General features: G+C 60.9%; 52 protein-coding genes, 4 tRNA genes and 1 riboswitch (1 of these 57 running past the window's edge). Of the genes, 18 read left to right on the forward strand and 38 right to left on the reverse strand.

All coding sequences use genetic code 11. The features are described from left to right. Positions 1–122 precede the first annotated feature (122 nt). A complete protein-coding gene (locus PVZ80_RS29270; RefSeq protein ID WP_009050287.1) occupies positions 123–794 on the reverse strand; it encodes a DNA-3-methyladenine glycosylase I in 672 nt (223 codons plus the stop codon). Positions 795–870: 76 nt separating this feature from the next. Next, the gene (gene ttcA / locus PVZ80_RS29275) at positions 871–1,695 is read right to left on the reverse strand and encodes a tRNA 2-thiocytidine(32) synthetase TtcA (RefSeq protein WP_009050288.1); all 825 of its coding nucleotides are present in this window, start codon (positions 1,693–1,695) and stop codon (positions 871–873) included. Positions 1,696–1,974: 279 nt separating this feature from the next. Here ttcA and PVZ80_RS29280 point away from each other — a divergent pair, with 279 nt between their 5' ends. Then, entirely contained in the window at positions 1,975–2,577 is a 603-nt protein-coding gene (locus PVZ80_RS29280) for a Yip1 family protein (protein ID WP_009050289.1), read from the forward strand. A 144-nt stretch (positions 2,578–2,721) separates the two neighbouring features. After that, on the forward strand, positions 2,722–3,213 hold the full coding sequence (locus tag PVZ80_RS29285; protein WP_007931787.1) for a SprT family zinc-dependent metalloprotease: 492 nt from the start codon (positions 2,722–2,724) through the stop codon (positions 3,211–3,213). Between the two features lie 8 nt (positions 3,214–3,221). Here the strand turns inward: PVZ80_RS29285 and PVZ80_RS29290 are convergent, their stop codons facing one another. Both PVZ80_RS29290 and PVZ80_RS29295 read right to left on the reverse strand, forming a co-directional pair. Continuing rightward, positions 3,222–4,403, reverse strand: coding sequence for a CaiB/BaiF CoA transferase family protein (locus PVZ80_RS29290; protein WP_273864903.1), 1,182 nt, complete (start codon positions 4,401–4,403; stop codon positions 3,222–3,224). Positions 4,404–4,554: 151 nt separating this feature from the next. Beyond that, complete coding sequence (locus PVZ80_RS29295; RefSeq protein WP_009050291.1) at positions 4,555–5,889, reverse strand: dicarboxylate/amino acid:cation symporter; 1,335 nt, start codon at positions 5,887–5,889, stop codon at positions 4,555–4,557. A 346-nt stretch (positions 5,890–6,235) separates the two neighbouring features. On the opposite strand from PVZ80_RS29295, the gene PVZ80_RS29300 reads away from it, so the two are divergent. Beyond that, positions 6,236–7,234, forward strand: a complete 999-nt coding sequence (locus PVZ80_RS29300; RefSeq protein WP_009050292.1) for an AraC family transcriptional regulator — start codon at positions 6,236–6,238, stop codon at positions 7,232–7,234. A gap of 9 nt (positions 7,235–7,243) precedes the next feature. Here the strand turns inward: PVZ80_RS29300 and PVZ80_RS29305 are convergent, their stop codons facing one another. The 3 genes from PVZ80_RS29305 to PVZ80_RS29315 form a co-directional block, all read right to left on the reverse strand. Beyond that, complete coding sequence (locus PVZ80_RS29305) at positions 7,244–8,590, reverse strand: ATP-binding protein (protein WP_016702515.1); 1,347 nt, start codon at positions 8,588–8,590, stop codon at positions 7,244–7,246. Continuing rightward, a complete protein-coding gene (locus tag PVZ80_RS29310; RefSeq protein WP_007931776.1) occupies positions 8,587–9,264 on the reverse strand; it encodes a response regulator in 678 nt (225 codons plus the stop codon). The genes PVZ80_RS29305 and PVZ80_RS29310 overlap by 4 nt, the downstream gene beginning before the upstream one ends. A 118-nt stretch (positions 9,265–9,382) precedes the next feature. Then, entirely contained in the window at positions 9,383–9,985 is a 603-nt protein-coding gene (locus PVZ80_RS29315) for a hypothetical protein (protein ID WP_007931772.1), read from the reverse strand. 144 nt (positions 9,986–10,129) lie between these two features. Between PVZ80_RS29315 and PVZ80_RS29320 the strand changes: the two genes are divergently transcribed. Then, positions 10,130–10,921 carry a dienelactone hydrolase family protein gene (locus PVZ80_RS29320; protein WP_016702516.1) on the forward strand — a complete coding sequence of 264 codons (792 nt, stop codon included), beginning with the start codon at positions 10,130–10,132 and terminating at the stop codon, positions 10,919–10,921. 104 nt (positions 10,922–11,025) lie between these two features. Further along, positions 11,026–11,751, forward strand: coding sequence for a 4'-phosphopantetheinyl transferase family protein (locus tag PVZ80_RS29325; RefSeq protein WP_016702517.1), 726 nt, complete (start codon positions 11,026–11,028; stop codon positions 11,749–11,751). A gap of 27 nt (positions 11,752–11,778) precedes the next feature. Here the strand turns inward: PVZ80_RS29325 and PVZ80_RS29330 are convergent, their stop codons facing one another. From PVZ80_RS29330 to PVZ80_RS29340, 3 genes are all read right to left on the reverse strand, one after another. Beyond that, on the reverse strand, positions 11,779–13,389 hold the full coding sequence (locus PVZ80_RS29330) for an ATP-binding protein (protein WP_009050296.1): 1,611 nt from the start codon (positions 13,387–13,389) through the stop codon (positions 11,779–11,781). Then, entirely contained in the window at positions 13,386–14,111 is a 726-nt protein-coding gene (locus PVZ80_RS29335) for a winged helix-turn-helix domain-containing protein (protein WP_016702519.1), read from the reverse strand. Before PVZ80_RS29335 ends, PVZ80_RS29330 begins: the two co-directional genes overlap by 4 nt. 364 nt (positions 14,112–14,475) lie before the next feature. Continuing rightward, on the reverse strand, positions 14,476–14,643 hold the full coding sequence (locus tag PVZ80_RS29340; RefSeq protein ID WP_155290718.1) for a hypothetical protein: 168 nt from the start codon (positions 14,641–14,643) through the stop codon (positions 14,476–14,478). A gap of 199 nt (positions 14,644–14,842) precedes the next feature. Here PVZ80_RS29340 and PVZ80_RS29345 point away from each other — a divergent pair, with 199 nt between their 5' ends. Then, positions 14,843–17,734, forward strand: a complete 2,892-nt coding sequence (locus PVZ80_RS29345; RefSeq protein ID WP_273828609.1) for a ribonucleoside-diphosphate reductase subunit alpha — start codon at positions 14,843–14,845, stop codon at positions 17,732–17,734. A 375-nt stretch (positions 17,735–18,109) separates the two neighbouring features. Here PVZ80_RS29345 and flgE read toward each other — a convergent pair whose 3' ends face one another. From flgE to PVZ80_RS29375, 6 genes are all read right to left on the reverse strand, one after another. Continuing rightward, the gene (flgE, locus tag PVZ80_RS29350) at positions 18,110–19,435 is read right to left on the reverse strand and encodes a flagellar hook protein FlgE (protein ID WP_009050299.1); all 1,326 of its coding nucleotides are present in this window, start codon (positions 19,433–19,435) and stop codon (positions 18,110–18,112) included. Positions 19,436–19,465: 30 nt separating this feature from the next. Beyond that, positions 19,466–20,194, reverse strand: a complete 729-nt coding sequence (gene flgD, locus PVZ80_RS29355) for a flagellar hook assembly protein FlgD (RefSeq protein WP_009050300.1) — start codon at positions 20,192–20,194, stop codon at positions 19,466–19,468. Positions 20,195–20,209: 15 nt separating this feature from the next. Then, the gene (flgC, locus tag PVZ80_RS29360) at positions 20,210–20,653 is read right to left on the reverse strand and encodes a flagellar basal body rod protein FlgC (protein WP_009050301.1); all 444 of its coding nucleotides are present in this window, start codon (positions 20,651–20,653) and stop codon (positions 20,210–20,212) included. Between the two features lie 3 nt (positions 20,654–20,656). Then, entirely contained in the window at positions 20,657–21,064 is a 408-nt protein-coding gene (gene flgB, locus PVZ80_RS29365; protein ID WP_009050302.1) for a flagellar basal body rod protein FlgB, read from the reverse strand. Between the two features lie 242 nt (positions 21,065–21,306). Next, complete coding sequence (cheR, locus tag PVZ80_RS29370; RefSeq protein WP_009050303.1) at positions 21,307–22,134, reverse strand: protein-glutamate O-methyltransferase CheR; 828 nt, start codon at positions 22,132–22,134, stop codon at positions 21,307–21,309. Between the two features lie 44 nt (positions 22,135–22,178). Continuing rightward, positions 22,179–23,111 carry a chemotaxis protein CheV gene (locus PVZ80_RS29375; protein ID WP_007921626.1) on the reverse strand — a complete coding sequence of 311 codons (933 nt, stop codon included), beginning with the start codon at positions 23,109–23,111 and terminating at the stop codon, positions 22,179–22,181. Between the two features lie 75 nt (positions 23,112–23,186). On the opposite strand from PVZ80_RS29375, the gene flgA reads away from it, so the two are divergent. The 4 genes from flgA to PVZ80_RS29395 all read left to right on the forward strand — a co-directional run bounded on the left by flgA (position 23,187) and on the right by PVZ80_RS29395 (position 25,779). After that, positions 23,187–23,948: a flagellar basal body P-ring formation chaperone FlgA gene (gene flgA, locus PVZ80_RS29380; protein WP_028683154.1), complete on the forward strand. Its 762-nt coding sequence runs from the start codon at positions 23,187–23,189 to the stop codon at positions 23,946–23,948. A gap of 150 nt (positions 23,949–24,098) precedes the next feature. Continuing rightward, complete coding sequence (gene flgM, locus PVZ80_RS29385; protein WP_009045139.1) at positions 24,099–24,419, forward strand: flagellar biosynthesis anti-sigma factor FlgM; 321 nt, start codon at positions 24,099–24,101, stop codon at positions 24,417–24,419. A 50-nt stretch (positions 24,420–24,469) separates the two neighbouring features. Continuing rightward, complete coding sequence (locus PVZ80_RS29390) at positions 24,470–24,937, forward strand: flagella synthesis protein FlgN (RefSeq protein WP_009050305.1); 468 nt, start codon at positions 24,470–24,472, stop codon at positions 24,935–24,937. A 95-nt stretch (positions 24,938–25,032) separates the two neighbouring features. After that, positions 25,033–25,779, forward strand: a complete 747-nt coding sequence (locus PVZ80_RS29395) for a flagellar brake protein (RefSeq protein WP_009050306.1) — start codon at positions 25,033–25,035, stop codon at positions 25,777–25,779. A gap of 60 nt (positions 25,780–25,839) precedes the next feature. Here PVZ80_RS29395 and PVZ80_RS29400 read toward each other — a convergent pair whose 3' ends face one another. The 4 genes from PVZ80_RS29400 to PVZ80_RS29415 form a co-directional block, all read right to left on the reverse strand. Next, positions 25,840–27,219, reverse strand: a complete 1,380-nt coding sequence (locus PVZ80_RS29400; protein WP_009050307.1) for an MFS transporter — start codon at positions 27,217–27,219, stop codon at positions 25,840–25,842. 70 nt (positions 27,220–27,289) lie between these two features. Then, positions 27,290–28,531: a glutamine synthetase family protein gene (locus PVZ80_RS29405; protein WP_177477867.1), complete on the reverse strand. Its 1,242-nt coding sequence runs from the start codon at positions 28,529–28,531 to the stop codon at positions 27,290–27,292. A 267-nt stretch (positions 28,532–28,798) separates the two neighbouring features. Then, on the reverse strand, positions 28,799–29,491 hold the full coding sequence (locus PVZ80_RS29410; protein ID WP_009050309.1) for a sensor histidine kinase: 693 nt from the start codon (positions 29,489–29,491) through the stop codon (positions 28,799–28,801). Further along, positions 29,488–31,092 carry a tetratricopeptide repeat-containing response regulator gene (locus PVZ80_RS29415; RefSeq protein ID WP_273864904.1) on the reverse strand — a complete coding sequence of 535 codons (1,605 nt, stop codon included), beginning with the start codon at positions 31,090–31,092 and terminating at the stop codon, positions 29,488–29,490. Before PVZ80_RS29415 ends, PVZ80_RS29410 begins: the two co-directional genes overlap by 4 nt. Positions 31,093–31,480: 388 nt before the next feature. Here PVZ80_RS29415 and PVZ80_RS29420 point away from each other — a divergent pair, with 388 nt between their 5' ends. The 4 genes from PVZ80_RS29420 to PVZ80_RS29435 all read left to right on the forward strand — a co-directional run bounded on the left by PVZ80_RS29420 (position 31,481) and on the right by PVZ80_RS29435 (position 35,572). Then, positions 31,481–32,413 carry a phytanoyl-CoA dioxygenase family protein gene (locus PVZ80_RS29420; protein ID WP_038634310.1) on the forward strand — a complete coding sequence of 311 codons (933 nt, stop codon included), beginning with the start codon at positions 31,481–31,483 and terminating at the stop codon, positions 32,411–32,413. Positions 32,414–32,490: 77 nt separating this feature from the next. Next, the gene (locus tag PVZ80_RS29425) at positions 32,491–34,059 is read left to right on the forward strand and encodes a glycosyltransferase family 61 protein (protein WP_273864905.1); all 1,569 of its coding nucleotides are present in this window, start codon (positions 32,491–32,493) and stop codon (positions 34,057–34,059) included. Further along, positions 34,056–34,454, forward strand: coding sequence for a sugar 3,4-ketoisomerase (locus PVZ80_RS29430; protein WP_009045148.1), 399 nt, complete (start codon positions 34,056–34,058; stop codon positions 34,452–34,454). Before PVZ80_RS29425 ends, PVZ80_RS29430 begins: the two co-directional genes overlap by 4 nt. Then, positions 34,451–35,572: a DegT/DnrJ/EryC1/StrS family aminotransferase gene (locus PVZ80_RS29435; protein WP_273864906.1), complete on the forward strand. Its 1,122-nt coding sequence runs from the start codon at positions 34,451–34,453 to the stop codon at positions 35,570–35,572. The genes PVZ80_RS29430 and PVZ80_RS29435 overlap by 4 nt, the downstream gene beginning before the upstream one ends. A gap of 19 nt (positions 35,573–35,591) precedes the next feature. Here PVZ80_RS29435 and PVZ80_RS29440 read toward each other — a convergent pair whose 3' ends face one another. Together PVZ80_RS29440 and PVZ80_RS29445 are read right to left on the reverse strand one after the other, a co-directional pair. Beyond that, on the reverse strand, positions 35,592–36,770 hold the full coding sequence (locus tag PVZ80_RS29440; protein ID WP_273864907.1) for an ankyrin repeat domain-containing protein: 1,179 nt from the start codon (positions 36,768–36,770) through the stop codon (positions 35,592–35,594). 97 nt (positions 36,771–36,867) lie between these two features. Continuing rightward, positions 36,868–36,944 (reverse strand) — tRNA-Arg (locus PVZ80_RS29445). Positions 36,945–37,241: 297 nt separating this feature from the next. On the opposite strand from PVZ80_RS29445, the gene PVZ80_RS29450 reads away from it, so the two are divergent. Then, complete coding sequence (locus PVZ80_RS29450; protein ID WP_028683178.1) at positions 37,242–37,484, forward strand: hypothetical protein; 243 nt, start codon at positions 37,242–37,244, stop codon at positions 37,482–37,484. A gap of 25 nt (positions 37,485–37,509) precedes the next feature. Next, positions 37,510–37,689 (forward strand): PA3371 family protein, encoded by a 180-nt coding sequence (locus PVZ80_RS29455; RefSeq protein WP_016702529.1) that lies wholly within the window; start codon positions 37,510–37,512, stop codon positions 37,687–37,689. Here the strand turns inward: PVZ80_RS29455 and phnN are convergent. Then, a complete protein-coding gene (gene phnN / locus PVZ80_RS29460) occupies positions 37,664–38,248 on the reverse strand; it encodes a phosphonate metabolism protein/1,5-bisphosphokinase (PRPP-forming) PhnN (RefSeq protein ID WP_009050317.1) in 585 nt (194 codons plus the stop codon). The two genes, PVZ80_RS29455 and phnN, sit on opposite strands and share 26 nt — an antisense overlap. Before the next feature lie 382 nt (positions 38,249–38,630). On the opposite strand from phnN, the gene PVZ80_RS29465 reads away from it, so the two are divergent. Then, positions 38,631–38,957: an Arc family DNA-binding protein gene (locus PVZ80_RS29465; RefSeq protein WP_003178899.1), complete on the forward strand. Its 327-nt coding sequence runs from the start codon at positions 38,631–38,633 to the stop codon at positions 38,955–38,957. Between the two features lie 144 nt (positions 38,958–39,101). On the opposite strand, the gene mgtE is transcribed toward PVZ80_RS29465, so the two are convergent. From mgtE to ltaE, 8 genes are all read right to left on the reverse strand, one after another. After that, the gene (gene mgtE, locus PVZ80_RS29470) at positions 39,102–40,544 is read right to left on the reverse strand and encodes a magnesium transporter (protein WP_007921578.1); all 1,443 of its coding nucleotides are present in this window, start codon (positions 40,542–40,544) and stop codon (positions 39,102–39,104) included. Positions 40,545–41,019: 475 nt separating this feature from the next. After that, positions 41,020–41,096, reverse strand: a tRNA-Arg gene (locus PVZ80_RS29475). A 72-nt stretch (positions 41,097–41,168) separates the two neighbouring features. Then, positions 41,169–41,245: transfer RNA gene (locus tag PVZ80_RS29480), tRNA-Arg, on the reverse strand. Positions 41,246–41,352: 107 nt separating this feature from the next. Continuing rightward, positions 41,353–41,443 (reverse strand) — tRNA-Ser (locus PVZ80_RS29485). 62 nt (positions 41,444–41,505) lie between these two features. Then, positions 41,506–41,694: a carbon storage regulator CsrA gene (gene csrA / locus PVZ80_RS29490; protein WP_002554426.1), complete on the reverse strand. Its 189-nt coding sequence runs from the start codon at positions 41,692–41,694 to the stop codon at positions 41,506–41,508. A gap of 185 nt (positions 41,695–41,879) precedes the next feature. Continuing rightward, positions 41,880–43,121, reverse strand: a complete 1,242-nt coding sequence (locus PVZ80_RS29495) for an aspartate kinase (protein WP_007921569.1) — start codon at positions 43,119–43,121, stop codon at positions 41,880–41,882. Positions 43,122–43,217: 96 nt separating this feature from the next. Then, positions 43,218–45,842 carry an alanine--tRNA ligase gene (gene alaS, locus PVZ80_RS29500; protein ID WP_016702530.1) on the reverse strand — a complete coding sequence of 875 codons (2,625 nt, stop codon included), beginning with the start codon at positions 45,840–45,842 and terminating at the stop codon, positions 43,218–43,220. A gap of 146 nt (positions 45,843–45,988) precedes the next feature. Then, entirely contained in the window at positions 45,989–46,993 is a 1,005-nt protein-coding gene (gene ltaE, locus PVZ80_RS29505) for a low-specificity L-threonine aldolase (protein ID WP_009050320.1), read from the reverse strand. A gap of 210 nt (positions 46,994–47,203) precedes the next feature. Next, a riboswitch (FMN riboswitch) is annotated at positions 47,204–47,375 on the forward strand. Between the two features lie 122 nt (positions 47,376–47,497). Between ltaE and PVZ80_RS29510 the strand changes: the two genes are divergently transcribed. Further along, complete coding sequence (locus tag PVZ80_RS29510) at positions 47,498–48,004, forward strand: 6,7-dimethyl-8-ribityllumazine synthase (protein WP_007921563.1); 507 nt, start codon at positions 47,498–47,500, stop codon at positions 48,002–48,004. Positions 48,005–48,183: 179 nt separating this feature from the next. On the opposite strand, the gene astE is transcribed toward PVZ80_RS29510, so the two are convergent. The 7 genes from astE to PVZ80_RS29545 form a co-directional block, all read right to left on the reverse strand. After that, positions 48,184–49,194 carry a succinylglutamate desuccinylase gene (astE, locus tag PVZ80_RS29515; protein ID WP_016702532.1) on the reverse strand — a complete coding sequence of 337 codons (1,011 nt, stop codon included), beginning with the start codon at positions 49,192–49,194 and terminating at the stop codon, positions 48,184–48,186. 13 nt (positions 49,195–49,207) lie between these two features. Further along, a complete protein-coding gene (locus PVZ80_RS29520; RefSeq protein ID WP_007921560.1) occupies positions 49,208–49,495 on the reverse strand; it encodes a hypothetical protein in 288 nt (95 codons plus the stop codon). Positions 49,496–49,558: 63 nt separating this feature from the next. Continuing rightward, on the reverse strand, positions 49,559–50,905 hold the full coding sequence (astB, locus tag PVZ80_RS29525; RefSeq protein ID WP_038576712.1) for an N-succinylarginine dihydrolase: 1,347 nt from the start codon (positions 50,903–50,905) through the stop codon (positions 49,559–49,561). 203 nt (positions 50,906–51,108) lie between these two features. Continuing rightward, complete coding sequence (gene astD, locus PVZ80_RS29530; RefSeq protein ID WP_273864910.1) at positions 51,109–52,578, reverse strand: succinylglutamate-semialdehyde dehydrogenase; 1,470 nt, start codon at positions 52,576–52,578, stop codon at positions 51,109–51,111. Continuing rightward, entirely contained in the window at positions 52,575–53,600 is a 1,026-nt protein-coding gene (gene astA / locus PVZ80_RS29535; protein ID WP_007921553.1) for an arginine N-succinyltransferase, read from the reverse strand. The genes astD and astA overlap by 4 nt, the downstream gene beginning before the upstream one ends. Positions 53,601–53,654: 54 nt before the next feature. Continuing rightward, on the reverse strand, positions 53,655–54,674 hold the full coding sequence (gene aruF, locus PVZ80_RS29540; protein WP_007921551.1) for an arginine/ornithine succinyltransferase subunit alpha: 1,020 nt from the start codon (positions 54,672–54,674) through the stop codon (positions 53,655–53,657). Between the two features lie 133 nt (positions 54,675–54,807). Further along, positions 54,808–55,999: the 3' portion of an aspartate aminotransferase family protein gene (locus PVZ80_RS29545; RefSeq protein WP_273864908.1), read on the reverse strand. 29 nt of this gene lie beyond the right edge of the window; only the last 1,192 of its 1,221 coding nucleotides appear in the window; its start codon lies off the right edge, out of view — the gene reads right to left on this strand; its stop codon occupies positions 54,808–54,810.

Consider the following 55,999-nt stretch of genomic DNA (forward strand, 5'->3'; position numbering starts at 1 on the left):
GGAGTGGCACCGGGATCGGCATTCTGATGCCGGGTCTGCCGGGAGCGGCCGATGCGGACACCTACAGAAGCATGCGGTTTTCTGTAGGAGCGAGGCTTGCCCGCGATGAGATCAACCCCGAATCAGTGGTTGACCGTATAGGCCAACATCATCGAGATCTGGCACAGCGGCCGGCCACTTTCGGCGTGCCACTGGTTGAAGGCGCCCTGCACAGTGGCCAGGTCCTTGAGGCTGCTGGGTACCTTGTCGATGATCTGCTGCGCATTCAGCGCCGCCACCACGTCATAGGTCGGCACGAAGGTGTCCTTGCCGACCATCCGCAGAAAGCGCGGGGCCGACAGGCCGCCCAACTGGTGACCGTGCTTGGCCAGATACTTCCACAGGCCGACGATGTCGGTCACCGGCCAGTCGGCGATCAAGGCGCCAAAGCTGCCCTTCTCCTTTTCCACGTCGAGCACCATCTGCGCGTTGCGCGGCACGCTCTTGAGCTTGCCCAGGTGGCGAATGATTCGCGTGTCCTGCATCAGCCGCTCGAGGTGCTCGGCGCCCATCAGCACCACTTTCTCCGGGTCGAAACCAAAGAACACTTCTTCGAAAGCCGGCCACTTGGCGTCCACCAGGCTGTGCTTCAAGCCGGCGCGAAACACCCGCAGGGCCAGGGTCGAGAGATAACGGTCATCGCTGATCTTGCGCAATTGCGCCGGGGTTTTCGGCACCGGCAGATGGGCTTCCAGCTCGGCCGCCGAACCGAAACGGTTCAGACAGTATTCGTGCAGCCACTTGTAATCGCGCATGCCCTCTCCTAATGACGATAAAGAAACGGCGCTCAGAGGAGCGCCGTGATTCCACGATACAGAGCCGCGAAACGACTCAGAGGTTCACCACATTGACGAAACGCGAGGCCGCGGTTTCATCGATCTTCAGGCTGGTGAAGTCGAACAGGTTACGGTCCGCCAGCTGCGACGGCACCACGTTCTGCAGGCCGCGGAAAATGCTTTCGGTACGGCCCGGGGTCTTGCGTTCCCATTCCTGGAGCATTTCCTTGACCACCTGGCGCTGCAGGTTTTCCTGGGAGCCGCAGAGGTTGCACGGGATGATCGGGAACTGCTTGAGGTCGGAATAGGCCTGGATGTCCTTCTCGCTGCAATAGGCCAGCGGGCGGATTACCACGTTGCGCCCGTCGTCGGCCCGCAGCTTGGGCGGCATGGCCTTGAGCGAGCCGTTGTAGAACATGTTGAGGAAGAAGGTCTCGACGATGTCGTCGCGATGGTGACCCAGGGCCATCTTGGTCGCGCCGATCTCATCGGCGAAGGTGTACAGGGTGCCGCGACGCAGGCGCGAGCACAGCGAGCAGGTGGTCTTGCCTTCCGGGATCAGTTCCTTGACCACCGAGTAGGTGTCCTTCTCGACGATGTGGTACTCCACACCCAGTGTCTCGAGGTAGGCCGGCAGTACGTGCTCGGGGAACCCGGGCTGCTTCTGGTCCATGTTCACGGCGACGATCTCGAACTTGATCGGTGCAACCTTCTGCAGGTGCATCAGCACGTCGAGCATGGTGTAGCTGTCCTTGCCGCCGGACAGGCAGACCATGACCTTGTCGCCGTCTTCGATCATGTTGAAGTCGGCGACCGCTTCCCCGGCCTGGCGGCGCAAGCGTTTCTGCAGTTTGTTCTGGTTGACCGTAAGAGTGCCCATGGCGCTTGAAATCCGCGGTGTGTGACGAAAAGCCGGTCATTTTACGCAAAAACCGCGCGCGGGCGAAGCGCCGGGCGCCAGTCGACCGATCAAATCACCGAATGCGATTACCAGCTGCGTCGACAGCGCGATTTGCTCTAACGCCTGCGCCTTTTGCAAGGCAGTCCTTTCTATACTGCGACATAAGGTCGCACACATATTCAGACCTTTACTTACTTGGCCACTGGCCCGTAGGCGCTCCGTTGGGGGGCGATGGCAATAACAAAGGAGTGACTGACTATGATTCATCATGTCGTGGGACTCTTCACCCACCCCGATCAGGAATGGCGAGAAATACGTGGCGACGAAGAGGAAAGCATCAGCCACATGTACCTCACCCACACGCTGATTCTCGCGGCGATTCCAGCGATTTCGGCCTTTATCGGCACCACCCAGGTCGGTTGGGTCATTGGTAATCGAGCGCCGGTCATGCTGACCATGGAAAGCGCGCTGTGGATGACCATCATGTCGTACCTGGCGATGCTCGGCGGGGTCGCGGTCATGGGCGCCTTCGTCCACTGGATGGCCCGCACCTACGACGCCAGCCCGAGCCTTGCACGCTGCATCGCATTTGCCACCTACACAGCGACGCCGCTGTTCATCGGCGGCCTGGCGGCGCTGTATCCGCACATGTGGCTCGGCATGATCGTCGGCACGGCCGCCATCAGTTACACCGTTTACCTGCTGTATGTCGGGTTGCCGACCTTCATGAACATTCCATCGGACGAAGGTTTCCTGTTCTCAAGCTCCGTACTGGCCGTTGGGCTGGTGGTGCTGGTCGCGATCATGGCGTTCACCGTGATCGTCTGGGGTCTTGGCGTCGGCCCCGTTTACACCAACTGACGCTGCTCAAAAAACAAACACAATCTGCCAACACAGGCCGCCGCAAGGCGGCCTTCTAATCTGCGCAACGACCATTCGGCGCCTGGACGATTCGGAATGCATCAGCTTTGCGGCATACTCACCCGCTCTGGAGAGCCGTTAAGCATGCCCGAGCAACTCAATACCCGCGTCGAAGACTGTTTCCAACTCGCTGAATCCTTTTTCAAACGACCTTTCAAACGCCCGGTGGTCAGCCTCAAGTTGCGTGGCCAGAAAGCCGGTGTCGCCCACCTGCACGAGAACCTGCTGCGCTTCAACCCGCAGCTGTACCGGGAAAACACCGAAGACTTCCTCAAGCAGACCGTGGCCCATGAAGTCGCGCACCTGATCGCCCACCAACTGTTCGGCGAGCGCATCCAGCCCCACGGCGAAGAATGGCAACTGATCATGCGCGGGGTGTACGAACTGCCGCCCAATCGCTGCCACACCTACGAGATCCAGCGTCGCAGCGTGACGCGCTACATCTATCGCTGCCCCTGCGACAACGATTTCCCGTTTTCCGCCCAGCGCCACCGCCTGGTCGCCCAGGGCCGGCGTTATCTGTGCCGGCGTTGCCGGCACACCCTGGTGTTCAGCGGCGAGATGCGGGTGGAGTGAACCCGGCCCTACAGGATGACCCGGCCCTGGCGTAGCTCAGCGATGCGCTGCGTGCTGTAACCCAGCTCGGTCAGCACCTGGTCGCTATGCGCCCCCAGCACCGCCCCGATATGCCGCGGCTCCGGCAGCCCCTGGGAAAACTTCAACGGACAGGCCATCTGCGCCTGGTGGCTGCCATCGCCACGCGGCACCTGGCTGACCAGCTGTCGCGCCTGCAACTGCGGATGCGCCACCGCCTCCGCCAGGCCCAGCACCGGTTCGACGCAGGCATCGACCCCGGCAAACAATTCGCAGAGCTCGGCAAAATCGTGTTTCTCGAACTCGACCTGCAAGGCCTGCTTGAGCGCCTGCTGTTGCTCCTGCTGCGGTGACAGCCCCTGGGCCGCCAGTTCCGGACGCCCCAGGGCCTTGCACAGCGCCTGCATGAACGGCGGTTCCAGGCTGCCCACCGACAGCCAGCGACCATCCCGACTGCGGTAATAGTCATAGAAGCTGCCGCCATTGAGCACCTGCTGCTCCGCCGCGGGCTCGATCCCGCACGCCAGGTAGCCGGCCCCGGCCATGGCATTCAGGCTGAACACACAATCGGTCATGCTCACGTCCAGGTGCTGCCCCAGGCCGCTGTGCTGGCGGGCAATCACTGCCGCCAGCAGGCCGATGACCCCATGCAGCGAACCTCCGGCGATGTCCGCCGCCTGGATGCCCAGGGGCAGCGGTCCACTGTCCTTGCGCCCGGTGTAGCTGGCCAGGCCCGCCAGGGCCAGGTAATTGATGTCGTGGCCGGCGCGCTCCCGATACGGGCCGGTCTGGCCGTAACCGGTGATCGAGATATAGATCAGCTTCGGGTTGATCGCCTTCAACGCCTCGTAGCCCAGCCCCAGGCGCTCCATCACCCCGGGGCGGAACTGCTCCAGCACGATGTCGTACTCCAGCACCAGTTGGCGGATCACCTCCAGCGCCTCGGGCTGCTTGAGGTCCAGCGCCAGGCTGCGTTTATTGCGATTGAGGTAGGCATGGCTGGCGGAAACGCCCTGATCGTGGGGCGGCAGCACCCGCAGCAGGTCCATGCGGGTCGGCGATTCGATGCGCAGCACCTCGGCGCCCATGTCCGCCAGTAGCAAGGAGGCGAACGGCCCCGGCAGCAGCGTGGAGAAATCCAGTACCTTGAGTGACGCCAGTGGCCCTTGCATGAACACTCTCCCTTGCCGATTGATTGCCCACAGAGTAGGCAGCGCCTCAAGGCCCGGCAATCACCGCAAGCGCCACCCGGGCTGACCGTTGCGCTCAAACGCCGGGCATGAAAAAACCCGCCGGAGCGGGTTTTTCATCAACGCGGTGAAGTTACTTCACGGTCGTCGGGGTTGGGCCTTCGGCAACGCCCAGGTCGTCTTCTTCGCGGGTGTCGCTGATAGCACGGCCACCGGAAGCCAGCTCGGCCTGCAGCTGATCTTCGTCCAGCTCCTTGACCCACTTGGCGACCACTACGGTGGCTACCGCGTTACCCACCAGGTTGGTCAGCGCACGGGCTTCGGACATGAAGCGGTCGATACCCAGGATCAGCGCCAGGCCGGCCACCGGCAGGTGACCCACGGCCGACAGGGTTGCCGCCAGCACGATGAAGCCGCTACCGGTCACGCCCGCAGCACCTTTGGAGGACAGCAGCAGCACCAGCAGCAGGGTGATCTGGTGAGTGATGTCCATGTGGGTGTCGGTCGCCTGGGCGATGAACACGGCCGCCATGGTCAGGTAGATCGAGGTACCGTCGAGGTTGAAGGAGTAACCGGTCGGGATCACCAGACCCACTACCGATTTCTTCGCGCCCAGGCGTTCCATCTTGATCAACATGCGTGGCAGGGCCGATTCCGACGAGGAAGTACCCAGTACGATCAGCAGCTCTTCACGGATGTAGCGGATCAGCTTCAGCACGCTGAAACCGTGGGCGCGGCAGATGGCGCCCAGCACCACCAGCACGAACAGCACGCAGGTGATGTAGAAGCAGATCATCAGCTGGCCCAGCTGCACCAGCGAACCCACGCCGTAGGCGCCGATGGTGAAGGCCATGGCACCCAGCGCACCGATCGGCGCGAGCTTCATGATCATGTTGATGATGTTGAACATCACGTGGGCGAAGCGATCGATGAAGTCCAGCACCGGCTTGCCGTAGGCACCCAGGCGGTGCAGGGCGAAACCGAAGATCACCGAGAACATCAGCACTTGCAGGATATCGCCGTTGGCGAAGGCGCCGACGATGGTGTTCGGAATGACGTTGAGGATGAAGCCGACGATGCTCTGGTCCTTGCCGGCGGTGACGTAGGCCGCCACTTTCGAGGCATCCAGGGTCGACACATCGATGTGCATGCCGTTGCCCGGCTGCACGACGTTGACCACGACCAGGCCGATCAGCAGGGCGATGGTCGAGACGATTTCGAAGTACAGCAGCGCGTAGCCACCGGTCTTGCCCACCGATTTCATGTTCTGCATGCCGGCGATACCACTGACGACGGTACAGAAGATGATGGGCGCGATGACCATCTTGATCAGTTTGATGAACCCGTCACCCAGGGGCTTGAGGGCCACACCGGTCTGCGGGTAGAAGTGACCGAGCAGGATGCCGATGGCGATGGCAACGATCACCTGGAAATACAGGGATTTGTACAGTGGCTGACGAGTCGTCATTGCAAAGTTCCTCAAGAGCACCGTTGCACACCATCCATCGATGCACACGACGCCTAAAGTGCGAACCCTCCTGCACTGGAGGGATTTGTTGTGTAGAGCTGCGGGGAACACCTTTCGCTGCTCCCTTCTCCTCGCTCGCTATCGCAAAGCCCGTGCCAGCTTGCCCAAAAAACCTGAAGGCCTTTGGACATCAGGGTTTGCTCTCGCCCTTCGCGCTCCTCGCCCCACACGAAGTGGCGGATTTCCGCCCATCATCCGGCCCTCGTCCTACAATTTGGCGGATATCCGCCTTGTCCGGTCGCTGGCGGCTGTTAACATCCGCCACTTAATGGACGGATCAACCTTCATGCGCGAACGCACCATCGCCAGTCATTTCGCCCGCGCCGCCCTGGGCGGGGCCCGCCGACGGGGCTACGACTATTCGGAGTTGCTGCAGACCCTGGGCATCAGCCTCGAATTGCTGAACGAACCCAAGGCCCGTATCGCCCCCGAGCAGTTCGCCAGCCTGCTGCAACAGCTCTGGCAAGTCCTCGATGACGAGTACCTGGGGTTCGGCGACGGCCCGAGCAAGCGCGGCACCTTCGCCATGATGTGCCACGCCCTGATCCACTGCAGCAACCTGGAGAAGGCCCTGCAGCGCGGCCTGCTGTTTTATAGCCTGTTCCCCCAGGCGCCGCGGCTGAGCCTGACGCGCGAAGGGGAAATGACCCGCCTGAGCCTGGACGACGCTGGGCTGTGGGACCCGGACCACTTTCTCAGCGAGAGCCTGCTGGTGATCTGGCATCGCCTCGGCAGTTGGCTGATCGGCCAGCGCATCCGCCTCGAACAGGCCTGTTTCAGCTACCCGAAACCCGAGCATGGCAACGAGTACGACCTGCTGTTCCCCTGCCCCCTGGTGTTTTCCCGCGACTGCAGCAGCCTGCTGTTCCACAGCCGCTACCTGAGCATGCCGCTGCTGCAGGACGAACGAACCCTCAAGCACTTTCTCGAGCGCTCCCCCGCCGACCTGCTGGCCCGCCCGGATGACGGCGACAGCCTGAGCAGCCAGCTGCGCCGCCTGCTCAGCCGCGACAGCAACCATTGGCCGGACCTGGAAAGCATCGCCCAGCACCTGCACATCAGCCCGCAGACTCTGCGCCGGCATTTGCGCGAAGAAGGCACGAGCTTTCAGGAATTGAAGGATCAGTTGCGGCGCGATATCGCCATCTACCATCTGCGTCGGGCCGACCTGTCATTGCAACAGATCGCCGAGCAGACCGGCTTTTCCGAGCCCTCGGCCTTTCACCGCGCGTTCAAGAAGTGGACCGGGCTGACGCCGGGCGCCTACCGCGCCCAGGAAACCTGAGCGCGCCGCTCAGATCGCCGGGAAGTGAATGCGGAACGCCGCCCCGCCCAGGGCGGAATCGCCAAGGGTCAACTGCGCGCCGTAGCTGTCGATGATGTCCTTGACCACCGCCAGGCCGATCCCCTGCCCCGGATGCTGGCGATCCAGCCGTTCACCACGCTGGAGAATCCGCGCCCGCTGGTCCGGCGGCACACCGGGCCCGTCGTCCTCGACACACAACTGCGCGCCGTGGAGGTCTTGGCGGACACTGATGCGCACTTCGCTCAGGCACAGGCGGTAGGCGTTCTCCAGCAGGTTGCCCAGCAGCTCGAGCAAGGCCCCATGCTCGATCGGCACATAGCAACGCTCCGGCAGATCAAACGATACCCGCACCTGTTTGTCGCGATAGACCTTGTCCAGGGTGTCGCACAGGCTTTTCAGCACCGGACGCAGACGCACCTGATGACGCACCAGGCCGCTCTTGCGCAGGCTGGCCCGCTGCAACTGGTAGCTGATCTGCTGGCTCATGCGTTCGATCTGGGTCTGCAGCACCCAGGCCTGTTCGCGATCCTGGGGGCGCAGGGCCATGTCCTCGCTGACCCCTTGCAACACCGTCAGCGGGGTTTTCAGGCTGTGGGCCAGGTCGTCCAGGGAATCGCGATAACGGCTGCGTTGCTCGCGCTCGCTGTGCAACAGGCGGTTCAACGAACCGGTCAGGCGCAACAGCTCGCGCGGGTGTTCTTCACTGAGGCTTTCCCGGGTGCCGCTTTCGATTTCGTCCAGTTCCTGGCTCAGCCGGCGCAAGGCCTGCAGGCCCCAGGTCAGGCCAAGCCAGAGCAGCGCCAGGAGCACCAGCAACGCGGCGCCGAAACCGAGGTAGAGGTTTTCCCGCACCCCTTCCAGGGTCAGCTGGTACTCACGCACCGGCTGCAAGGCGACGATGCTGAACGCCGCGCTTTTACCACCGAGCAGCTTGACCTCGACGTCGTAGACGAAAAACTCCTGGCCGTTGACTTCGCGGATGCGCGCGAACTCATTGCCGCGGCCGTCATAACGCGGCTTGTAGTTGATGTTCTCTTCCTGGGTCGCCTTGGAACGCCAGACCAGCCGCCCCTCCCGGTCATAGATGTAGCCCAGGAGGCGGCTGTCGGTCAGGTTGAAGCGCTCGTCCGGCAGTTGCGCCGGCATTTGCAGGTGATTGTTCTCGACCCGGGCCGCCGAGATCAGCGTGGTCACGTCGGAGGCCAGGCGCTGCTCGATGGAGTCCTGCAGCGCCAGACTGAACGCACCTTGCATGGCCGGCAACAACGCCAGCATGAACAGCACCGCCAGCGTCGTGGCCGCCAGCATCAGGCGCAGGCGTAACGATCGAATCATCGGCAGCGCTCGTTGAACAGATAACCCAGGCCACGCACGGTATCGATGGGCTTGAAGCCCGAAGGGCCTTCCAGCTTGCGCCGCAGGCGGCCGACCAGCACCTCGATCACGTTCGGATCGCGCTCGTCATCGTCCGGGTACAGCTGCTCCATCAAGCGGTCCTTGGCCACCACCTGCTGATGGTGGCGCATGAGGTACTCGAGAATCCGGTATTCGTAGGCGGTCAGCGCCAGCGGCTGTTCGTCGAGCGAGGCCTGCTTGCGATTCAGGTCGAGCAGCAGCGGGCCGGCGATGATGGTCGACTGGGTGAACCCGCTGGAGCGGCGCAGCAGGGCATTCAGGCGCGCGTCCAGCTCCTCGAACTGGAAGGGCTTGACCACATAGTCGTCGGCACCGGCGGCCAGCCCTTCGACCTTGTCCTGCCAGTTGCCGCGAGCCGTCAGGATCAGGATCGGAAATGCCTTGCCCCGCGAGCGCAGCTGGCGGATCAGGTCCAGCCCTCCCATGCCCGGCAGGCCCAGGTCGATCACCGCCAGATCATGGTTGAACTGCTCGGTCTGATACAGCGCCTCCTCGGCATTGGCCACGGACTCGACCACATGGCCGCTGTCCGTGAGGCGGGTTTGCAAGTGATGGCGCAGCAGCGCCTCATCTTCAACGACGAGCAGTTTCATGCAGCTCTCCCAGGCAAAATTCGACATCTCCAAGGGCGCTCAGGCGCCCTGATCGTATATATGGCAACGCCGGATCCTGCCTTGGCAGATCCGGCGCGGTCAGAACCAGGACGGTATTTTAGAAAGCGTAGTTGGCCGACAGGTACGTCTGGGCGCTGCTGGTCAGGCTCAGCGAACCCTGCTTGCTGCCACTGCGCTCGCTCATCTCGGTGCTGGCATTGCTGCGCAGGTAACGGTAACCCAGTTCGACCGAAGTGTTCTGTGAAACCTGCTGCAGGACACCGGCCTGCACGCCGACGGCGTAACCGATATCGCTGTCGCGGCTGAAGCCTGGGGAATCCTGGGTCAGCTTGGTCAGGCCCGCGGTGCCGCCGCCGAACAGCTTGGTGCTGCTGGTCACTGGCAGGAACACATCGTAGCTGCCGAGCAGGTTTTCCTGGCGCAGTTTAATGCCATTGTGGGAACCGGAGACATTGTCGTAGGTGGCGTAGTAGCGGTGCTGGTCATTCTGCTGACCCAGGCGCACGCCCCAGGTGTTGTCCTTGCCGATCACACCGTCGGCGTTCGGGTTGTTCAGGTTGCTGTTGAGCAGGCTGGACTTCTTCACCTTGTCGCTGGTCTGGCCGTAGGTAAGGCTGGCGAAGTTGCTGTCGGCGGCCTGGACGACAGCGCTGGCGCCGAGAACAGTGAAGGCCAGGATCATCTTCTTGAAAGTAGTCATGGGGGTATTTCCTCATTCGCTATGTGTTTTTGGGTACGGGGCCAGACTACCGACCCCGCCCTGAACTCCCCCTGAACACACTCTGAACCTCGGCTGAATCAAATCGACTAGGCTGTCTGGCAGTCTTTTAAAGGAGAACGGACTATGCGCGCGCTTTTTGCTTGCTTGTTGTTGACCTTCTGCGCAATGAGCCAGGCGGCCATCAAGACCCAGGAAATCCCCTACCAGAGCCCCGACGGTACCCGGCTCATCGGCTACTACGCCTATGACGACGCGCTGAAAGGGCCACGCCCAGGGGTAGTGGTGGTGCATGAATGGTGGGGCCTGAACGACTACGCCAAACGCCGGGCCCGGGACCTTGCAGCCCTGGGCTACAGCGCCCTGTCCATCGATATGTACGGCGACGGCAAGCACACCGAGCACCCGAAAGACGCCATGGCCTTCATGCAGGCCGCCTCCAAAGACAGTGCCGCCGCCAGCGCACGCTTCAAGGCCGGGCTCGACCTGCTGAAGAAACAGCCGCAGACCGACCCGGACAAGCTGGCCGCGATCGGCTACTGCTTCGGCGGCAAGGTGGTGCTGGACGCGGCGCGCCAGGGCCTACCCCTGCTCGGGGTGGTGAGCTTCCATGGCGCCCTGGTCACCAACACCCCAGCCACCCCCGGCAGCGTCAAGGCGAAGATTCTCGTTGAACACGGCGCCCTCGACAGCATGGTCACCGCCGATAACGTCAGCGCCTTCAAGGCAGAAATGGACAAGGCCGGCGCCGACTACCAGTTCGTCAACCTCGAGGGCGCCAAGCACAGTTTCAGCAATCCGGATGCCGACCGCATGAGCCACGGCGAACATGGCGGGCTGGACATCGGCTACAACCAGGCCGCCGATGAACGCTCGTGGGCGGACATGCAGGCGCTCTTCAAGAAACTGTTCAACTGATCCCGCACCGACCGCCCCGGGGGCCTCAACTCCCGGGACAGCGGCCTCAAGGCCGACGGTTGCCAGGCTACCCTCCGGCCTTACAACCCGGCAAAATGCCTGGCATGAATCGCATCCCTACCCTCCCCGCCTGCTGCACCCCACTCGACGACCAGTGGCCGCTGCCCGATGCCCTGCCGGACACCGTCCTGCTCGGCACCCATTTCGATGCCTCGCGCCTGGCCAGCGACGACTTCCAGCTCAGCGCCATCGAGCCGCCCGCGAGCATTCAACGTTCGGTGGCGAAACGGCAGGCCGAGTTTCTCGCCGGTCGCTTCTGCGCCCGCGCCGCCCTGCAACGCCTGGACGGCCTGGACTGCATTCCTCCGATCGGCGAGGACCGGGCGCCGGTCTGGCCGGCGCACATCAGTGGCTCGATCACCCACAGCACCGGGCGTGCCGCGGCGATCGTCGCGCGCAAGGAGCATTGGCGCGGGCTGGGCATGGACCTGGAGAACCTGCTCAACATTGAACGGGCGGAACGCCTGGCGGGGGAAATCCTTATCCCGGCCGAAATGCAGCGCATGGCGGCCGCCCCGCGCGAGCAACTGGCGCTCTGGGTCACCCTGACCTTTTCGGTGAAGGAAAGCCTGTTCAAGGCGCTGTACCCGATCGTCCAGCAACGCTTCTATTTCGAACACGCCGAAGTGCTGGAGTGGACAGCCAGCGGCCAGATCCGTCTGCGCCTGCTGACCGACCTGTCCAGCGAATGGCGCAGTGGCAGTGAACTGGACGCGCAATTCGCCCTGCAGGACGGGCAACTGCTGAGCCTGGTCAGCATCCGGGCTTGATGCCCGGACGAACCTGAGCGCAGGCCCTCAACCTTTATCCTGGTGCCGTGGCCAGCTCAGGCTGAAGCAGGCGCCGCCGAGGGTCTTGCTCCTGCTGATCAACGCGCGGCCGTCATGCCAGTGAATGATCCGCCGCACGATCGACAAGCCCAGGCCGTGACCGCCCGAAGCGCGGGTGCGGCTGTCATCCAGGCGCAGGAACGGGGTGAATATCCGCTCCCAGGCGCTTTCCGGAACCCCCGGGCCATCGTCCTCGACGTCGACCCGACAGCGCATCTGCCCCACCTGGTAACTGACCAGCACCTGCGACTCGGCGTGACGCATGGCGTTGCTCACCAGGTTCTGCAACGCCCGATGCAGGTAGCGCGGCTCGGCCTCGACCCAGGCGCCATCGCAATCCGCCGCGGACAGGCATGAGCCGCGCTGCACCTTGACCTGCGCACGCAACGGCGCCAGCTCGCTGATCACCTGGTTGATCAGGGCATCCAGGTCGATACGCTGGAAGTTCAGCGCCGGCGAACCCTGCTCCAGCCGCGCATAGGTGAGCATTTCGTCCACCAGCCGGTCGAGGTCCTGGATATCGTTGTCCATGCCCTCCATGTATTTGTCCCGGGCCTGGGGCGTCGTCGCCGAGCCGATCATTTCCAGGCCGAAGCGCAGGCGCGCCACCGGCGTGCGCAACTCGTGGGAGACCGCGCGCACCAGCTCGCGCTGGATCGCCAGCAAGCGCTGCAAGTGCTCGGCCATGCCGTTGAAGGCCGCCGCCAGCCGCCCCACCGAGTCGGCGCCACCGGCCGGCACCCGGGCCTCCAGGCTGCCCTTGGCAATGCGCGTGGCCGCCGATTCCAGGCCACGCAAACGTCGCTCCAGCTGGCGCACCAATAAATAGACGATCAGGCCGATCAGGCTCAGGCCCAGCACCGCGATCAACACCAGCCACTGCGGTGGGTAGGGATTCATCTGGTACAGCGGGCCGATTTCCAGGACCCAGGGCGTGCCTACCATGCCCGCGAACACGCGGATCGAATCGCCGCCCTTGCCCAGGGCCATCACCGTATCGCCCTCGGCAACCCGGCGACGCTGGTCCTCGTCCATGTCCGCGTCGTCCTGGGTGACCAGGTGCATGTCGAAGCCAAAGCCCTTGTCCTTTTTCAACGCCGCCAGGCGCTCTGGCTGCTCGGCCACTGGAAAGCGCACCAATTCGTCGGCCAGCAGATAGATAGTCGCCCGCGCCAGCTGTTCGCTGATCTGCTGCACCTCACCGGTCAGCAGCAGTTGTTCCCGCTCGCTGACCAGGCGATAGACCCGCGCCGCGTAAGGCCCGGTCTGCTCCACCAGGGCCTGGCCGCGCAGCACGCGGTTGCGCTGCCCGAGGTCGAGGCCGGTCTGGGTGAAGGTTTGCAGGGTCAGCGGAATGCCCAACAAGCGCTCCCATACCGCCAGGGCGCGGCGGCGCTCGATTTCGCTCATCGGTTGCAGGTTGTCGGCCATCAGCGAAAACGTGCCGTGGGCCAGGCGCTCGCGGTATTGCTCGCTGCGCACCTGATTGAGCAGGTGCAGCGCCAGCACGCCCAACAGCGCCACCAGAATCAGCGCGGCGCACATGCCGCCGTAGATGCGCAGAAATATGGAGTTCACGACGACAGATCGGCAGCGGCTTCGGGGACGAACAGATAACCCTTGCTGCGGATGGTCTTGATCAGCCGCGGGTGTTCCGGGTCGTCGCCGATTTTCGGGCGGATCCGGGAGATGCGCACATCGATGGAACGGTCCTGGCCGTCATAACCGATGCCGCGCAGGGCGGTGAAGATTTCCTCGCGGGACAGAATGCGCCCGGCATTGGCCACCAGCAGCCAGAGCAGATCGAACTCGGCGCTGGTCAGCTCGATACCGGCATCGTGCAACCAGGCTTCGCGCAAGGCGCTGTCCACCACCAGCGGGCCGAATTGCAGGCGCCGGGATTTCTCCGGCGCGGCGCCGTCCACGGGTTCGCTGCGCCGCAACAGGGCCTGGATCCTGGCCAGCAATAGACGCGGACGGACCGGCTTGCACACGTAATCGTCGGCGCCGGTGTCCAGCCCCAGCACCTGGTCCATGTCGTCGGTGCGCGCGGTCAGCATCAGGATCGGTCCGTCGTAACGATCGCGGACCTTGCGGCAAATGCTCAGGCCATCCTCGCCGGGCAGCATCAGGTCGAGGATCACCAGGTCGGGTTGTTCGGCAATGATCCGCGCCGCGGCCAGGGCGCCATTGCCCTCGATGGCGACGCGCAGTCCGTTGCTCTGCAGGTATTCACAGGTCAACTCGGCCAGTCGCTGATCGTCCTCGACGATCAATATCTGCCACGCTTCTTGCTCCACGGTGACCTCTGCTTGCCAGGTACGGGCTCCGGAAGAATCCGCCCGTCTTTTTGTAATGTGAAATGGATAAAACGATGCATCGAAGGCCCGATTGTAGCAACGGCAAAGGCCGTGAACACAAGGCGCTGAATGCGCTCGGTAAAGGCGTTTTTTTGTGATAGGGTTCGCGCCCGCAAAAATCCGCCCCGGGCAGTTTTGCAGGGTAAAAAACAGTGACAAACGGTAGGATCCAGCCCTGCTGCGGCCTGCGTGAGGTTTACTCGCTTCATACACAATTTACGCACAACCTTATCCACAGGCCGTACGTTGCAATCACCCCCAGAAACGCATTATCTTGTAGCTCGGCCGCGAAAAAACCCTATATCTAGGGTTTCAGGCCAAAAACCAAACACAAATCAGACAAGAAACTCAAGCGCTTTTCTTGCACTTCTTTGGTTGAACCAATCGGATTTTCAGAAGCCAAACCGCGCGTGCGGATGGCTGCGGTTTTCCAGCCCACGGCGAGGAAAACGGTACGGGTGTTGCAGTACATGACTGTCACCCACCAGGAATACGGTCACGAGCCCCAGGCTCGCGACCTATGACTTCGGCATGGAAGCGGCGCCAACAGCCCCCCTTCCTGAACTGTCCCGAAGTTGTTATGCCCGGCGTGCGCCGGTTGTAGTGCTTCAGGACGGAACGGTGGGCACCCAAAGGGTGCCCAAACAAACATAGAGAACGTGGAGACACCCATGCAAACCGACACAACTCGCGAGAACCCGCAGGCCAAAGCGCCGCAGGCTGCCGATTCCAACCTGGATCTGTCTGCCACCGCGCCTGGCCAACTGCGAGTGATCAAGCGTAACGGCACTGTCGTTCCTTACACCGATGACAAAATCACCGTCGCCATCACCAAAGCGTTTCTCGCAGTTGAAGGCGGCACCGCTGCCGCTTCGTCGCGAATCCACGACACCGTCGCTCGCCTGACCGAGCAGGTCACCGCCACCTTCAAGCGTCGCATGCCTTCGGGCGGCACCATCCACATCGAAGAGATCCAGGACCAGGTCGAACTGGCCCTGATGCGTGCCGGCGAGCAGAAAGTTGCCCGCGACTACGTGATCTACCGTGACTCGCGCGCCAAGGAGCGCGCCACCCGCACGCCAAGCGAAGAGCCGGTGCAGGCTCACCCGTCGATCCGCATCACCCGCACCGACGGCAGCTTCGCGCCTCTGGACATGGGCCGCCTGAACACCATCGTCACCGAAGCCTGCGAAGGCCTGGAAGAAGTTGACGGCGACCTGATCCAGCGCGAAACCCTGAAGAACCTTTACGACGGCGTAGCGCTCAAGGACGTCAACACCGCCCTGGTGATGACCGCGCGCACCCTGGTAGAGCGCGAGCCGAACTACTCGTTCGTGACCGCCCGCCTGCTGATGGACACCCTGCGCGCCGAAGGCCTGAGCTTCCTGGAAGTGGCCGAGAGCGCCACTCACCACGAGATGGCCGACCTGTACGCCAAGGCACTGCCGGCCTACGTCGCCAAAGGTATCGAGTTCGAACTGCTGAACCCTGTGCTGGCCGACTTCGACCTGGAAAAACTCGGCAAGGCGATCAACCACGAGCGCGACCAGCAGTTCACCTACCTGGGCCTGCAGACCCTGTACGACCGCTACTTCATCCACAAGGACGGCGTGCGTTTCGAACTGCCGCAGATCTTCTTCATGCGCGTGGCCATGGGCCTGGCGATCGAAGAGAAGCAGAGAGAAGACCGTGCCATCGAGTTCTACAACCTGCTGTCGTCCTTCGACTACATGGCTTCGACTCCGACCCTGTTCAACGCCGGTACCCTGCGTCCACAGCTGTCGAGCTGCTACCTGACCACCGTGCCGGACGACCTGTCGGGCATCTACGGCGCCATCCACGACAACGCCATGCTGTCGAAATTCGCCGGCGGCCTGGGCAACGACTGGACTCCGGTGCGTGCGCTGGGCTCCTACATCAAGGGCACCAACGGTAAATCCCAGGGCGTCGTGCCGTTCCTGAAAGTGGTCAACGACACCGCCGTAGCCGTGAATCAGGGTGGCAAGCGCAAAGGCGCTGTGTGTGCCTACCTGGAAACCTGGCACATGGACATCGAAGAGTTCATCGAGCTGCGCAAGAACACTGGTGACGATCGTCGTCGTACCCACGACATGAACACCGCCAACTGGATCCCTGACCTGTTCATGAAGCGCGTCTTCGATGACGGCAAGTGGACCCTGTTCTCGCCATCGGAAGTACCGGACCTGCACGACCTGACCGGCAAGGCCTTCGAAGAGCGCTACGAGTACTACGAAGCCCTGTGCGAATACGGCAAGATCAAGCTGTTCAAGACCATCCAGGCCAAAGACCTGTGGCGCAAGATGCTGTCCATGCTGTTCGAAACCGGCCACCCTTGGCTGACCTTCAAGGACCCGTGCAACCTGCGCAGCCCGCAGCAGCACGTGGGCGTGGTCCACAGCTCGAACCTGTGCACCGAGATCACCTTGAACACCAACAAGGACGAGATCGCCGTTTGCAACCTGGGCTCGATCAACCTGCCGAACCACATCGTCGACGGCAAGCTGGACACCGCCAAGCTGCAACGCACCGTGAACACCGCCGTGCGCATGCTCGATAACGTGATCGACATCAACTACTACTCGGTACCGCAGGCAAAGAACTCCAACTTCAAGCACCGTCCGGTCGGACTGGGCATCATGGGCTTCCAGGACGCGCTGTACCTGCAGCACATCCCTTACGGTTCCGATGCTGCCGTCGACTTCGCCGACAAGTCCATGGAAGCGGTGAGCTTCTACGCGATCCAGGCTTCCTGCGACCTGGCCGACGAGCGTGGCGCCTACGAGACGTTCCAGGGTTCGCTGTGGTCCAAAGGCATCCTGCCGCTGGATTCGCAACAGATCCTGATCGAAGCCCGTGGCCAGAAGTACATCGATGTCGACCTGAACGAAACCCTGGACTGGGCACCAGTGCGCGCCCGTGTACAGAAAGGCATTCGTAACTCCAACATCATGGCCATCGCTCCGACCGCGACCATCGCCAACATCACCGGCGTGTCGCAGTCGATCGAACCGACCTACCAGAACCTGTATGTGAAATCGAACCTGTCGGGCGAATTCACCGTGATCAACCCGTACCTGGTTCGCGACCTCAAGGCTCGCGGCCTGTGGGACTCGGTCATGATCAACGACCTGAAGTACTACGACGGTTCCGTGCAGCAGATCGAGCGCATCCCGCAAGAACTCAAGGAGCTCTACGCGACTGCCTTCGAAGTGGAAACCAAGTGGATCGTCGACGCCGCCAGCCGTCGCCAGAAGTGGATCGACCAGGCTCAGTCGCTAAACCTCTACATCGCCGGCGCTTCGGGCAAAAAGCTCGACGTGACCTACCGCATGGCCTGGTACCGTGGCCTGAAAACCACTTACTACCTCCGTGCCCTGGCCGCGACCAGCACCGAGAAGTCGACCATCAACACCGGCAAGCTGAACGCTGTTTCCAGCGGCGGCAACCACGGTGACGACTCGGTCCTGGCCGCTCCAGCCGGTCCTGCTCCAGTGCCGAAGGCTTGCGCCATCGACGAGCCGGATTGCGAAGCTTGCCAATAAGCTGAGCCGATAGGCGCCTCCCCGGCGCTTATCCGAACCCCCGACAGGCCCTGCCTGCCGGGGGTTTTCTTTTGCCCGGGAAAGCCACAGCACCACCGAATCCAAAGGACGGCACTTCGAGGACCAAGCCCTCCCACAACCTGTTGCAGACGACTTGCCAGAAGCCCCCAACGTCAGCTTCGCGGGAATGAACCAGCCGAATACAGCCCTGTGAGCCAGGCAGCCGTGGCAGGACCGATCCACCTCCTCTGCCATATCCCTCATCGCGAGCAAGCTTCGCTCCTACGGAAGCCGGTCGTGGTCGATGAAGCTTGCGGGCACAAAAAAGCCCCTGCGGTGAGGGGCTTTTTTTCAAGCGCTGTCAGCCAGCCATTATCAGGTCATCTGAATAATGGTCTGCATGATGGTGCTCTGGGTGGAGATGGTCTTGGCGTTCGCCTGGTAGTTGCTCTGGGCCTTGATCAGGTCCACCAGCTCGTTGGTCAGGTTGACGTTCGACTCTTCCAGGGAGTTGGACACGATCGAACCCAGGGTGCCGGTCTGAGGAGCATCGTAGCCCGGTACGCCCGAAGCGTAGGTTTCTCTCCAACTGGTGCCGCCTACCGGCTGCAGGCCTTGTTCGTTGGTGAAGCTGGCCAGGGAGATCTGGCCGATGGCCTTGTTCTGGCTGTTGCTGAAGTTGGCGAACAGGGTACCGGTGCCGTCGATGGTCAGGTTAGTGATCTGGCCAGTGGCGTAGCCGTCCTGCACCGGCAGCGAACGCGCGGTATCGGCGTTGAACTGAGTGGTGCTGGTCATGGAGATGGTCACGCCACCGGGATTGGCGCTGGCACCGTTGGCCTTCCACGTACCGTTGGTCACAGTGCCAGGCACCCAGCCCGCCAGGGTCAGGTTGTTGCCCGGATTAGGCGTAGTGGCAGGCGGCGTGATGACCGAAACCAGTTTGCCGGCGGAGTCGAAATTCATGGTCGATGCGACTGGAGCGGTAGCACCGGTGGTGGTCGGAGCGGAACCATCGAGGTTACGACCATCGACCAGGGTATAGGTCTTCCAGGTGTTGGCACCAGTTTTCACCATGTACTGGTCCAGCTTGTGCTCGTTGCCCTGGCTGTCATAGATCGGTGTGCTGAACTGCTTGGTGTAGGTTTCCACCTTGGTCGGATCAAAGGCAAAACCTGTCACGCTCTGGTCGATGACCGGCGCGGTGGAGTTCAGGTTGATGGTCGAGGACACCGAGCTGGTGGCCTTCGGCGACAGGTTCGAGGTGTCGATGCGCAGGTCGGTCAGCACGCCGTTGACGATCTTGCCATTGGCATCGACCGCATAACCTTGCAGGCGGGCAGTGCCATCGGTGTTGGTGATGTAGCCGTCCTTGTCGGTCTTGAAGGTACCGGCGCGGGTATAGGTCAGCGAGCCGTTGTCGCTCAGCACAAAGAAACCCGAACCCTGGATACCCATGTCCAGTACGTTGCCGGTGTTGTTCACGTCACCCTGGCCGAACTGCTGGGAAACGTTGGCCAGACGCACGCCATTACCGATGGTCTTGCTGCCGGTGCCCAGCTTGGTGGCCGAGTAGACGTCGGCGAATTCGGCACGCGACGATTTGAAGCCGGCGGTCGCCACGTTGGCGATGTTGTTGCCGGTCACGTCCAGTTGCTTGTTGGCAGCGTAGAGACCGCTAAGGCCGATATTAAAAGACATATTCCACTCCTTGTGCCGCGTTAGTCGGCTCTAGATACCAATGGTTTGAACTTTGGAGAGCGCCACGGGGCTGCTCAGTCCTGCGAGGTTCAACATCAGCTCACCGCCGGTCTGGCTGATGGTGACGCTGTTGACCGTCGCTGGCAGGTAGGTGACCAGGTCGGTCGCCTTGCCATCGATCGTTGTGCTGGCCTTGAAGGTGTAATTGCCCGGATCGGCCTTGGTGCCGTCGGTCTTGGTGCCGTCCCAGACGAAGCTGGTGCTGCCGGCCTTCTGACTGCCCAGGTCGAGGGTCTTGACCTCCTTGCCATCCTTGTCAGTGATGGTCACCTTCAGACCGCTGACGCTGGCCGGAACCGTCACCGAACCGGTCATGCTCTTGGTGGTGTCGACCTGGGTGGTACCGGCCTGGACGATCACCGAACGCCCCACCAGGGACGAAGCCTGCAGGGCCTGGGACGACTTGTAGCTGCCAGTGATGGAGTTCACCGAGGTATTGAGGGTGGTGATCCCTTCCAGGGTGGAGAACTGCGCCAACTGGGCAACGAACTCGCTGTTGTCCTGCGGGTCCAGCGGGTTCTGGTTTTTCAGCTGGGTCACCAGCAGCTTCAGGAACGCGTCCTTGCCCAGCTCGTTTTTACCCTTGACGCTGTTGGTGGCCGCCGCCAGGCCATCATTGCTGGTGGTCGGGGTCTTCTTCGAGGAGTTCGCCAGGATCTCCTTGAGCGTCAGGCCACTGGTGCTATCGGAAACACTCATCTGAGTCGCCTCTTATCACTGACCGAGGGTCAGGACCTTCTGCATCATGGTTTTGGCGGTGTTCATCATTTCCGCGTTGGTCTGGAACGAGCGGCTGGCGGAAATCATGTCGGCCATTTCTTCCACCACGTTGACGTTGGGGTAGTAGACATACCCCTTGGCGTCGGCGGCCGGATGGTTAGGCTCGTAACGCGCCTCGAGGTTGCTCTGGTCCTCGACCACACCCAGCACCTGGACGCCCTGACCAGCCGCGTCCTGGTTCTGGAACAGCGACTGGCTGCCGCCGCTTTGCGCGCCCTGGAACATGGTGGCGAACACCGGGTGGCGCGCACGGTAGGTCTGGTCGATGCTCGAGGAGACCGTCTCGGCGTTGGCGATGTTACTGGCGACGGTGTTCAAGCGAGTGGTCTGGGCACTCATGCCACTACCGGCAATATTGAAAACACTGGCGAGGGACATGGATTACTCTCCGCGCAGGGCTGACACCAGCCCTTTGAATTTGCTGTTGAGCAGCGTGAAGCTGGCCTGGAAGTTCACCGAGTTCTCGGCGTAGTTCGACTGTTCCAGTTGGGCATCCACGGTGTTCTGGTCGATCGATGGTTGCATCGGCGTGCGATACAGCAGCGACTCGTCGCCGCTGCTCAGGCCTTCAGCTTCGATGTGCCGGCTGTTGGTCATGTTCAGGGCAAAGGTGCCGCTCTTGGCTTTCTCATTCTGCTCGGCGAGCACGGCGGAGAAGTCCAGATCCCGAGCCTTGTAGTTCGGGGTGTCGGCGTTGGCGATGTTGTTGGCCAGCACCTCGGCACGCTTGGCGCGAAAGCCAAGAGCCTGTTCATGAATGCCGAGCGCTTTATCGAAGCTGATGCTCATGTCGGGAAACCTTCGACCAGATTTTTCGTAAGCTGGACATAGCAAGCTGCGTGCCAAGTGCTCGAACCCCTTAAATCAAGGCTTTGCGGGCAGCGGCAAAGCGGCAATGCCAGAAAAGCGGCAAGGCATTTCCGCGAAACGTCAGCAAAGCGGCAATGCAACGGTTGCCGCCCTGCGCCACAGAAGGAATCGCAGGCACAAAAAAAGAGGCCCGAAGGCCTCTCTTTTCAACAGCGACATTCCTACTTCGCCTGGTAAATGATCCCAGGGCTGCACTGGACCATCTGATAGTGGTCGGGCAATCCATTGAGCGCTTCGGACGCCCCGAGAAACAGGTAACCACCCGGTTTCAGGGTGCTGTGAATGCGCATCAGGATGTCCTTCTTCACCTCGGCGGAGAAGTAGATCAGCACATTGCGGCAGAACACTACGTCGAATTTGCCCAGGCTGGCATAGCTGTCCAGCAGGTTGAACGAGCGGAACTCGACCCGGCTCTTGATCGGCGCCTTGACCACCCAGCGCCCCGGCCCCTTGGGGTCGAAATAGCGCTGCAGGCGGTCGGCCGACAAACCGCGACCGATCGCCAGGCTGTCGTACTCGCCGGTCTTGCAGTTGTTCAACATGGTCCCGGACAGGTCAGTGGCAACGATCTGCACCCCCATCTTCAGTTGCCCCATGTTGGCCTTCTCGAACTCGTCGATCGACATGGACAACGAATAGGGCTCCTGGCCCGAGGAACAGGCCGCTGACCAGATGCGCAAGCGCTGGTTGGGACTGGCCTTGATCGCCTCCGGCAGGACCTTGTTCTTCAACACCTCGAATGGATAGGTATCGCGAAACCACAGGGTCTCGTTGGTGGTCATGGCGTCGACCACCATCTCTCGCAAACCGCTGCGCGGCTGGCTCTGGATACGCTGAACCAGCTCCCCGAGGGATTTGATGCCTTGCTGTTCCATCAGCTTGTTGAGACGGCTCGACACCAGATATTGCTTGTTCTCGCCCAGCAAGATCCCACAGGCTTTTTCCAGGAACACCCGGAACTGTTCGAAATCCAAATTACCCGTAGACAATGATGCCGCCTCTTAAATCGTATGACCGCCGGGGATGGATATCCCTAGCTGTTATCTGCTGCTTTGATCCGGTCGACAACCCGGGATGCCAGGTCATCAGGACGAAACTTGGCAAGGAAGTCATCGGCACCGACCTTCTTCACCATCGCCTGATTGAATACACCTGACAACGAAGTATGCAGGATGATGTGCAGCTTTTGCATGCGTGGATCGTTGCGTATTTCGGCCGTGAGGGTGTAGCCGTCCATCTCCGGCATCTCGATGTCGGAGATCATCATCAGAAACTCTTCTTCAGGTTTCTTGCCCTCGTCGACCAGCTTGCGCAGGTAATCCAGCGCCTGTCGGCCGTCGTTCAGGGCCACCACTTCGACCCCCACGGTCTGCAGGCAACGCGTGACCTGCTTGCGCGCCACCGACGAGTCATCGACCGTCAGCACCCGCAGCGAAACCGCCTTGTGCTGAGTCTCGACATCCACCACGCCCACCGAAATGGTCTCGGGTGTCGGCGCGACCTCGGCCAGCACCTTCTCGACGTCGATGATTTCCACCAACTGATTGTCGACCCGCGTCACCGCCGTCAGGTAGTGATCGCGCCCCGTCCCCTTGGGTGGCGGATGGATCTCTTCCCAGTTCATGTTGACGATGCGCTCGACCGACCGCACCAGAAACCCCTGGGTCTTGGTGTTGTACTCAGTGATGATGACAAAGGGGTTGCTCAGATCCTGCAACCCGCCTGAACCGGTGGCCATTGCCAGGTCCAGGATCGGAATGGTCGCCCCTCGAATATTCGCGACACCGCACACCACAGGACTGGATTTGGGCATCAACGTCAGTTTGGGGCATTGCAGTACCTCCCGAACCTTGAACACGTTGATCCCATAGAGTTGCTGCCCATCGAGACGGAACAACAGCAGCTCAAGGCGATTCTGCCCTACCAGTTGCGTGCGCTGGTTCACCGAATCCATTACACCAGCCATGCCCAGCCCCCCCCAAAGCTTAAGTTCCGACGCGCGCTCATCGCTAAACGGCACGGCGCTTGCTTTTTAACTGTTATGAACGCCAAAACGACATTTTCCCGACGCCTGACATCAAACTACCGCAGATTGCTGTACGGGCTGTCGGCTTTGTTTTTTGTAAACCCTGGCCATCCTGCCGTTGCTGACTCGGTAACCCTGCCTGATCTACTTATCGGCGTCACTCAGGGGTTTCTTGAATTCACCGTAGAAGACTATTTAGCCACCAGTCAAACCCCGGGGCGCTACGAGATCCAGGTCAATCAGCTCGACCCGCGGCTGCGCATGCCGCACTGCGACAAGGAATTGACAGCGACCCTGGAAAGCCCGGCGCAACCGCTGGGACGCGTAACCGTTCGTGTGCGTTGCGACGGCGCCTCGCCCTGGACCGTATTCGTGCCCGCCCAGGTCAAGCTGTTCCGCGAAGTGGTGACCACCACCCGGCCACTCAAGCGCGCCGGCATCATCAGCCCCGAAGACGTGATGCTGCGCGAGCGCGATATCGGCCAGATCAACCAGGGTTATCTGACCTCGGTGGACCAGGCCATCGGGCAGAAGCTTGTCCGACCAATGGTCGCCGACCAGCTCGTCACCCTGGTTCACCTGGAACAGGCGGAAGTGGTGCGCAAGGGCGATCAGGTGGTGATCTCCGCCCGCAGCGGCACGCTGAACGTGAAAATGCCGGGTGAAGCCTTGTCCAATGGCGGCATGAGCGAGCAGATACGGGTCAAGAACCTCAATTCACAACGGGTCATCAAAGCGCGGATCACCGCGCCGGGACAGGTGGAAGTCGCGATGTAGACGACTGGCGCTGCGCACTCTTGCCCCCTAAACTGTGGCCCATGCAGGGCAATAGCGGCGCGTGCGGGCTTATCGATATTTGAAGCCTAAAGTTTTCCGGGGTATTGCCGAAAACAAGTCAAGCGTCCAAATACCCAGAGGTTTTTTACCATGGTCATCGATTTCAGCCGTTTAAACAGCTCTCCTTCACTCACCGGTAGCACGCGCACCAGCGCCAGCAAGGAAACCGGCGACGCCGACAAATCCGCGCCGCTGAACGCTCCGGCCGAACAGGCCAGCACCAGCGGGGAGTCGGTACACCTCAGCAATGAGGCTCAACAGTTGCAGAAGATCACTGACAAGCTGCGCGACCAGCCTGCCGTCGACAACGCCCGCGTGGCCGAGTTGAAGCAAGCGATTGCCGATGGCAGCTATAAAGTCGACAGCAACCGTGTAGCCAGCAAACTGCTCAATTTCGAAGCCCAGCGCTAGCCAATAAGGCCTGCGCCAGTTTTTTGGACGCTTAAAACCCAAGGCCATACATGCACGACACTAATTTGCTGCAACTGATCACTGACGACTTTGCTCCAGCTCAACAATTGCTGGAATTGCTGCGCACCGAATCCCTCGCCCTGCACGGTCGCGACATGCCGCTGCTGGAAGAGATTCTTGCGCAGAAGCAAGCCCTGATCATTTTGCTCGAGCAGCATGGCCGCAAACGCAGCGAAATCCTTGCCAGCCTGAATCTTCCCGCCAGCCGTGCCGGCCTGGAACAACTGGCCAGCCATTCTTCGGTTGGCGAGCAGTTGTTGACCCAGAGCGATGTGCTGACCCAGATGCTTGCCGATTGCCAGGCGGCGAACGAACTCAACGGTCGCTCGATCCAGGTTCAACAGGCCACCACCGCCAATCAATTGAAGATCCTCACCGGTGGCGAGCCTCCAGCCCTCTATGATGCCCGCGGCTCAACCGCCAAGCTGGCCAAGCCTCGCCCGCTTAGCCAGGCCTGACCCCAGAGATGAGCGCGCCCTATCAAGTCGTGGAGCATGCTGGCAAAATGCCGGCTCTTGCGTGTAGTCGTATTTTGTCTGGAGATTGATGAACCGTGTTCAATGCCGTAAACGCAGAAGATGCGCCGCAGCCACCCAAGGTGCTCACCACCCCCTTGGAAATCAACTCCACGCTGCGCTTGCTGCAAGACAGCCATGACCCGCTGATCATCACTTTCCACGAACGCAGCCAGCGCTTTCAAAGCTATCTGGTCGAGGTCGATCGTGACAGCAACATGATGGCCCTGGACGAAATGATCCCCCGCGATGGCGAACGCTTCATGCTCGCCGGCGAACCCTTTCGCGTCGAAGGCTTTCACGAAGGCGTGCGCATCGCCTGGGAAAGCAACGGCATCCCGACCATCGACGAATCCAATGGCGGACGCTGCTACCGCGGCACCCTGCCGGACGAGGTGGTCTATCACCAGCGCCGCAATGCCTTTCGCGCAGCCCTGAAGCTGGCGCAACTGGTCAACATCGAGCTGGGTGGCGAAAAACTCAAGGCGCCGATCGCCGGCAAACTGCTGGATATCTCCGCCACCGGCTGCAAGCTGCGCTTCGACGGTGACATCTCCAGCCGCCTGCAACTGGGCCAGGTCTACGAGCGTTTTATCGCCGCCCTGCCCTTCGGCAGCATGACCGCGCCGGTGGAACTGCGTTATCTGCACTACGAAGAGAAGATCGACACGACTTTCGCCGGCGTGCGCTTCCACAACATGAGCGGCCTAGTTCAACGCCAGGTCGAGCGCTTTGTCTATCAGTTGCAACGCGAAGCCCGGCGCTTCGACAAAGACGACCTCTGAGTTTCGCAGGTCGATAAAAAAACGGGCAGCCCCTTGCGGTGACTGCCCGTTTTTTTGTTTCTAGGGCCTGGCCCCACTGAACTGGTCCGGCCCCGGCTCTTCCGGTTTCACCACTGGATCCTCAACCTCATCCATGGCTTCTTCGCTCGCGACCGGGGGCTCGGCTTCCGGCGTGCTGCTCTGCTGCATCTGATCCTGCACCACCTGCTCGTCGACCCGCGGATCGAGCGCGGCCACCAATGGCGAACTGGACATGCTGTCCGGCATCGCCACGTGATGCAGCGGCGCATCATCGACCTGATGCAGGTTGGTCACGGCTTTCGGCCGGATGCGCCAGACCAGTACCAGGGCAAAAAAACTGAAGAACGCATAAAGCATCTGACTGCCGAACAACTTCATCAGCACCCCTGCCACCAATGGCCCGACACTGGCCCCGACGCCATAGGTCACCAGCAACATCGCGGTCAACGAGACCCGCCGATCGCCTTCGACATGGTCGTTGGAAAACGCCACCGCCAACGGGTACAGGCAGAACTGCACCAGCGAACAGAGGAACCCCAGGGCGAACAGCACCTCCAGCGGCACCTGGGGCAGGATCGCCAACGGCAAAGCCACGACCGCCAGGAAGCAGGCAAAGCAGCGAATCAGCAGGGCCCGGTCATAACGGTCGGACAGCCACCCCAGCGGCCACTGCACCACCAGCCCGGCAAAAATGCAGCTGCCCATGAACAGGCCGACCTGCTCGGTACTCAAGCCCTGCTGGGAGGCATACAACGGCGCCAGACCATAGAACGAACCGACAATAAGCCCCGACCCGAGCACCGTGCTCAGCGACTGCGGAACGCGCTTGATAAAGAAGCGCGGTTCCATGGGCGCCGGATGCAAAGGCGCCGGGTGAATGCGTCGGGTCATGGCCACCGGCACCAGGCACAGGGCAAAACACAGGGCCACCAGCATCAGCAATTCAAGCCCGAGGGCCGGGTGCATGACCAGAATCAACTGCCCCAAAACCAACCCCAGATACGAGGCGATCATGTAGCCGCTGAACACCAGCCCGCGTTGCTTGGCGTCGGCCTGCTCGTTGAGCCAGCTTTCGATGACCATGTACTGGCACATCATGCCCAGGCCGACGATCATCCGCAGCACCAGCCAGGCCGGCAACCAGTCCACCAGGCCGTGCCCCAGCACCGCCGCGCCGACGATCCCGGCACAGGTGGCGTAGGCCCGGATATGGCCGACCCGGGCAATCAGGCGGTGGCCGATTTTGCCACCCAGCACCAGGCCGAAGTAGTTGGCCGCCATCAAGGCCCCCACCCATAACCCGTCGACATGATCGGCGGCCAGGCGCAACGCCAGGTAGGTACTGAGTAGGCCCGAGCCGATCAACATCATCAGCGAGGCGAAATAAAGCGCTCGAAAGGATTTCCAGATTTGGCGCATCGGCGTTCCGAGCGGCTCCTTGAATTGAGTGCCGGGCCATCCGAACGATGGCCCGACTGCGACGGTTCGGTTAAGCCTGGGCCGCCAAGACGCGCCGCTCCCAGGGAGTTATTTCATCAAAGAAACTGGTCAACTCCATGGTCTTCGAAGCGACATAACCTTCGACGAACTCATTGCCGAACAATTCCTTGGCCAACTGGCTACGTTTCAGACGCTCGAGAGCGGCATGCAAGGTACAAGGCAAAGATAAACTGTCCGGCACGGCAAACTCACCCTGAATCGCCGGCGTCGGCTCCAGCTCGTTTTCGATGCCGTGCAAACCGGCCGCCAGGCTCGCGGCGATCGCCAGATACGGATTGGCATCGGCGCCCGGCAAACGGTTCTCGACCCGCCGCGCCACCGGCGAGCTGGCCGGAATACGCAGACCCGCCGCCCGATTGTCATGGGACCAGCAGGCATTGTTCGGCGAGGCGTAAGGATGACACAGGCGCTGGTAGGAGTTGACGTTCGGTGCGAACAGCGCAGTGAAATCCGCCATGCCCGCCTGCAGCCCGCCAATGAAGTGGCGGAACATCGCGGTCGGCTCTCCGGCCTCGTCGCTGAACACGTTACGCCCGCTGGCCGACTCGACCAGGCTCTGGTGAATATGCATCGAACTGCCCGGCGTATGCGCCAGTGGCTTGGCCATGCACACCACGGTCAGGCCATGCTTGAGCGCCACTTCCTTGAGCAGGTGCTTGAACAGGAAGGTCTGGTCGGCCAGCAACAGCGGATCGCCGTGCAGCAGGTTGATCTCGAACTGGCTGACGCCCATTTCATGCATGAAGGTATCGCGCGGCAGGCCCAAGGCCGCCATGCAGGCGTAGACCTCACTGAAGAACGGCCGCAAGCCGTTGTTGGAGCTGACACTGAACGCCGAATGCCCGTCTTCGCGACGACCGTCCAGGCCAAGGGGTGGCTGGAAAGGCTGGGTCGGATCGGTATTGGGCGCAAACACGAAGAATTCCAGCTCGGTCGCCACCACTGGCGCCAGGCCGCGAGCGGCGTACCGCGCGATGACCTCCTTGAGCTGGCCGCGGGTGGAAAGGCGCGAGCTTTCGCCGCTCAACTCGTCCGCGTCGCAAATCGCCAGCGCACGCGGCTGCGAGCTCCAGGGCAGGCGATGAATCTGTTGCGGGTCGGCATTGAGCGCCAGGTCGCCGTCGTCACTGCCGTAGAAACGCGCGGGTGGATACCCACCCATGATGCATTGCAGCAGCACCCCGCGGGCCATCTGCAAACGCCGCCCTTCGAGGAAACCCTCGGCGGTCATCACCTTGCCCCGTGGCACGCCGTTCAGATCCGGAGTGACACATTCAATCTCGTCAATGCCCGTCAATCGCTGTGCGAGTGAACTGCGGCCATCGGTTGTCATGACTCAATCCTTGTTGTTGTACGAGCCGAGAACGGCGACCCGTACAAAATAGGCTCCGGCTGTTCGGAATATCAAGCAGCCTCGAACAAAAAGCCCTCGGGATCGGACACACCACCGAAATGCGGCGAAGCCCCTACAAGCTCGGCAACCGCTTCAAGGCCGGTTTCAAGGCAGATAGAGACTGAACACACCACCACCCAGAGGCCCGCCATTACGGATCTCGGTACGCCCGCAGACACCATTGCGCTGATGCAGCGCGGCAATGCGCCCGGCGAAGTACAGCCCCAGGCCGGTGCTGCCGCTGCTGTGATTGATACCTTGCACGTAGTCGGCCTGGTTATCGATCATCTGCTGCGGATAACCCTCGCCATCGTCATTGATGGTCAGCACCGTCTGCCCGCCTTCATCGTGCACGCTGACCAGCAGCGCATGGCGCGCATAACGAATGGCGTTGTTGATGCAGTTGGCCAGCACCGAGGCGATCAGTTCCCGATCGAAAAAACCCAGGGGGGTCAAAGGATCGACTTCATAGGTCGCGGCAATGCCGCGACTGGCGAACACATCCTGATGGCTGACCAACTGCGCTTCGATGAAGTCATCCAGTTCGTGGTAGCCCGGCTGCACCGGCAACTGGTTGACTCCCAGCTTGTAGAGCCCCAGCAGTTGCACCAGCATGCCGTTGAGGTGGGCGAATTCGAACTCCATCACGCCCTGTTCCGGCGTGCCCTGCTGCGCCTGCGGCAATCTTGCCAGCCACTGGGCATGGGCCTGCATGAGCAGGGTCAGGGAATTCTTCATGTCGTGCACGGTAGAGGCGATCACCGTGGAAAAGTCGAGAGCCTGTTCGTGGGTATTCATTCGCCAAACGCCTTGCTTCGCAGCTTCTGATAACGCGGATAACGCGCGTCGGTATCGGGCATCAGGCCGACCATCTTCAGGCAGGTCCGGCACTCTTCCAGCAGCGCCGTATCCTGGGTGATGTCGGTGCCGTGCAATAACGACTGCGCCATGTTCAGGGCAATACTGATGTTCTTCGGTTGCATGGCCAAGGCCCGGCGGAACAGGTCCCGGGCCTCGCCCAGGGCGCCGGCCTTGTAACTGCGCACACCCTGGCGGTTCATGTCCGCCGCGGCGTTGGCGGAATTGAGGATCGCCGGGTCATCGGTGAGCTTGGCGATGCCTTCCATCACCTTCGGGTCGTCGCCGTAGATTTCCGCACAGTTTTTCAGCATCGACGCGCCGGCATCGGCCTGTCCCAGCATCTGCAGTTGCTTGGCCACCAGCAGCGCCGCTTCCGGGCTCATGAACTGTTCCATCCCGTCCAGGCGCAACATCGCCTGCTCGGTGAGCTTTTCCGCCGTTTCAGCATCGTTGAGCAACAGGCTGGTGGCCTTCATCAGGCGGGCGCGAATCTGCAACCCCGGATCGCTGGGGTTTTCCTTGGCCACCGCACTCAGGGTGCTGTTGATTTCCAGGCGCGTGCGGGTATCCAGACCCCTTTCACTGCCCTTGCTGATCAGCGCGTGCGCCAGGCCAAGGTTGCTTTCCGGGTCCTTGAAACGCGATTGTGCACCTTGCGATACCGCCTGGCGATAGGCCCTGGAGGCGGTCTCGAAGTCTTCGTTGGCCATCGCCAGCTTGCCCAGCAGCGCTTGCCGGCGCACGGCCAGCGGCGACAGGCGCACGGCCTCCTCCAGCACACTCTGGGCACGCTTGGAGTCTCCTTCGGCAAGCAGCACTTCGGCCATGCCATCGTAGAGCGCCGGCATCATCGGAAAGGCTTTCAAGGCCTTTTCGTAGATGGCCTTGGCCTGGGTCACCTGGCCACGCTTGAACAGCAGACGCCCCAGGCCGACATAGGCCCATGGCAACGGGCGATCCGCCAGAATGCTCTCGTACAGCCGCTCCAATGCTTCGTTCTGGTTCATTTCACGCAGGGCATCGGCCCGGTAGCGCAGGCACAGCGGCGAATAGCGCGGATCCTGCTTGCACAGGGCGATGCAGGCATTGAGCACTTCGAGCGGCTTGCCGCGATCGAGCGCCTGCAGGATCGGTTTGAGCAACGACTTGCGCTGCTGCAGCCGCTCCAGCCGCTGAGCCAGGCTGGAGCGGTTGAAAGGCTTGGTCAGATAGGCATCCGGCTCGTGCTCGAGGGCGCTGAGCACCATCGATTGGCTGGTCTCGGCGGTGACCATCAGGAATACGCTTTCATGGCTGATCAGCTTGTCGGTCATCAGGTCTTCGAGCACCTGCTGGCCGTTCTTCTTGCCGTCGCCCAAGTGGTAATCCTGCAGGATGAAGTCATAGCGCTTTTGCGCACACATGCGCAGCGCCTGCTCGCCTGTATCGGCAGTGTCCACGTCCTTGACGCCCAGCTCACGCAGCATGGACCGGACAGAACTGCGGAAATCCGAGAAATCATCGACGATCAAAAAGCTTTTTTGGTGGTACGCCAGCATCGAAGATTCCAGACCCGTAAAAAAGATGAAGCCCGCGGCAACAGCAGGACACGCTCAAGGTCGTCACCTTTGTTGCACCCGGACAACGATAATGGCCACAGGCCATCAATGCATTCTACATCAACCCGCAAAAGCGCCCGTCTGCTCTCGCCGGGCACTCGGTCCATGGCCCCGCCATTTGACCTGCAACAACATCCATGATGGTTATCGGCCGATTCTGGCGTTCCCTTATAGATAGTTGCCAAAAGCCTTCGATATCCTTGCTCGCGCCGCCCGCCAGCCCCGGTTGCGGCAAATTCCATCGGGAATATCAGCCGGGCGGCATCAACTTCAGGCCAGCCACGCCGATACCTTGCAGACAGACAGCAACAGTCAAAACGAGCGCAACATGCAAACCTGTATCCAAAACCTCATCGACCAGGGCGCCCACATCTTTGGCGAGATCCTGGACGCTGACCGCACGCAGGCGCTGTACCGCGAGATGGTCGCCGCACGGGCCTTCGGGGCCGGGCTGTTCATGGACGAGGCTGAATACCTGGCCCAGGAAAACCACCTCAACGCCAACCCGAACAAGACCTTCAACTTCCTCAATGCCTTCGAGCCGCAGTTGCAGTTCATCGAGCAGGATCCGCGCCTCAGCGCGGTGCTCGATGAAGTGCTCGGCACCGACTATGAAGTGGTGATCAAGAAAGCGGTGTGCGGCGTACCGGACTCATGGCTACCGGACTGGGTGCGGGAAAAGATCCGCGATGTGAATGTGGCGAATCTGGGGCCGTACATCAAAAAGCCCTTTCGCGACATCACCTACTTCCGCGGGATCGACTTTCATCAGGACATCATCGACTGGCCCCAGGGCCGGGTGGAACTCGACCCTTCGACCTTCCTGACCCTCTATGTGTACCTGCACGAAGTCACCGAAAACGACTCACCGCTGCACCTGATGCCCGGTACTCACCGTTTTGGCGCCACGTTGTTCCCTCATCAGTTGGAACATCAGGAACACGACCAATGGACCTACGCCGACGATCAGGGGCAGCAGATGGCCTGCCAGGATTATCGGCTGACGGGCGGACCGGGTTACGTCGGGCTCTGGCACAACTGCACCTTGCACGGTACGCGGCCGGTGGCCAATGAGTCGGAACAGTTCCGCCTGTCGCTGCGCTACCTGCTGGGCAAGTCCCGGAGTAACACCGGCAAGACCGCGATTGATACCATCAACGCCGCAATCCAGGGCGAGCTGCAACCGATAAGGACCCGACGCGACCTGAACGCCAAGGGTATCGCCCAGATCAAGGGCAACATCATCAATAACAATGGCTAGCGTCACCGCCTTTACCGAGCGGGCGAACCGCTCGGGTGACGATCTACCACCGGCTGCACCAGCAAGACGAGGTCAATGTGTCGACAGGGTTTGGACAAAAAGCGCGGGTGCTGATATTCGGTACCGGCGCCGGCGGGGTCAACTTCTACAAGTACAACCGCCGCCGCTACCGGGTGATCGGCTTCGTCGATAACAACCAGCAGAAGCAGGGCCAGCGCCTGTTCGGCAAACTGATCCACGCGCCTCAGCAATTGAGTTCGCTGGCTTTCGACAAGATCATCATCGCCAGCGATTACTACCGCGAGATCCATCCGCAGCTCACTGAGAAGCTGGCCATCAATGAGCAAAAGGTCGAAGTGTTCCATGGCGCGCAGATCAACTCGCAGCTCCCATGGTTCCAGCGTATTGGCAAACACCTCGAGCAACTGGGTTATGAACGGCTATGCAAAAAACCGGGGCTGATCAGCGACCTGCTGTATCGACTGTTTTTTCGACGCCAGGATACCCGGCGCCTGGCCTTGCGCTGGCTGGATGAAAGCGACGAGCACAAGGTCCATGTCTTTCGCCCGAGCCAACCGGGCACCAGCCAGCCGCCACGATTCATCCATCAATCGACACCGGCGATCACCCTGGAATTACCCGAGATAGCTCTCTACCACTTCCGCCAGGGGCAAGTCTGTTCAGTGTCCCGCTCGGTGATACTGCCGGACGGGCAATTGGTGCTGGAGCGAGTGCCCACGGCGAAATCCCTGCAGGCCGACTATAGTGCTGCGCACCTGCTCTACCATGGGCAGCGCCTGGCCCTGGTCAGGAGCGGCAAGCCTGTGGAGCTGGAAAAAGGCCTGCTGATCAGCGGCTGCAACGAGCAGAACTATTACCACTGGACGGTAGAAGTGTTGTCGCAACTGCAATTCGTGGCCGAACTGCCGCCGCACTATGCGGACTATCCACTGCTGATCTCCAAGAGCAGCCAGAACATTCCCTCGATCAAGGCCCTGATCGAGGCAATCGGTGTTGACCGCCCGCTGGTGCTCCTGGAAAACATCACCAGTTACCAGGTGGCCGACCTACTGCTGATCAGTGCCCCGAACAATATGATCCCGAACTTCAAAGGCGCGGCACAGAACAGTGCCAGCAGCGGCTTCGTCCGCCCGGAGTCGATCCATTTCCTGCGGGAAAAGGCGCTGCATCTGGCCCATGACATTCCCATCAGTGAACTCCCCAAACGAGTATTCCTGGCCCGCAAAGGCTTTCTCCGGCACTACAACCAGGCCGAGATCCTCAAGCTGCTGGAACCCTATGGGTTTACCTGCGTGTATATGGAAGAGCAGGACATCAACCATCAGGTGGCGATCATGACCAATGCCGAAGTCATAGTTGGCCCCACCGGCGCGGCCTGGACCAATCTGATTTTCGCCTCGAAAAACGCTCGCGCCCTGTGCTGGATGGCCGAGGAATACGCAGAGCTGTCGTGCTTTTCCAACCTGGCGGCGGTCGTCGGCGTCGAAATGGACTACATCGCTTACCGGGTAGGCTCGACCGACTCCAGGGAACTGTATTACCGGAATTATCGGGTCGACGCCAAGAGCGTTGAAAACTGGCTGCAACAGCATTTGTCGAAACGGCTCGAAAAGGAGACGCGATGAAGATTCACATTCTGCCGCTGCAGACCCACGGCGATGACCGTGGCTCGCTGATCGCCCTGGAAGAAGGGAAAAACATCCCCTTCCCAGTCAAGCGGGTGTACTACATGTTCAATACCGGTGAAGGGGTTCGCCGCGGCTACCATGCCCATAAGACCCTCAAGCAGGTGGCAATCGCCGTACGCGGCTCGTGCCGTTTTCTGCTGGACGACGGCCGGGAAAAGATCGACATCACCCTGGACAATCCTTGCCAGGGCCTGCTGATCGAATCCTTTATCTGGCGTGAGATGTATGACTTCTCTCCAGACTGTGTACTGATGGTTCTGGCCGATCAACTCTACGAAGAAGGCGACTATGTCCGAGATTATGCCCAGTTCATGGACATGGTCGGGCAATGACTCACATGATGAATATCCCGTTTCTGGATTTGAAAGGCATCAATCACGAATATGCCGATCAGCTCAAAGCCGCTTGCAGCCGCGTGATCGACTCCGGCTGGTACCTGATGGGGCGCGAGCTTGAGCAATTCGAGGCCGCCTTCGCCGAATACTGTGGCAGCCGCCATGCCATCGGCGTCGCCAATGGCCTGGATGCCCTGACCCTGATCCTGCGTGCCTGGAAAGAGCAAGGCAAGCTTCAGGCCGGCGATGAAGTGATAGTGCAGAGCAACACCTTTATCGCCACTATCTCGGCCATTCTGGCAAACGATCTGGCGCCGATCCTGGTGGATGTCGACCCTGCCACCCACAACCTGGAGATCGAGGCCGTCGAACGGGCCATCTCGGACAAAACCCGAGTGATACTGCCGGTGCATCTTTATGGCCAGCTGTCGCCGATGCCACAGATCATGGCGCTGGCCCACAAACATGGCCTGCTGGTGCTTGAAGATGCCGCCCAGGCCCATGGCGCTGAACTGGCCGGATGCAAAGCCGGCAATTGGGGCGATGCCGCGGCATTCAGCTTCTACCCCGGGAAGAACCTCGGCGCCCTGGGCGACGGCGGTGCCATCACCACCAACGACGCCGAGCTGGCAGCCCTGGTCCGGGCGCTGGGCAACTACGGCTCACGCATCAAGTACCAGCACGATTATCAAGGGGTGAACAGCCGCCTCGATGAAATCCAGGCCGCGATGCTGGGGGTGAAGCTGGCACACCTGGACAGCGATACTGCCCGTCGACGCAGCGTCGCCCGCTACTACAGCGAACACATCCGGCACCCGGGCATCACCCTGCCCTCGGTCACGACAGCAAGCGCCCATGTCTGGCACCTGTATGTCATTACCTGCCCATGGCGCGATCAGTTGAAGGCGTATCTGGCCGAACGTGGCATCCAATGCCTGGTTCACTATCCGCTGGCGATTACCGAGCAGCGGGCCTACAGCGATCTGGCCAGGACTTCCAAGGTGTCCCGGCCCCCGCTGCATGACTCGATCCTGTCATTGCCGATCTACCCGACATTGAGCCAGGAACAACAGCAACACATTGTCACCGCCATCAACCAGTTCACAGCCCGCTGATGCGCCTGTTGCGAGGTGCCTAGAAAGCGCCTCGCAACTGAGCGAACTGCTCGTTCGTCACATAGTCGGCGAGTGCCCGACCGGAATGATCGACAGCCTCAAGCCTAGCGCCCCTGCGCAGCAATAACGGAAAGGTTCTACGACAACGCCCGGCCAGGTAGGCGTCCTTGGCATACATCAAGGGCGTCGTGCCTTTGTTGTTGCTCCGCTCCGGGTCGGCCCCTTGCTGCAACAGCCAGTCAACCACCTCATAGGCGCCCGCATAACTGGCGACGATCAGCGGCGTCCAGCCTTGCAAGTTGGCATCGTTGTAACCGGCAATATTGGCCTGCAGCGCCATTACCGCCTCCAGATCGCCCTGTTCACAAGCCTTGAGCATCTCCGGCAATCGATCAAAATTCAGCCGGACGTCGTAATCGATGGTGCAGAGCTCGACATAATCCTCGGTTGCGTTGATCAGGGTCCCGGCCTTGAATTGTGAACGCCCAGACAGAATCGTCGCCGAGACCACCGGCTTTCCTTCCCAGCGCAAGAACTGATATTCACGAAAGGCGAACGCCCTGATCTGATTGCGTAGTGCCCAGGCCGTCGACAGCGGATCGATTCTCAACGCCCCATAATCGATGGCGTCCTTTGAGAAGTAGCTGGCCCCCACCGCACTCTGTGGCTGTGCTCCGAGGTCCCCATCGACCAACGTGGCAAACCACTGCTCCAGCAACTGGCCGGCATGCTGATTAAAGGCGAAATACAGATCGCGACAGGTCCACCAGGACAGGATCGGGAATACCTGTTGCGCGACGATGTCCCCGGTGTCGATACCCCGGTCGATGAAATGCAAGGTCACACCCGCTTCTGCCCTGGACTCCAGCAACGGCCAGACCGAGGTAAACATGCCCTTGTATTCCGGCAGCTTCGAGAAATGAATGTTGAACACGCGACTGATGGAGAAGCGCTCAGGCACGACGATCCGGTCGAACTCCAGGGAAATGAACGCAACGGATGCTAGTTCGTAAGCCGTCTCCAGGCTGATCTCACGTACGCCATATTTCAGCGCCGCCGCCCGCAACGAACGCTGCCAACCGTCGACACCCGTGTCGTTACGGTTGCAGACCACCGCAATTTCGTCAGGCGAAAATTGTTGCAGAGCCTGTTCCAGGCCAAATACCGAAATATTGTTTTTTCCAGCAATGACAATCATGGATGACTCCACAGCATCGAGAACTGTGTGCACAAACGTAGCCGCTGCTGCGAAATAAGGGCGAGAACCACGTTTGGCCTGAAAGCCCGGAAGTAGATGGTGTCCCAGGGCAGGTTCGAACTGCCAACCTTCCCCTTAGGAGGGGGATGCTCTATCCAATTGAGCTACTGGGACAAATTGACCACCGCGGATACTGCTGCGGCGCAAAGGACGGCGTGCATGTTAACGGCCAGCCCTGATTTTGTCATGTTGTGAGTAGGGCTTTTTAACCGGTGGCTACCTCTAGCCATCAGGCAACTTGCCAGAGCCGTCGTGCAAATTGCATCACTGCAAAAAGCCATCATTGCAGAATGCAATCTCCTGCCTTCTAAAAACCCTATTAATTCATTGTTTTTAAAGGGTTTATTAGAGGTTAGACTCTTGGCATGAGCGCTGCTTCATCTCTATGAAAGAACAGTGGAGATCAAGCCCATGAACAGCGCCCTTCTTCTATCGAATGCCATTGCCATCGCCGTACTGGTGATCTTCCACTTTCAGCCTGATGGCAGCGCTGATCAGAGTACCCAGTACAGGGCCCACTCCGTGCAACACCAGGCCCCGCAATGGGCTGTGATGAGCAGCACATCGGAGAATCCTGGTATGACGCAGGTCTCCGATACCCCGGAAGCCATTGTTCTACCTGCCAACCCAAGACCCGAAAGCTGGGTATTTTGAATATGACCCTCTCAGGAGCCTGTTAATGTCCCGACTTGCCAAAGGCCTTCTCATCCTGGCAGTACTCAGCGCCACACTGGGTTGCTTCACCACTGAAAAGGCCGTGGGTGATGCGTCCTTGATTGCTTGTGGCGTTTTTTCCGGCTTGTTCCTGCTAGCACTGGTGTTGGGACGCAAAATCAAGTTCGACCCGGTACTGCGCTGATCCCCTGATCTCTCAATAGCTTCAGAAAACGCTCAAGCGTCACGGACAGTTCGCTTGAGTTGTCCAGAAAAAACACGGATTCTCCCAGCACAGGTCCGTCCTCAGCGGAAAAAAGAGCGCTTCTCTTGAGCCTCGCCTCGATCTGCTCCGCACTTTCGCGACCGCGACTCGTCAGCCTTTGCCGCAGCACGTCGATGTCCACCGTCAACAGAATCGCCAAAAGCTGCGGATAACGCTGGCGAGCCTGATCCAGGTAAGCCCTGGAGCCATTGATCAGGACATGACGCCCACTGGCCAGCCATTCGTCGATCTGCACGGGAATTCCGTAGGCCAGGCCATTCGCCCGCCAGCACAAGGCAAAGGCGTCCTGCCGCTCCAGGCGTTCGAACTCGTCAGCGCTTACCCCATGGGCTTCTTCCCCCACGGATTCCGCGGAACGGGTGATCACCCGCCGCACCACATCGCAGCCGAACTGCGCCAAAGGCCGGCGCGCAGCCTCGATCAGGCTGTCCTTGCCAGACCCGGAAGGCCCCATCAAATAAATCAATCTGCCTGGCATTCAAAGACTCCATGGCGCTCGCAGCCTAGTAAATCGGCAATTTGCCACTATCCTGTACAAGGTAGGAAACAATGATCGGATCCGCATGCAAGGCCCGTCTAGCGACGCACAAGCGTGCCAGCTCTCGGACACCAGGACGCGGGCAGATAGGCGGACAGGCAATCTTTTCAAACCAGTCCGCATTTCTGATAATTGGTGCTGGCATAACGCCTTTATCCAGTTCAATATTTGTCACAGAATTGACGCCAAGGATCTGGCTATTTTGAGGCATGATGCGGGCCTCTTAACAATTCAGGTTGAACATTTGGCAGCAACGCTTGTCCTAACTGACATCCCGCGGCCAACTCCGAGAACCGCTCCCCTGAACTAACCGGTTAAATATATGCGCCCATTGAAACAGGCAATTTATTCCAGCCGTACGGCTGACAAGTTCGTCGTACGTCTACCCGACGGGATGCGTGAACGCATTGCCGAGGTGGCACGCAATCATCACCGCAGCATGAACTCCGAAATCATCGCGCGCCTGGAGCAGAGTCTTATTCAGGAAGGCGCCTTGGGTGAAGAGTTGAGCATGCGCCTGGACAGCCCAGAGCTCTCCTTGCATGAACGCGAACTGCTTCAACGTTTCCGTCAACTTTCCCACCGCCAGCAGAACGCCCTCGTTTCGCTGATCGCCCATGACGCCGAAATGGCCGCAGACGCTTCCTGATTCGACCTCGAAAGCTAGAGCCAGCCTTGTGCTGGCTTTTTTTTACCCGAAATTTACCGCTCGAACGCTACAAAAGCACTGGGGCCTGGATCGCAAAGGGATGGAGAAAACGATACAGCCCCATTAGAGGGGCTGTATGCAGGATCAAAGCAGGAAGATGGTGGCCAGCCCAAGGAAGATAAAGAAGCCGCCACTGTCGGTCATGGCCGTGATCATGACACTGGCCCCCATTGCCGGGTCGCGCCCCAGACGCGCCAGCGTCATCGGAATAAGAACCCCCATCAACGCCGCCAGCAACAGGTTGAGTGTCATGGCCGCCGTCATCACCACACCCAACGACCAGCTGCCATAGAGCAGGTAGGCCACCACGCCGATCACTCCGCCCCAGACCAGGCCGTTGATCAAGGCCACCGCCAGCTCCTTGCGCATCAGTCGCGAGGTATTGCCGGTGCTGACCTGGTCCAGCGCCATGGCGCGAACAATCATGGTGATGGTCTGGTTACCCGAGTTGCCGCCAATACCCGCCACGATCGGCATCAGGGCCGCCAGGGCCACCAGCTTTTCGATGGAGCCTTCAAACAGGCCGATCACTCGCGAAGCGACGAATGCAGTGATCAGGTTGATTGCCAGCCAGGCCCAGCGGTTGCGCAGGGAACGCCAGACCGAGGCAAAAATATCTTCCTCTTCGCGCAGACCGGCCATGTTGAGGACTTCGGTCTCACTCTCCTCACGAATCAAGTCGACCATTTCGTCGATGGTCAGACGGCCGATCAATTTGCCGTTCTTGTCGACCACCGGCGCCGAGATCAAGTCGTAACGCTCGAATGCTTGCGCAGCGTCGTAGGCATCTTCATCCGGATGGAAACTTACCGGGTCGCTGGCCATGACCTCAGAAACCTGTTTCTCCGGATCATTCACCAGCAACCGCTTGATGGGCAGCACGCCCTTGAGCACACCGTCATAGTCAACGACGAACAGCTTGTCGGTATGGCCAGGCAATTCTTTGAGACGACGCAGATAACGCAGGACCACTTCAAGGCTGACATCCTCACGGATAGTCACCATCTCGAAGTCCATCAACGCACCGACCTGCTCCTCGTCATATGACAAGGCGGAGCGAACGCGCTCACGCTGCTGGCCGTCCAACGCCTCCATCAGCTCATGGACAACGTCTCGCGGCAGCTCGGGAGCCAGGTCAGCAAGTTCGTCGGCGTCCATCTCCTTGGCAGCAGCCAGGAGCTCATGATCGTCCATGTCGGCGATCAGGGTTTCACGTACGGAATCGGATACTTCGAGCAGGATATCGCCGTCGCGCTCAGCCTTGACCAGCTGCCAGACAGTCAGACGCTCGTCGAGCGGCAAAGCTTCAAGGATGTAGGCAACGTCGGCGGAGTGCAGATCATCGAGTTTGCGTTGTAGCTCGACGAGGTTCTGCCGGTGGACCAGGTTCTCGACCCGATCCTGATGATGACCTTCCTGACGATGAGTCAGGTCTTCGACCACCCGCTGGCGCTGCAGCAGCTCAACGACTTGAGCGAGGCGATCCTGCAGGCTGTCTTGTGTTTTCTTTACTTCTACTTCGGTCATAGGCGAACTCCACTCCCAGCAGAGGAGCACGCCGGAAGGATCAATCAGTCAATTCATGATTGTAAAAACGGGATACTGAGTAACTACTGGGTAAGTCCATGGAGGTATTCCACAAGCCCCGGCGGGGCTGACGGGCGCAATCATACACCGCTTGACGGCTTTAAACGTTAAAAAATCATGGTAAGAACAAGCGCTTGCGGCGCAAAGCTGAAGAAGCGCTGAATCTATAAAGCTGCGACGCACCATCCGAAAAAGAAAACACACCCCAGACGAAAAAACTGCGCCCGGAACTCGCCCCCGCGATCAATTCACAATTGCCGGGAGCTTTCGAAAGGCCACATCAAAAAAGACAGGCACACGCTGAATACGACGCCAGAATGATCGCGACGTTCAAAGAGAGGAATCGATAAAAAAGGGAAAAAAGCCAAACGACAGAAAGCAAAAAGCCCGCAATGAATGCGGGCTTCTTGGTATATGGTGCACTCGACAGGATTCGAACCTGTGACCGCTCGGTTCGTAGCCGAGTACTCTATCCAGCTGAGCTACGAGTGCATTTTGTGTTTTTAGACCAGACCACAACTGGTTGGAGCCAAGTTATTCACATCACTGCAAACAACTCTTAAATGGTGCACTCGACAGGATTCGAACCTGTGACCGCTCGGTTCGTAGCCGAGTACTCTATCCAGCTGAGCTACGAGTGCATTTGTTGCCGCGCATTATAGGCCGTTAAATCTTTTTGTAAAGCACTTTTTCTAGTAATTTCAACAACTTACAGAAGAAGCCAGATTACAACGAACTAAGTAAATAATGGCGGAGAACGGGGGATTCGAACCCCCGACACCCTTGTGAGGTGTACTCCCTTAGCAGGGGAGCGCCTTCGGCCACTCGGCCAGCTCTCCGCAACACGGGGCGTATATTAACCAGCTTTCTCCCCGTTTGCAAACAAAAAAAACGATAAAAATTAATGGCTTGGTTCTTCGTCCTTCTCTTTCTTTATCCGCAGGTAAATTTCTTCACGGTGCACCGCTACCTCTTTAGGGGCGTTGACACCGATACGCACTTGATTTCCTTTGACGCCAAGCACGGTCACGGTGATTTCGCCATCACCAATAATCAGGCTTTCTGCGCACCGACGAGTCAGAATCAGCATACCTTTCTCCTCACGCATTTCATTTCAGGGACAACAGTCTGCAAAAAAAAGGGTATCGACCTACAACCAGGACGGCCGTAGCCCTACACGCCTAAGTATTGACTAGCGCGAGCAAAAGAACAGTTTTCTGTCACGCCGATCAAAAAAACGAAGGGCGCGGTAAACCGCGCCCTTCGGGCAACGCATCACTCGCCCTGTCGGGCCGGAGCGTCCAGTTCGAAAGCCGTGTGCAGAGCGCGCACAGCCAGTTCCAGGTACTTCTCTTCAATCACCACGGAAACCTTGATTTCCGAGGTCGAGATCATCTGGATGTTGATGCTTTCCTTGGCCAGCGCTTCGAACATGCGGCTGGCAACGCCCGCGTGGGAGCGCATGCCGACGCCAACGATCGAGACCTTGGCGATCTTGGTGTCGCCAACCACTTCCCGGGCGCCGATTTCACGGGCAGTGTTTTCCAGCACTTGCTGGGCCGCCAGGTAATCGTTGCGGTGCACGGTGAAGGTGAAGTCGGTGGTGTTATCGTGCGAAACGTTCTGCACGATCATGTCGACTTCAATGTTCGCGGCGCTGATCGGGCCGAGAATCTTGAAGGCCACGCCGGGAGTGTCTGGCACGCCACGGATGGTCAGCTTGGCTTCATCGCGGTTAAAAGCGATGCCGGAAATGATCGGCTGTTCCATGGATTCCTCTTCATCAATAGTAATGAGGGTACCCGGACCCTCCTTGAAGCTGTGCAGTACGCGCAGCGGAACGTTGTACTTGCCGGCGAACTCGACCGCGCGGATCTGCAACACCTTGGAGCCCAGGCTGGCCATTTCCAGCATTTCTTCGAAGGTGATCTTGTCCAGGCGCTGGGCCACGGACACCACGCGCGGGTCAGTGGTGTAGACGCCGTCGACATCGGTGTAGATCTGGCATTCGTCAGCCTTCAGGGCTGCCGCCAGCGCCACGCCGGTGGTGTCGGAACCGCCACGACCGAGGGTGGTGATGTTGCCGTGCTCGTCAACGCCCTGGAAACCTGCAACCACAACCACGCGACCGGCCTTCAGGTCACCGCGAATTTTCTGATCGTCGATCTGCAATATGCGCGCTTTATTGTGCGCGCTATCGGTCAGAATCCGCACCTGGTTGCCGGTATAGGAGACTGCCGGCACGCCGCGCTTGATCAGCGCCATGGCCAGCAGTGCGATCGTCACCTGCTCACCGGTGGAAACGATCACGTCCAGCTCGCGAGGAACCGGCTGACCGTCGCCGCTGATTTGCTTGGCAAGGTCGATCAGACGGTTGGTTTCGCCGCTCATGGCCGACAGTACAACCACTAGGTCGTCACCGGCTTCGCGGAATTTTTTCACCTTGTCGGCGACCTGCTCGATTCTTTCGACGGAACCGACCGAGGTGCCTCCAAATTTCTGTACGATCAAAGCCATTTCTAAGCCGCCTCAGCCCGTAAAGGGGCGCCCATTAATCAATCAAACTGCGCAGCTCCAAAGCCCGCCACTAGACGACGGGCTCGGCTTGGAACCTTAAATCCCCTGCTCGACAAACGGAACGGTCAGGGCCAGCGCGGCATCCAGCGCAGCGGCATCGACGCCACCGCCCTGCGCCATGTCCGGACGACCACCGCCCTTCCCGCCCACTGCCGCAGCGGCTTGCTTCATCAAATCACCGGCTTTGAGTTGGCCAGTCAGGTCCTTGGTTACGCCCGCAACCAGTACGACCTTTTCCTCATGGACACTGCCGAGCAGGATCACTGCGCGACCGAGTTTGTTTTTCAACTGATCGACCAGCGCCAACAGCGCCTTGCCGTCCTGACCGTCCAGGCGCGCCGCCAGCACTTTCGCGCCTTTGACATCCAGCGCCTGCGCCGACAGGTCGTCGCCAGCGGCACTAGCGGCCTTGGCCTGTAGCTGCTCGAGTTGTTTCTCCAGCAGGCGATTGCGCTCCAGCACGGCCGACAGCTTGTCGATCAGGTTGTCACGGCTGCCCTTGACCAGGGTCGCCGCTTCCTTGAGTTGCTCTTCCGCAGCGTTCAGGTACGCCAGTGCCGCAGCACCGGTGACTGCTTCGATACGACGTACGCCCGAGGCCACGCCGCCTTCGCTGATGATTTTCAGCAGGCCGATATCGCCGGTACGGTTGGCGTGGATACCGCCACACAGTTCGACGGAGAAGTCGCCGCCCATGCTCAGTACACGCACGCTGTCGCCGTACTTCTCGCCGAACAGCGCCATGGCGCCCTTCTGTTTGGCGGTGTCGATATCGGTTTCTTCGGTTTCCACCGCAGTGTTCTTGCGAATCTCGGCGTTGACGATGTCTTCCAGGGCCTTGATCTGCTCAGGCTTGATCGCTTCGAAATGGCTGAAGTCGAAACGCAGGCGCTGACTGTCGACCAGCGAGCCCTTCTGCTGCACATGCTCGCCCAATACCTGGCGCAGAGCGGCGTGCAGCAAGTGGGTAGCCGAGTGATTCAGCGAAGTGGCGTGACGCACTTCGGCATCGACCTGGGTTTGCACCGGAGCACCAACGGTCAGGCTGCCGCTGGCCAATACGCCGTGATGCAGGAAAGCACCGCCGGTCTTGGTGGTATCGCGCACGTCGAAACGCGCGCTGCCCGCTTGCAGGTAACCGCAGTCGCCGATCTGGCCGCCCGATTCAGCGTAGAAAGGCGTCTGGTCGAGAACAACGACGCCCTCTTCACCTTCGCTCAGCACGTCGACCGATTGCCCTTCCTTATAAAGAGCCACCACCTTGGCCGCACCGCTGGTGGCGTGATAACCGGTGAACTCGGTAGCCACATCGACCTTGACCAGGCTGTTGTAGTCCATGCCAAAGGAGCTTGCGGAACGAGCACGCACACGCTGGGCTTCCATCTCGCGCTCGAAACCTTCCTCGTCGAGAGTCAGCTCGCGCTCACGGGCGATGTCGCCGGTCAGGTCCATCGGGAAACCGTAGGTGTCGTAGAGTTTGAACACCACGTCGCCCGGAACCACAGTGCCTTTGAGTTCGGCCAGGTCCTGCTCGAGGATTTTCAGGCCCTGCTCCAGGGTCTTGGCGAACTGCTCTTCTTCGGCTTTCAGCACGCGCTCGATATGCGCCTGCTGGGATTTCAGTTCCGGGAAGGCTTCGCCCATTTCGGCGACCAACGCGGCCACGATTTGATAGAAGAAGCTGCCCTTGGCGCCCAGCTTGTTGCCGTGACGGCAAGCGCGGCGAATGATGCGACGCAGGACATAACCGCGACCTTCGTTGGAAGGCAGCACGCCGTCGGCGATCAGGAAGCCGCAGGAACGGATGTGATCGGCCACGACTTTCAGCGACGCCTGGGCGTCGTTGGTGCAACCGATGGCCTTGGCCGCCGCGTTCAGCAGGCTCTGGAACAGATCGATTTCATAGTTCGAGTGAACGTGCTGCAGGACCGCACTGATCCGCTCCAGGCCCATGCCGGTGTCCACCGACGGCGCTGGCAACGGATGCAACACGCCATCGGCGGTGCGGTTGAACTGCATGAAGACGTTGTTCCAGATCTCGATGTAACGGTCACCGTCCTCTTCCGGCGAGCCCGGTGGGCCGCCCCAGATATCGGCGCCGTGATCGTAGAAAATCTCGGTGCAAGGACCGCACGGGCCGGTATCGCCCATGGTCCAGAAGTTGTCGGAGGCGTATGGCGCGCCCTTGTTGTCGCCGATACGGACCATGCGCTCGGCCGGAACCCCGACTTCCTTGGTCCAGATGTCATAGGCCTCGTCATCGCTGGCGTAGACGGTGACCCAGAGCTTTTCTTTCGGCAGGTTCAGCCACTTGTCGGACGTCAGGAAAGTCCAGGCGAAGGTGATGGCGTCACGCTTGAAGTAATCGCCGAAGCTGAAGTTGCCCAGCATTTCGAAGAACGTGTGGTGGCGGGCGGTGTAACCGACGTTTTCCAGGTCGTTGTGCTTGCCGCCGGCGCGTACGCATTTCTGGCTGCTTACGGCGCGGGTATAGGCGCGCTTTTCCTGGCCCAGGAAGCAGTCCTTGAACTGGTTCATCCCCGCGTTGGTGAACAGCAGGGTTGGGTCGTTGCCCGGAATCAAAGAGCTGGAGGCTACACGGGTGTGGCCTTGCTCTTCGAAGAAGCGAAGGAAGGCTTCACGGATTTCTGCGCTTTTCATTAGGTTCTTCCACGGAGACTGCGGCCAAAGGCCTGTGCGAAACGTCATCAGACGAAACGACGGCAAAGGGCCGCATTATATCGGCCCTGAGCTTGGGGTACAGCGTGTTTATACGATAGAGACGGTCAATTGGACGGCTAACACTGTCAGTTGCGGGAAAAATCGATAAAAGTCCCGACGACTTGCTCGATTTGTGCACGACTGACGTCCATATGGGTGACCATCCGCAGCCGTGACGCGGCGCTCAGCCTGATCCCGCGCTCGCCGGCGAAGGCCTTGAGGGCCTCTGCCCTGTCCCCCATCGCCACATAGACCATGTTGGTCTGCACCGGCTCGACCTCATAGCCCGCCTCACGCAGCCCTTCGGCCAGCAACCGGGCATTGGCATGGTCATCGGCCAGGCGCGTTACATGCTGATCGAGCGCATACAGGCCCGCCGCGGCCAGGATCCCGGCCTGGCGCATGCCGCCCCCGACCATCTTACGCAGGCGTCGGGCCTTGCCGATCAGCTCCGCCGAGCCGCACAGCACCGAGCCCACCGGGGCGCCCAGGCCCTTGGACAGGCACACCGAGACCGAGTCGAAGTGTTGGGTAATCTCCCGCGCATCGACGCCCAGCTTAACCGCCGCGTTGTACAAGCGCGCGCCGTCCAGGTGCAGGGCCAGGCCATGCTCACGGGTAAAGGCCCGGGCCTGCGCCAGATAGCTCAACGGCAGCACCTTGCCCTGCATGGTGTTTTCCAGCGCCAGCAGGCGGGTACGGGCAAAGTGGAAATCGTCCGGCTTGATCGCCGCGGCGACCTGGGCCAGGTCCAGCGAGCCGTCGGCCTGGACTTCCAACGGCTGGGGCTGGATCGAGCCCAGCACCGCCGCCCCACCGCCCTCGTACTTATAGGTATGCGCCTGCTGGCCGACGATGTATTCGTCGCCACGCCCACAATGGGCCATCAAGCCCAGCAGGTTGCTCATGGTACCGGTCGGCACGAACAACGCCTCGGCGAACCCGAGGCGCTGCGCCAGTTCGGCCTCCAGGCGGTTGACCGTCGGATCTTCGCCGTAGACATCATCGCCCGTGGCCGCCGTGGCCATTGCCTCCAGCATGCCCGCCGTGGGCTGGGTAACGGTGTCACTACGAAGATCGATAACGCTCATGAATCAGGCCTCGGCAAGGGGACGCGGACGTCGCTGGGATAAAGAAATTCTTTCGAACTGAATTACTACGGGCACAACCACGATTTATCAAGGCCCGCCCAGGAAAAGCCCATCGATGGAGATGAAAAACCGATGCTTATCATCCAAAAGCCGCAATGCACTGCCGAAAAATATGTGTTACAAACTCACCGCCGCCGCAAAGCCCGGTGGCAACGTTCTCAGGGCGGGGTGTAATTCCCCACCGGCGGTAATTGCGCGCAATGCGCATAGCCCGCGAGCGCTTGGCGACAGGTACCGCTTCGGCGGCGAATGACGGCAAGGTCAGCAGACCCGGTGTGATCCCGGGGCCGACGGTCATAGTCCGGATGAAGAGAGAACGGGATTGGCGCCAAAGGGCCGTCCACAGACCTGCGCGCGACTGTTTGTGCGCCTGGCCGGTACGTACCCTTAAATCCCTTTCGATTCATAACGCCCTGTTTTTCACACAAACAGGAGTCAGAACAGATGCAACCCACCGCAATCGATAGCAAAAGCAAACAGCATCACGGTGAACGCGTGGCGTTTATCCAGGCCTGCTGGCACAAGGAAATCGTCGACCAGAGCCGCAAAGGTTTCGTCAGCGAAATGCTCGCCCAGGGTTATCAGGAAAGCGATATCGACTTCTTCGAAGTCGGCGGCGCCTTTGAAATTCCACTGCACGCCAAGCTGCTGGCCAAGTCCGGCCGGTATGCCGGCATCGTCGCCGCAGGCCTGGTGGTGGACGGCGGTATCTACCGCCACGAGTTCGTCGCCCAGTCGGTGATCAGCGGCCTGATGCAGGTCCAGCTGGAAACCGAAGTGCCAGTGTTCTCGGTGGTCTTGACCCCGCACCACTTCCACGCCGGCGAAGAACATCAGAAATTCTTCTTCGAGCATTTCGTGCACAAGGGCCAGGAAGCGGCGAAGACCTGCGCCGACACCCTGCACAAGACTCGCGCCCTGCGTCGCCCTGAGCAGCGGGTAGCGGTGTAAGCGTCAGACGCTGAAAGCAAAAATCGCGAGCCTGCTCGTTCCAGCAAGGATCGGGCTGGCTCGCGATGTTTTTTGTGGCCGCTGCCGCAGGCTGCGATAAGGCCCGCAGGGCCTTCTAATTAACCTCAAAGGCGGCGCCCGCTACGCGGTCGATCGCAGCCTTCGGCAGCAGCTACAGCTCAGGCCAGGCCGTCAGCCGTGGTCGGCACGATCAGGATTCCGGCACGCAGGCCGTTTTTCACCTTGGGGTTGGGGAAAATGATCCGCGCACCCTCCTCCTCGACTATCCAGCGGGTCTGGGCGATGTCGTCGGCCAGCAGGTAACCCACTTCCAGTTCGGAGAAATTCTCGATATCCGCCGGCAGATGCAGGTGGAAGGTATCGCTGTGCTTGATGATTTCCCGAGCGACGCTGAACAGCTGCAAGCCATCCAGCTTCTCCTCCGCCATGGGCGGTTCGCGGCCTTCGATGATCTGCTTCAGACGGGTTTCCAGACGCTCGACATTCACCCCCTGGTTCTGCCCGAACGGCCGTGCCTTACCCAGTTCCAGGGTGAAAGACTCGGCGTCCAGCTTGTCGTAGGTATAGGAGCTGAACACGATGGACGGCTTGTTCTGCAGCAGCACCGCCTCCATGCCCGCGGCCCGCAGGCGCACCAGCTCCCGGCGCGAGTGCTGGCGACCTTCCTTCCACGGATACAGGGCGAACTGTTCGATCTTCGAACCGCGGATCGCCGTGTGCAGGTCGTAGTGCAGGCGAGTACGGTCCGGCAGGCTGAAGAAACTCGCCGCCAGGCGCTCCAGCTCGCAGGCGCGCAAGGCTTCGTTGCCACTGCTTTGTTCGTGACGGCCGTTGAACAGCCGGTTGATGTCCTGCTCGATGAAACGCTCGCCGCGGCGCATGGCCTCGGGGTTGCCGAACAGAAACAGAATGCGTGCGCACGGCTTGAGGTCGCCGCGAGCGATGTCGTGCAACAGACGGTCGAGCAACTCGATCGGTGCCGTCTCGTTGCCGTGGATGCCGGCGGACAGCAGCAGGTCCATGCCATTGTCCCGCGCCTGGGGTGGCCGGACTTCCAGCGCACCTTCGCTCAGCCAGCGCATCCGCACGCCGTCGACAGTCAGTTGAGTCTTCTCCGCCGGTTCACGACCGGCGAGGGTCAGTTCAAGCAGTTTGCCGAGGGCGAGCATAGAACGTTATTCCTTAATGGTCGTGCTGGCAGTCAGGGCCATGCACGTGATCGTCGTCACCAGCGTCGGCCGGTTCCATTTCCAGTTGCAGACTTACCAGATTAGTCGCCAATGGACGCAGCAGCAGGTTGGCGTACTCTTCGTCGCCTTCCTCGACGTCCACGCCGATCAGCAGCTGGCCGCGGCCGTCCTGCTGGATCCACAGTTCCTTGCCTTGCCACATCACGGCAACGCGGGTGCAGGAAGTTTCCAGTTGAGTGCCGTCGGTGTCTTCAAGGATCAGCTGCAGGGTATCGCTCATTTATTACGCTCTCATCTGGAGGTAAAGCGGCGCGCCTGGATCAGCGGAAACAGGCGCGGGCTTTCAATTGATCTGGAATGGATAAACCGCGCCCAGTTTAAGGATTTGCGTCAGTTCATCCAGTGCCGTCCGGCACTCAAGCAGCAATTGCGGGTCCGCCAGATCGTTTTCGCTCAGGCGGTCGCGGTAGTGCTTGTCGACCCATTGGGTCAGCGTGTCGTACAACGGCGCGGTCATGATAACCCCTGGGTTGACCGCCGCCAGCTCGGTTTGATTGAGCGCGACCCGAAGCCGCAGGCACGCCGGGCCACCGCCGTTCTGCATGCTCTGCTTGAGGTCGAAGACTTTCACCTCGCGGATCAGGCCGCCGGAGCTGGTCAGGCCTTGCAGGTACTGCCAGACGCGCTCGTTGCCGCGGCACTCTTCCGGCACGATCAGCAGCATCGAGCCATCGGCGCGGGACAGCAGCTGGCTGTTGAACAGGTAGGAGCGCACCGCGTCTTCCACCGTGACCTGCGAGCGCGGCACGCAGATCGACTGGAAGTTGCCGCCGCGCTTGCCCAGCTTGGCATCCAGCTCGGCGAGCATCTTGTCGGTCTCGAGGAACGCGTCCTCGTGGTAGAACAGCACTTCGCCGTTACCCACCGCGATCACATCGTTATGGAACACGCCCTGGTCGATCACCGACGGGTTCTGCTGGGCATACACCACCCCGTCGTCGCTCAGGCCGTGCAGCCGGGCGACGGCCTGCGAGGCTTCCAGGGTCTGGCGCGCCGGGTACTTCTGCGGTGCCGGGTAGCGGGTATCGAAGGCACTGCGACCGAAGACGAAGAACTCGACACCGGCCTGGCCATAGTCGCGGCAGAAACGGGTGTGGTTGGCCGCGCCTTCATCGCCGAACTGCGCCACCGCCGGCAACGCCGCGTGATGGGCGAAGTGCTGCTGGTCGGCGAACATCGCCCCCAGTACACGACTGGTGGTCGGGTGCTCGATGCTGCGGTGATATTTACAGTTCAGGTTGGCGGCGGTGAAATGCACGCGACCGTCAGCGGTGTCGGCGCTCGGGCTGACCGTGGCGGCGTTGGCCACCCACATGCTCGACGCCGAGCAACTGGCGACCAGCAGCGGCATCGCATCCTTGGCGGCGCGCTCGATGACCTGCGCATCGCTGCCGGCAAAACCCAACCGACGCAGGGCGGCCACGTCCGGGCGTTCCTGTGGCGCCAGCACGCCTTGCTGGAAACCCATTTCCATCAGCGCTTTCATTTTCGCCAGGCCCTGCAGCGCAGCTTCCTTGGGGTTGGAAGACTGCTGGCTGTTGCTCTGGGACGCGACGTTGCCGTAGGACAGGCCGCCGTAGTTATGGGTAGGCCCCACTAGACCGTCGAAATTGACTTCATAGGATTTCATCAGCGAGGCTCCACGAGAATCTGTTGTTATAGGCATCGGTATCAGTACATGTCTTGAGGCCGTCGGCGCCCGCTTCGCAGGCGATCGCAGCCTGCGGCAGCGGCTACAGGGTTACCACAGCCACCGACGCCCCGCCGCTCTCTGTAGCCGCTTTGCAGGCTGCGAAGGTCGCAGGACCTTCCAGCAATCTGCAGCGCAACCCATCACACCAGGCGTACACCCGGCGTCAGCGCGCTCGGCAAGGTCAGGCTTGCGGTTTCCAGCGACGCCACCGGATACGCGCAGTAATCCGCGGCGTAATAGGCACTGGCGCGATGGTTGCCCGAGGCGCCCACGCCGCCGAACGGCGCGGTGCTCGCGGCACCGGTCAGTTGCTTGTTCCAGTTGACGATGCCGGCCCGGCTTTCCAGCCAGAACTGCTGGTAACGCGCCTCGGAATCCGACAGCAGGCCTGCTGCCAGACCGTACTGGGTGTCATTGGCCTCGGCGATCGCCGCTTCGAAATCGGCGTAGCGAATCACTTGCAGCAAGGGGCCGAACAGTTCTTCGTCCGGGCGCTCGGCCACGGCGGTCACGTCGAGAATGCCCGGGGTCAGCAGTGCGGCCTGATCCTGCGGCTGGGTCATTTCCAGCAGCGCCACGGCGCCATTGGCCAACAGGTTTTCCTGGGCCTGCATCAGCGCGCGGGCAGCGCCGAGGGAAATCACCGAGCCCATGAACGGCGCCGGCTGCTGGTCGAACGCACCGACCTCGATGGTCGAGCTGACCGCCACCAGGCGCTCCAGCAACTGATCGCCCCAGGCACCTTGCGGCACCAGCAGGCGGCGCGCGCAGGTGCAACGCTGGCCGGCGGAAATGAAGGCCGACTGAATGATGGTGTAGACCGCCGCGTCCAGGTCCGCGACCTGATCCACCACCAGCGGGTTGTTACCGCCCATCTCCAGCGCGAGGATCTTGTCCGGACGGCCGGCGAACTGTTGGTGCAGGTGATTGCCGGTGCGGCTGGAGCCGGTGAAGAACAGACCGTCGATACCCGGGTTGGCGGCCAGGGCGATGCCGGTTTCCCGCGCGCCTTGCAGCAGGTTCAACACACCCGCCGGCAGGCCGGCTTCGATCCAGCATTTGACCGTCAGCTCGGCGACTTTCGGGGTCAGTTCGCTGGGCTTGAACAGCACGCTATTACCCGCCAGCAGGGCAGGAACGATATGACCGTTAGGCAGATGGCCGGGGAAGTTGTAAGGGCCGAACACCGCCACCACGCCGTGGGGCTTGTGCCGCAGTACCGCAGTGGCGTCGCCCAGCGGGCCGCTCTTCTCGCCGGTACGTTCACGGTAGCTCTGCACCGAGATCGCGATCTTGTTGACCATGCTGGTCACTTCGGTGGCGGCTTCCCACAGCGGCTTGCCGGTTTCCTCACCGATGCAGCGGGCCAGTTCGTCGGCATGGCTTTTCAGGCTGGCGGCAAAGGCTTCCAGCACCGCGATCCGCTCGTCCAGCGAACGCCTGGCCCAGGCCGGGAATGCCTGGCGCGCGGCCTGCACCGCACTTTCAACCTGGGCGACGGTGGCGCCGTTGCCCGACCACAGCACCTGCTGGGTCACCGGATTCAACGACTCAAAGGCTTCGCCCTGGCCTGGCAGCCACTGGCCTGCGATGTACAGCGTGTTCATTATTTCGACTCCCGGGAAGCAGACAGCGCAACGGCACGGACCTGATCGCCCGCATTGAGTTGCAGGCGTTTGGCGGTCAGCGCATCAACCACCAGGGTGCCCGACGCAAAGCGCGCAGGTGCGGCGGTGATCCGGCAGTCCTCGCGCTTGCGGTTGTGAATCAGGAAAGGCGTGGCGTCGTCGCCCGGCGTGCCGATGGCCAGCACCAGCGCCTGGCTGTCGCGCACCGCGCGGATCTTGGCGGTTTCGCACTCCACTGCCGGGCCGGCGTCGAAGATGTCGACGTAACCCTGGTAGCTGAAGCCCTCGCTCTTGAGCATCGCCAGCGCCGGCTCGGTATCGGTGTGCACCTTGCCGATCACGTTGCGCGCGCCCTCGGAGAGGAAGCAGGTGTACAGCGGGAACTTCGGCATCAGCTCGGCGATGAACGCCTTGTTGCCCACGCCGGTCAGGTAGTCGGCCTGGCTGAATTCCATCTTGAAAAAGTGCCGGCCCAGGCTTTCCCAGAATGGCGAGCGCCCGGCTTCATCGGACATGCCGCGCATCTCGGCGATGATCTTGTTGCCGAACAGCTGCGGGAATTCGGCGATGAACAGCATGCGCGCCTTGGCCAGCATGCGGCCGTTGAGGCCGGTGCGGTAATCGGCGTGCAGGAACAGCGAACACAACTCGGAATTGCCGGTCAGGTCGTTGGCCAGGAACAGCGTCGGAATCTCGCGGTAGATGTTCAGCTCCTGGGAGGCGCTGACGGTCAGGCCGACCCGGAAGTTGTACCAGGGCTCGCGCAGGCCGACCGCGCCGGCAATCGCGGAAATCCCCACCACGCGGCCGTTGTCGTCCTCAAGCACGAACAGGTAATCCGCATCGCCCCGCTCGGCTTCGCCACGGAAGGTCTTTTCCGCCCAGCCCACGCGGTGCTTCAGGCGTTCTTCATTGGCCGGCAAGGTGGTAAGGCCGGTGCCGGTGCTGCGGGCCAGGTCGATCAGAGCGGGTAAGTCGCTGCTGCGTACGGGACGAACGATCATGCTATCTCCTCAGACGGGCGCCGCTGACGGCCCCCGCGAAACTCGCTTAAGGCGTTAAACCGCCACCAGGCGCACGCTGGCACCTTCGCCGACGCCCAGGGCTTCGGCCGCTTGCAGATCCAGGGTCACCGGTTTGCCCGGCGCGTAATCCAGCTCCAGCATCACCGCGCGGTAATCCTGCAACTGCGCGTTGGCGACCAGGTACTGGCGTCCGCCGCCCTTGGCGACCTCACCGATCTTCACCGGCACCACGCGGCTCTGGGCGATCGAACGAATCCCCGAGACCCGGGCATGCAGGGTCGGGCCACCGTCGAAGATGTCGATGTAATGATCGGTCTCGAAGCCTTCGCGCATCAGGATGTCAAAGGTGATCTGCGCCCGCGGATGCACCTGGCCCATGGCTTCCTGCGCGGCATCCGGCAGCAGCGGCACATAGATCGGGTAATGCGGCATCAGCTCGGCGAGGAAGGTACGGCTTTTCAGCCCGCACAGACGCTCGGCGGCGGCGTAGTTGAGGTCGAAGAAGTTACGGCCGATGGCGTCCCAGAACGGCGAGTCGCCGTTCTCGTCGCTGTAGCCGACGATCTCGGTCACCACCGAATCGGCGAAACGCTCCGGGTGGCTGGCGACGAACAGCAGGCGACCGCGGGAATTGAGTTCCGACCACGGCGAACCCACCAGCTCCGGGACCACATAGAAGCTGGTCAGCAGGCTGTTGCCGGTCAGGTCATGGCACTGGGAAAGCACGTGGATCTTGTTGTGGATCTTCAGCTCGCGGGAGGCATGCACGAAGGTCTCGTTACGGAAGCTGTAGAACGGCTCGGAGTAACCGGCCGAAGCAACGATGGCCGAGCAACCGACCAGCTTGCCGGTTTCGGTGTCCTCGAGAACGAAGAAGTAGCTCTCCTCGCCATTGAAGCTCACCTCGGCGGCGAACGAAGCCTCGCTTGCCGCGATCTTGTCGCTCAGGCGTTCCACGTCATCCGGCAAGGAAGTGACACCAATCGGGCTGTCCGCAGCCAGACGCTGTACCTCGCCCAGATCAGCCATTTGCGCGGGGCGCATCACCAGCATGGTGTCACTCCTTACTCGAAACAGGCCGGCCAGGAGGCCGACTCAGGGAAAAAAATGCCGGGACAGCCCGGCACCGAAAATGGGGCTCGACGCTGGCCCTGAAGACAAGCGCCGAGGAGTACCGCGGCCCGAATCAGGCCTGGGTCAGCTTGGCTACCGCGCGCTCGAAGCGCTGCAGGCCTTCTTCGATGTCCGCCTCTTCGACCACCAGGCTCGGGGCGAAACGCACCACGTCCGGACCGGCCTGGAGGATCATCAGGTTTTCTTTTTCAGCGGCGTTGAACACGTCCTTGGCCTTGCCTTTCCAGGCATCGCTGAGCACGCAACCGAGCAGCAGGCCCAGGCCACGCACTTCGGTGAACAGGCCGTACTTCTCGCCGATCTGCTGCAGACGGGTCTTGAAGCGATCGTGCTTGGCCTTCACACCGTTCAACACTTCGGGCGTATTGATCACGTCGATCACCGCGCCGGCCACCGCGCATGCCAGCGGGTTGCCACCGTAGGTGGTGCCGTGGGTACCGACCACCAGGTGCTTGGCCAGCGCTTCGGTGGTCAGCATCGCGGCGATCGGGAAACCGCCGCCCAGGCTCTTGGCGCTGGTCAGGATGTCCGGGGTCACGCCGTAGTGCATATAGGCGAACAGCTCGCCGCTGCGGCCCATGCCGGTCTGCACTTCGTCGAACACCAGCAGCGCGTTGTGCACGTCGCACAGCTCGCGGGCGCCTTGCAGGTAAGCCTTCTCGGCTGGCAACACACCGCCTTCGCCCTGGATCGGCTCCAGTACCACCGCGCAGGTCTTGTCCGAAATCGCCGCTTTCAATGCCGCCAGATCGTTGTAGGGAACGTGGGTGATACCGGTGATTTTAGGACCGAAGCCGTCGGAGTACTTCGACTGGCCACCCACGTTCACGGTGAACAGGGTGCGACCGTGGAAGCTGTTGAGGGCCGCGATGATTTCGTATTTTTCCGCGCCAAAACGGTCGAAAGCGACACGACGGGCCAGCTTGAAGGCGGCCTCGTTGGCTTCGGCGCCGGAGTTGCAGAAGAACGCGCGCTCGGCAAAGGTGGCGTCGACCAGCTTGTGGGCCAGGCGCAGGGCCGGCTCGTTGGTGAAGACGTTGGATACATGCCACAACTTGTTGGCTTGCTCGGTCAGAGCAGCGACCAGCGCCGGATGGGCGTGGCCCAGTACGTTGACCGCGATCCCGCCGGCAAAGTCGATCAGCTCTCGGCCCGACTGATCCCAGACTCGGGAGCCCGCGCCACGCACAGGAATGAAAGCTGCAGGTGCATAGTTGGGAACCATGACCTGATCGAAATCGGCG

Origin of the sequence: Pseudomonas sp. B3G-3 (genome assembly GCF_028640915.1) — a bacterium.
Lineage (GTDB): Bacteria > Pseudomonadota > Gammaproteobacteria > Pseudomonadales > Pseudomonadaceae > Aquipseudomonas > Aquipseudomonas chlororaphis_I.

Excerpts from the sequence above, each read along its gene's own strand:
- PVZ80_RS29270 (WP_009050287.1), bottom strand. The coding sequence starts at position 794 with ATGCGCGATTACAAGTGGCTGCACGAATACTGTCTGAACCGTTTCGGT.
- ttcA (WP_009050288.1), bottom strand. The coding sequence starts at position 1,695 with ATGGGCACTCTTACGGTCAACCAGAACAAACTGCAGAAACGCTTGCGC.
- PVZ80_RS29280 (WP_009050289.1), top strand. The coding sequence starts at position 1,975 with ATGATTCATCATGTCGTGGGACTCTTCACCCACCCCGATCAGGAATGG.
- PVZ80_RS29285 (WP_007931787.1), top strand. The coding sequence starts at position 2,722 with ATGCCCGAGCAACTCAATACCCGCGTCGAAGACTGTTTCCAACTCGCT.
- PVZ80_RS29290 (WP_273864903.1), bottom strand. The coding sequence starts at position 4,403 with ATGCAAGGGCCACTGGCGTCACTCAAGGTACTGGATTTCTCCACGCTG.
- PVZ80_RS29295 (WP_009050291.1), bottom strand. The coding sequence starts at position 5,889 with ATGACGACTCGTCAGCCACTGTACAAATCCCTGTATTTCCAGGTGATC.
- PVZ80_RS29300 (WP_009050292.1), top strand. The coding sequence starts at position 6,236 with ATGCGCGAACGCACCATCGCCAGTCATTTCGCCCGCGCCGCCCTGGGC.
- PVZ80_RS29305 (WP_016702515.1), bottom strand. The coding sequence starts at position 8,590 with ATGATTCGATCGTTACGCCTGCGCCTGATGCTGGCGGCCACGACGCTG.
- PVZ80_RS29310 (WP_007931776.1), bottom strand. The coding sequence starts at position 9,264 with ATGAAACTGCTCGTCGTTGAAGATGAGGCGCTGCTGCGCCATCACTTG.
- PVZ80_RS29315 (WP_007931772.1), bottom strand. The coding sequence starts at position 9,985 with ATGACTACTTTCAAGAAGATGATCCTGGCCTTCACTGTTCTCGGCGCC.
- PVZ80_RS29320 (WP_016702516.1), top strand. The coding sequence starts at position 10,130 with ATGCGCGCGCTTTTTGCTTGCTTGTTGTTGACCTTCTGCGCAATGAGC.
- PVZ80_RS29325 (WP_016702517.1), top strand. The coding sequence starts at position 11,026 with ATGAATCGCATCCCTACCCTCCCCGCCTGCTGCACCCCACTCGACGAC.
- PVZ80_RS29340 (WP_155290718.1), bottom strand. The coding sequence starts at position 14,643 with ATGTACTGCAACACCCGTACCGTTTTCCTCGCCGTGGGCTGGAAAACC.
- PVZ80_RS29345 (WP_273828609.1), top strand. The coding sequence starts at position 14,843 with ATGCAAACCGACACAACTCGCGAGAACCCGCAGGCCAAAGCGCCGCAG.
- flgE (WP_009050299.1), bottom strand. The coding sequence starts at position 19,435 with ATGTCTTTTAATATCGGCCTTAGCGGTCTCTACGCTGCCAACAAGCAA.
- flgD (WP_009050300.1), bottom strand. The coding sequence starts at position 20,194 with ATGAGTGTTTCCGATAGCACCAGTGGCCTGACGCTCAAGGAGATCCTG.
- flgC (WP_009050301.1), bottom strand. The coding sequence starts at position 20,653 with ATGTCCCTCGCCAGTGTTTTCAATATTGCCGGTAGTGGCATGAGTGCC.
- flgB (WP_009050302.1), bottom strand. The coding sequence starts at position 21,064 with ATGAGCATCAGCTTCGATAAAGCGCTCGGCATTCATGAACAGGCTCTT.
- PVZ80_RS29375 (WP_007921626.1), bottom strand. The coding sequence starts at position 23,111 with ATGGCTGGTGTAATGGATTCGGTGAACCAGCGCACGCAACTGGTAGGG.
- flgA (WP_028683154.1), top strand. The coding sequence starts at position 23,187 with ATGAACGCCAAAACGACATTTTCCCGACGCCTGACATCAAACTACCGC.
- flgM (WP_009045139.1), top strand. The coding sequence starts at position 24,099 with ATGGTCATCGATTTCAGCCGTTTAAACAGCTCTCCTTCACTCACCGGT.
- PVZ80_RS29390 (WP_009050305.1), top strand. The coding sequence starts at position 24,470 with ATGCACGACACTAATTTGCTGCAACTGATCACTGACGACTTTGCTCCA.
- PVZ80_RS29400 (WP_009050307.1), bottom strand. The coding sequence starts at position 27,219 with ATGCGCCAAATCTGGAAATCCTTTCGAGCGCTTTATTTCGCCTCGCTG.
- PVZ80_RS29405 (WP_177477867.1), bottom strand. The coding sequence starts at position 28,531 with ATGACCGCCGAGGGTTTCCTCGAAGGGCGGCGTTTGCAGATGGCCCGC.
- PVZ80_RS29410 (WP_009050309.1), bottom strand. The coding sequence starts at position 29,491 with ATGAATACCCACGAACAGGCTCTCGACTTTTCCACGGTGATCGCCTCT.
- PVZ80_RS29415 (WP_273864904.1), bottom strand. The coding sequence starts at position 31,092 with ATGCTGGCGTACCACCAAAAAAGCTTTTTGATCGTCGATGATTTCTCG.
- PVZ80_RS29420 (WP_038634310.1), top strand. The coding sequence starts at position 31,481 with ATGCAAACCTGTATCCAAAACCTCATCGACCAGGGCGCCCACATCTTT.
- PVZ80_RS29430 (WP_009045148.1), top strand. The coding sequence starts at position 34,056 with ATGAAGATTCACATTCTGCCGCTGCAGACCCACGGCGATGACCGTGGC.
- PVZ80_RS29435 (WP_273864906.1), top strand. The coding sequence starts at position 34,451 with ATGACTCACATGATGAATATCCCGTTTCTGGATTTGAAAGGCATCAAT.
- PVZ80_RS29440 (WP_273864907.1), bottom strand. The coding sequence starts at position 36,770 with ATGATTGTCATTGCTGGAAAAAACAATATTTCGGTATTTGGCCTGGAA.
- PVZ80_RS29450 (WP_028683178.1), top strand. The coding sequence starts at position 37,242 with ATGAACAGCGCCCTTCTTCTATCGAATGCCATTGCCATCGCCGTACTG.
- PVZ80_RS29455 (WP_016702529.1), top strand. The coding sequence starts at position 37,510 with ATGTCCCGACTTGCCAAAGGCCTTCTCATCCTGGCAGTACTCAGCGCC.
- phnN (WP_009050317.1), bottom strand. The coding sequence starts at position 38,248 with ATGCCAGGCAGATTGATTTATTTGATGGGGCCTTCCGGGTCTGGCAAG.
- PVZ80_RS29465 (WP_003178899.1), top strand. The coding sequence starts at position 38,631 with ATGCGCCCATTGAAACAGGCAATTTATTCCAGCCGTACGGCTGACAAG.
- mgtE (WP_007921578.1), bottom strand. The coding sequence starts at position 40,544 with ATGACCGAAGTAGAAGTAAAGAAAACACAAGACAGCCTGCAGGATCGC.
- csrA (WP_002554426.1), bottom strand. The coding sequence starts at position 41,694 with ATGCTGATTCTGACTCGTCGGTGCGCAGAAAGCCTGATTATTGGTGAT.
- PVZ80_RS29495 (WP_007921569.1), bottom strand. The coding sequence starts at position 43,121 with ATGGCTTTGATCGTACAGAAATTTGGAGGCACCTCGGTCGGTTCCGTC.
- alaS (WP_016702530.1), bottom strand. The coding sequence starts at position 45,842 with ATGAAAAGCGCAGAAATCCGTGAAGCCTTCCTTCGCTTCTTCGAAGAG.
- ltaE (WP_009050320.1), bottom strand. The coding sequence starts at position 46,993 with ATGAGCGTTATCGATCTTCGTAGTGACACCGTTACCCAGCCCACGGCG.
- PVZ80_RS29510 (WP_007921563.1), top strand. The coding sequence starts at position 47,498 with ATGCAACCCACCGCAATCGATAGCAAAAGCAAACAGCATCACGGTGAA.
- astE (WP_016702532.1), bottom strand. The coding sequence starts at position 49,194 with ATGCTCGCCCTCGGCAAACTGCTTGAACTGACCCTCGCCGGTCGTGAA.
- PVZ80_RS29520 (WP_007921560.1), bottom strand. The coding sequence starts at position 49,495 with ATGAGCGATACCCTGCAGCTGATCCTTGAAGACACCGACGGCACTCAA.
- astB (WP_038576712.1), bottom strand. The coding sequence starts at position 50,905 with ATGAAATCCTATGAAGTCAATTTCGACGGTCTAGTGGGGCCTACCCAT.
- astA (WP_007921553.1), bottom strand. The coding sequence starts at position 53,600 with ATGATCGTTCGTCCCGTACGCAGCAGCGACTTACCCGCTCTGATCGAC.
- aruF (WP_007921551.1), bottom strand. The coding sequence starts at position 54,674 with ATGCTGGTGATGCGCCCCGCGCAAATGGCTGATCTGGGCGAGGTACAG.